Genomic DNA, 55,702 nt, shown 5'->3' on the forward strand with positions numbered 1-55,702 from the left:
CGGATAGAGCGACGCGTCGCCGTAGCGGTTCGCGAGGTAGCGGATGATCGAGTTCGATTCCCAGAGGACGAAATCGCCGTCCTTGATGACCGGCACGAGGCCGTTGGGATTCAGCGCGAGATAGGCCGGGTCGTTGGTCGAGCGGAAACCCGCCCCCCACTCCTCGTGTTCGAACGGCAGGTTCAGTTCGGTGCACAGCCACAGCACCTTGCGCACGTTGATGGACGGGGTCTTGCCGAGGATTTGCAGCATGCGGGCTCCTTGTGAGGTCGGGTGCGGAAATTCCGGGACGTGCGGGCGTCCCGAATTCCGTTCCGTCGAATTTATACACGACCTCATGAAATACGACATGCGAGAACGCGCACCGACTGCGATGCCATTCACATCGGGCCATTCACGAATGGACACCGCGCCCCGATTCCGATGACATCCGAACTGTGGGTCCGCACCGTGAGCGGCATGCGGTTCCGCCCGACGTCGGCCCGCATCGCCCGGCGGGACCGGCGGGCCCGACCGACCGCGTGCCCGCAAGCCCCGCCCTTCGCGTGCAGGGATCCGTCCCCCGCCGGTGCCGCGGCGGGCGCCCTGATCGCCCGCGCGCCGCCGCGTCGGCCGCTGCTTCCATTACAATGCGCGGACTTCGCCGTTTCCAGGCCTTCCGCTTTTACACAAGAGGTTTCCATGATCATCAAACCGCGCGTGCGTGGCTTCATCTGCGTGACGACGCATCCCGTCGGCTGCGAAGCCAACGTCAAGGAACAGATCGACTACGTGACTTCGCACGGCCCGATCGCGAACGGCCCGAAGAAGGTGCTCGTGATCGGCGCATCGACCGGCTACGGCCTCGCCGCCCGGATCAGCGCCGCGTTCGGCTCCGGCGCGGACACGCTCGGCGTGTTCTTCGAGCGCCCCGGCAGCGCGACGAAGCCCGGCACGGCAGGCTGGTACAACAGCGCCGCGTTCGAGAAATTCGCGACCGCAAAGGGCCTGTATGCGCGCAGCATCAACGGCGACGCGTTCTCCGACGCCGTCAAGCAAGCGACGATCGACACCATCAAGCGCGACCTCGGCAAGGTCGACCTCGTCGTCTACAGCCTCGCTGCACCGCGCCGCACGCATCCGAGGACGGGCGAAACCATCAGCTCGACGTTGAAGCCGATCGGCAAGTCGGTCAGCTTCCGCGGCCTCGACACCGACAAGGAAGTGATCCGCGAAACCGTGCTCGAGCCGGCGACGCAGGAAGAGATCGACGGCACCGTCGCGGTGATGGGCGGCGAAGACTGGCAGATGTGGATCGACGCGCTGCAGGAAGCCGGCGTGCTGGCCGACGGCGCGAAGACGACCGCATTCACGTATCTCGGCGAGCAGATCACGCACGACATCTACTGGAACGGCTCGATCGGCGAGGCGAAGAAGGATCTCGACAAGAAGGTGCTCGCGATCCGCGACACGCTGGCCGGCCACGGCGGCGATGCGCGCGTGTCGGTGCTGAAGGCGGTCGTCACGCAGGCGAGCTCGGCGATCCCGATGATGCCGCTCTACCTGTCGCTGCTGTTCAAGGTGATGAAGGAGAAGGGCACGCACGAAGGCTGCATCGAGCAGGTCTACGGGCTGCTCAAGGACAGCCTGTACGGCACGAAGCCGCACGTGGACGACGAAGGCCGCCTGCGCGCGGACTACAAGGAGCTCGATCCGGAAGTGCAGTCGCGCGTCGTGCAGCTCTGGGACCAGGTCACCAACGACAACCTGTACGAGCTGACCGACTTCGCCGGCTACAAGACGGAGTTCCTGCGCCTGTTCGGCTTTGCGATCGCCGGCGTCGACTACGACGCCGACGTGAACCCGGACGTGCAGATTCCCGGCATCGTCGACCTGACGGCCTGAGCGGCGCACGCCGCCCGATGCCCGTCTTGCGCCGCGTGGCGCAAGACGGGCCGCACGATGTCCACCCGACGGGCGGCGCGCTCAGGACACCGCGCCATCGTGCAGATACACCCCTTCCGACAGCGCCTGCTTCACTTGCCGGGTGCGTTCGTCGGTGACGACCTCCTCCGCCCCCGCCTCGAGCGCGTCGTATGCCTGGCGCACGACATCGGCCGGCGCCGCCTTCGGCACCTGCAGATCCCGCGTCAGATCGGTGTCGATGAACCCCGCATGCAGCCCGATCACCTGCGTATGCTGCTCGCGCAGCGAGTGACGCAGCCCGTTGGTCACTGCCCACGCGGCGGCCTTGGACACGCCGTAGGTCGACAGCTGCGACCGGTTGATCCAGCTCGCGACCGACAGCACGTTCAGCAGCGCGCCGCCGCCGTTGTCGCGCAGGTTGCCCGCGAACGCGCGCGCCATCGACAGCACCCCGAACACGTTGGTTTCGAAATGATCGCGCAGCGCGACAACCGCGTCCGGATCGACCAGGCTGCCCGCGTGCGCGATGCCCGCGTTGTTGACGAGCAGCGTGACGTCCCGGCACGCGTCGGCCGCCGCCGCGACGCTCGCCGGATCCGTGACGTCGAGCTTCACGGGCACGACGCCCGGCAGCGTCACGGCGGCCGGATCGCGCGCGCCCGCATACACCTTCTTCGCGCCTCTTGCGAGGGCCTCTTTCGCGAACTGCAGGCCGAGCCCGCGGTTCGCACCCGTGACGAACACGACAGCGCCTTCGATCTTCATGGTCCTTCCTTGTAGCGTCGCCGGATTGCACGCCCGCCGACACGCGGCACGCACCAAATCCGGTGGAAACGGAGTTGCGTTGAATACCGATTAGCCGCGCCGCGCAACGGGGAGCCCCAGGTGATGCCGACGGACTTCCCTGCCGCGCTCGCGCCCCAAAAGACCGCGATCGCCCGACACCCTGCCTGCCGCAGCCCCTTCGCGGTTCGCGCGAAGTCGGCTAAACTCGATGTCAATTGCGATCACCATTGTCTTGCGGCGGATTGTGTCAGCCGGTTTTGGCATTGTCAATGGTGAACGCCATTGTGATTTTCAATGAACGTGATCGTAGAAAACAGGGAGTGATCGATGGGCGTATCGAGGCAGCAGGCGGCCGAGAACCGGAGCGCGATCGTCGCGGCGGCTGAGAGACTGTTCCGGGCACGCGGCGTCGACGCGGTCGGGCTGACGGAATTGATGAAGGAAGCCGGCTTCACGCAAGGCGGCTTCTACAACCACTTCAAGTCGAAGGACGCGCTGGTGGCCGCCGTGATGGACAAGGCGATGCAGGATCGCGCAGATTCGCCCGCGGGCGGTGAGCTGACGGCGCAGGTCGCCCGCTATCTGTCCGCCGAACATCGCGACAACGTCGGCGCCGGATGTCCGCTTGCAGGCTTCGCCGGCGATGCGCCGCGGCTGGGCGAAGCCGCGCGCGAATGCTATGCGGGTGGCCTGGCGGCCTATCTCGACCGGCTCGCCGAGCGGGTGGCGACACAGGGCAAATCGGCACCGGACAGCCGGCGCGACGCGCTCGCGGTCTTCAGCCAGATGGTCGGGGCGCTGCTGCTGTCGCGCGCGATCGCCGACGTCGATCCGGCGCTCGCCGACGAGATCCTCGACGCGGGGCGCACGTCGCTCACCGGCGCGCTCGACAACCCGGCCGCAAGGGCGTGACGCGAGCGGCGACAGCCGCGTGTCATTGCACGGCGCGCGCCGCGCTCCAGAGATCGCGCGTGCCCAGCGCCGCGTGCCACGCGTCGAATTGCGCGCGCCACGATTCGAACGGTTCGCCGAGCGGGTGACGCGGGTCGCCGCTCAGCGAATACGCCATCCCTTCGATCAGCCAGCGCGGCTTGGTCGCCACGGCCACGTTGCCGAGCACCTCCGCCTGCCGGAAATGGATCAGCTCGTGCGCGAGGTAGAACGCCTGCCAGCCGCGCGGCGCGACCGCGACGCCCAGGTTGCCCACAGCCAGCGCCGCGCGCTTGCCGAGGCCAAATGCGTCGGCGCACGCCGGCGTCGTGCAGAACACCACGCGCGGCGTCTCCTGGAACCGTCCGACCGCCGCCGCCGCGTGCGCGTAGCCGTCGCGATACAGTTGCCGTGCGTCGCCGAGCTTCGCGGTGCCGTCCGTGCAGATGTCCGGTTGCGGACAGGTGACGCCGGAGATCAGCGTCGGCGCGACGACGCGCAGCGGCTTGACGAACGCGTACGCCGCGATCGGCAGCGCGATGAGAAGACCGGTGATGGCGATGGCGACGTGTCTGCGTTTCATCGGATTCGGCAGCTATTCGATCGGTGACGGTTGAAGGTGCCGGCGCTTTTGCGGTGCACGCACGATGCAGTTCGCGCATGACGGTCGGATGCGCTGCGTAAGCGGATACGTTGGCGTCAGGCGACGGCTTCGCCGGCTCGTCAGGTCGGCCTGACGAATTTCGCACGATATCGCGTTTCACGCGGCCCGGCGCGTCGCGCACCCTGTACGCAATCGCCATCGGCCGCACCGGTCGCGCCAACGACGAGGATGCGTCCGTACGTTTCGAGCCCGATCATGACGGCCGTGAACGCGTGCCGATGCTTCGCGAGCAGATAACGAAGCGCGGCCCATCGGCCGCATTCCTCGAACGGCCCGGCCGTGAACGCAGCCAGCACGAGCAGCGGCACGTGCCAGCGCGGAACGCGGGCGGCAACCCGCTTCCAGAACATGGCATTTCGACACTTGCCGTCCTAGACTTCGCCGCATGGCCAACTTTCAAACCGGCGTCAGCAGCGTACTCCATGCGTTGTCCGACCCGACGCGCTGCGCGATCGTTGGCGCGGACCTCCTTCACGAAGCAGGTTGCGGGAAGCGCGGTCGGATCGCATGGCGGAATGCGTCGAACGCCATCATGAAAAGGAGCAAGCCAATGCCAGCAAGCCACACCGATCCCGCTGAAGCCCACGACCTCGTCATCACCCGCGAATTGCGTGCGCCGCGCGCCGCACTGTGGCGCGCGTGGACCGACCCCGAACTATTGAAGGAATGGTGGTGCCCGCAGCCGTGGACCACCGAGGTGCGCGCGTTCGACCTGCGACCGGGCGGCGCATTCCACACGTTCATGCGCGGCCCCGACGGCGGCACGAGCGACAACCCCGGCTGCTTCCTCGAGATCGTGCCCGAGTCGCGCCTCGTGTTCACGTCGATGCTCACCGCGGACTGGCGCCCTCAGACGCCGTGGCTCGGCTTCACGGCCGTGATCACGATGCGCGACGACGGCACCGGCTGCCGCTACGAAGCGCGCGTGATGCATCCCGATGCGGCGACGCGCGAGCGCCACGAACATCTCGGGTTCTTCGAAGGCTGGAACCGCTGCATCAGCCAGCTCGACGAGCTGGCGGGCACGCTGCGTTGAGCACGACCCGCATCAGCCGGCATCAGCCCGCATCTGAACGCGACGCGCGCGAGGGTGTATCGCGCGCTGCTCGATCCCGTCGCGGTTGCGCGATGGAAAGTGCCGGCCCGCATGAATTGTCATCCAGAAGACAACGTCCGCCGACCGCCCTGCCTACACTCGCGCCATGTCCATCAACAAGGAGACGGCCATGCGCTACGCGAACAAGGTGGTTTCGGTCGACGACGCCGTGTCGCATGTGCTGTCGGACAGCCGGCTGATGCTCGGCGAATTCGTCGGCGCGGGCGAAGCCGCGCTGTGCATCGAAGCCTTGCTGGGCCGCGACGTGCGCGGCCTGACGCTGATCGCCAACACGCCGGGCCTGCGCGGCGGGTTCCTCAAGGCGAAGCTCTTCGCATCCGGCCAGCTCGCCGAGTTCATCGGCACGCACGTCGGCACGACGGACGAGTCGACGCACGCGTACCTGACCGACGCCGTCCGCGTGACGGAGTTCTTTCCGATGGGCACCTGGGCCGAGAAGGTGCGCGCCGGTGCGATGGGCCTCGGCGGCGTGCTGGTGCCGGTCGGCGTCGGCATTCTCGACCAGCCCGGCCTGTTTCCCGCGCGCGATGCGCCGAAGCCGAAGATCGCGGTTGACGGCTGCGAATGCTTCGTCGAGCCGCCGCTACGCGCGGACGTGTCGATCATCAAGGGCTGGCGCGCCGACACGTTCGGCAACGTCGAGTTTCGCGGCACGTCGCTGCAGAACCAGCGCGACATCGCCATGGCGGGCCGCTACACGATCGTCGAGGTGAACGAGATCGTCGCGGTCGGCACGATCCCGCCCGAACGGGTCGGCTGCCCGGGCGTATTCGTCGATGCGGTCGTGCAGGGCCTGACGCTCGACGAACAGCATGCGCTCTACCGCCGGCAATGGACGCAGCTCGGACGCCTGCCGGCCGCCGACGCGCCAGCCTGACCGCCATACGGCCATACGCCGCCTTGCCGCCTTGCCGCCTTGCCGCCTTACCGCCTTACCGCCTTACCGCCTTACCGCCTTACCGCCTTACCGCCTTACCGCCTTACCGCCTTACCGCCCCAGCCCCAGCCCCAGCCCCAGCCCCAGCCCCAGCCCCGAAGGAGACCACGATGCTCGCCCCCGCGACACACGCCAACCCCAAGCATCGCATCGCCGCACGCTGCGCACTGGAACTGCGCGCGGGCCAGGTCGTCAACCTGGGACTCGGCATTCCCACCTTGACGGCGAACTTTCTCGATGCCGACGCCGGCGTGATCTTCCATACCGAGAACGGCGCGTTCGGCTTCGGCGGCCGACCGCCCGCCGACGCGCTCGACAGCGACCTGACGAACGCGGGCTGCGAACCCATCACGCTGACGCCCGGCGCCGCGCTGATGGATCTCGCAACGTCGCTCGGCGCGATGCGCAACGGTTACATCGACGTCACGATTCTCGGCGCGCTGCAGGTCGATGCGCACGGCAACCTTGCGAACTGGGCATGCCGCCGCGACGGCAAATGGTGGCCCGGCATCGGCGGCGCGATGGACCTGTGCTACGGCACGCGCAAGATCATCGCCGCGCTCCAGCATACGGACAAGCACGGCCGCTCGAAGATCCTGCCGCGCTGCACGCTGCCGCTGACGGGCCAAGGGTGCGTGAAGGTGATCGTCACCGAGCATGCGGTGTTCGACGTGACCGGCGACGGCCTGGTGCTGCGCGAAATCCTGTCGCATGCGACACTGGCCGACATCCGCGCCATGACCGACGCCCCTTTTACACCGGCGCCAGCGCTGCGCGGGCCGGCCGACATGCGTCCCCCTGGAGAACACGCGCGATGAGCAACGCCAGAACTGCCACGTGGTACTTCGATTTCGTTTCGATGTTCTCGTATCTGCAGCTCGAGCAGTTCGGGCGGCTGCCGCCGACGCTCGTCGTCGAACCCCGTCCGATCGTGCTCGGCGCAGTCCTGAAGCACTGCGGACAAAAGGGCCCCGCGGAGATCGCGGCCAAGCGTCTCTTCACCTACCGTTACGCGCAGCACCGCGCGGAACAACTCGGCATTCCGTACCGGATGCCGCCGATGCATCCGTTCAACCCGATCAAGGCGCTGCGGCTCGCGATCGCGATGGGCGGCTCGCTCGACGCGATCCGGCGCATCTTCCGCTACATCTGGCGCGACGGGCACGACGTCGCGTCGCCGGAAGGCTTCGCCGCGCTGTGCGATGCGCTCGGTTTCCCCGAAGGCGTGGCCGCCATCGATACGCCGGCCGTGAAGGATGCGCTGCGCGCCCACACCGATCATGCAATCGCGCACGGCGTGTTCGGGGTGCCGACCTTCGAACTGGATGGCAACCTGTTCTGGGGCGAGGACGCGACGGCGATGTTCATCGACTGTGCCACGTCCGGCGCCTGGCTCGATTCGCCGGAAGTGCGCCGCATCAGCACGCTGCCGGACGGCCTGAGCCGTGACTGAACGCAACGCGTACGGCACCACGCCAGCCCGCCCGGGCATCGGCCCCGCCCGCCTCGCGCATATCGCCGCGTGGTCGATCGAACTGCCTGACGACGAGGCCGAGCGCGCGTGTGCGGGCATCATCGAAAAGACCTTCGCGCGCGGCGCCTGCATCTGCCCGAAGCACACGGTGCTGGAAAGCTGGACGGGTGTCGTCACCGGGCTGATCAAGATCGGCACCGTGTCGCCTGAAGGGCGCAGCGTCACGTTCACCGGCGTGCCGGCGGGTGGCTGGTTCGGCGAAGGCACCGTGCTTAAGAACGAACCGCGCCGGTACGACATCGTTGCACTGCGCGACACGCGCATGGCCTTCATGGACCGGCCGACCTTCATTTGGCTCGTCGAGCACAGCGTCGCGTTCAACCGCTTCCTCGTGCGCCAGCTCAACGAGCGGCTGTCGCACTTCATGGCGCTGCTCGAATACGACCGGCTGCTCGATGCAACGCCACGGCTCGCGCGATGCATCGCCTCGTTGTTCAATCCGGTGCTGTACCCGGGCGGCGGCGATCACCTCGACATCACGCAGGAAGAACTCGGCCTGTTGTCCGGCATGACGCGACAGGTCGCGAACCAGTCGCTGAAGACGCTGCACAAGGAAGGGCTCGTGCGGCTCGAATATGGCGGAATCACCGTGGTCGACCTCGCGCGGCTACGCGAGTACGGGACGTAACCGCGGCGCGACAGCCATCGAGGCGGCAAAGGATCGCACCCCGTATCGGCGCAATCGCCGCCGACCTGCTCGCCCATGCCTGCCCGTCTTTTTTTATTTTCGATCGACGCACACGCACCTATGCGCGCGGCGGCAGGTTCCACCACGCGGCGCGGCGCATCCACCCATTTGATGCAACGACGTTGCGCGCGCAACACATCGTCCAGTTCACCCAATTATTTTCCTGACACCAGCGTCTCCATCGGCGCGGCGTCGGCGACATCCCCGCGCGCCGCGCCACACGGCGCCGCTGAATCCGGCCCCATCATGCAAGCCACGCGCAAGCCCGTTTCCTCAGGGGATTTCCGGTATTTTTTCGCATTTTCTTCGAAATAACGGGTGACATACTTGCCCCCCGTTGCGCTTGCACGTCGAGCGCGCTTTCTATCCCGCCGGCCGCCCATGTCATGCGCTGCGCGTCCGCCGGGGACCGCAGACCATGAACAGCTTCGACACCGCCATCCAGGTTTTCCTTACCCACATCACGTTCAGCCCGCTGCTGAACCATGCGATCCGCGTCGTCGCGGGCCTGTACACGTTCAAGGGCTTCGTGCTGATTCCCGTGCTGTGCTGGTTCTGGTTCCAGCCGGGCCCGCGCAGCGAATGGCAGCGCGAGATGGTCGTCGCGACGATCGCGAGCGGGCTCGTTGCGCTCGCGAGCGGCCGGCTGCTCGCGCGCTATCTGCCGTTCCGCGTGCGGCCGATCTACAACCCGGACCTGCATCTGCACTTTCCGTCTGCCGAGTTGCGCGCGGCGACGCTGCAGGCATGGAGTTCGTTTCCGAGCGACCACGCGATGCTGTGGATGGCGATCTCGACCGGCATCTTCCTGATGTCGCGCCGCATCGGCGTGCTCGCGCTGCTGTACACCGTCGTGTTCATCTGCCTGCCGCGCGCGTATCTCGGCTTTCACTATCCGACCGACCTGCTCGCGGGCGCGGCGATCGGCATCGCGATCACGCTGCTGATGACGCGCGACGCGATCCGCACGCGCTGTGCGCGCCCGGTGCTGCAGCTGATCGAGCGCTTTCCCGCGCCGGCCTATACGCTCGCGTTCCTGCTGTGCTTCGAGCTGATCACGCAGTTCGACGAACTGCTGACGCTCGCGCAGTCGGCATCGCACACGATGTGAGCGGGGGGACACCACGATGCTGCCACTGTTGCTGTCACGACGAACCGCCGCGCACTGCCGGCCGCGCGCGGCAACATCGCGCGCCGCCACCGGCAGACTGCGCGTCAATCGCGATCCGGCGCGCCGAGCGGAAAGAACCCGCGATACGGCCGCGCCTCGTCGACCGCACGCGCGAACGACCGCCGTGCGAGCAGACGCTTCCGGTATGCGAGCACGTGCGCAAACGACGGATCGATCCGATGCGTCCAGTCCGCGTAGAACAGGAACGGCGCGGCGCCGCAGTCGGCGAGACTGAAGCGGTCGCCGGCCGCCCATTCGCGCTCGGCCATCCGGCCGTCGAGCCACGCGTATGCGGTGTCGAGCATCGCGCGCGCATCGGCGACGCCGCGCGCGTCGCGTTCCGCGTCGGGACGCAACGCGTCATACACGATCTTCTGCTGCGGCGTCGACACGTAGTTGTCGAAGAAGCGGTCCATCATGCGGACCTCCAGCGCGGCGTGCGGATCGTCGGGCAACAACCGGACGGGCCCCGGATGATTCAGGGCCAGATATTCGATGATGATCGTCGCCTCGAACAGCGTGCGTCCTGCGTCGACCAGCACCGGAAAGCGCTTGAGCGGCCACAGCGCGGCCAGTTCCTGCATCGGTTTCGGATCGTCGTGCGCCAGCACGCGGTATTCGAACGGCGTGCCGTTTTCGTACAGCGCGATCAGCACCTTCTGGCAATAAGACGAGAAAGGATGGGCGTAAAGCGTCGGGAGCATCGGATGTCCTCTTCAACGGGGTTCATAGTCACAACGCGCATGCGCTGACCACCGGCGTGGCCTGGCGCAACGATCGCACGAAGCACCGCGTCGCGCGCGGCGCAAACCAGGTCGGTTCATGTGACGACGGATGACGCGGGCCGGAATCGACATGCAAGCTCGAAAGAAAAACGCGCAAAGCCGCGCCGCCTGCCGGCAAACGCTATCCCGAAGCACCGTTGACTCCCCACCGTTTCATCCTTCGGGGTCGGGCACACCCGATGGACAACTACTGACGGCCGTTGACGACCGCGCGCCCCTCGGCCCGCCAGCGCAGCATCCCGCCGCCGAGATTCGCGATCGCGTCGAAGCCCGCCTGGCGCAGGATCACGGTCGCCTGGGCGGACCGGCCGCCCGCCCGGCACACGGTCACGATCGGCCGCTCGCGCTCGAGCTCGCCGGCGCGCGCGGCCAGCTCGCCGAGCGGAATCAGCGTCGCGTCGGGCAAGTGCCCGAGCGGCCCCGTGAATTCGGCGGGTTCGCGCACGTCGACGACCTGCACCGCGCTCAGGTGATCCTCGAGCCACTGCGGATCGATTTCCCAGAACCCCGCGAACGTGTACACGAGCGGCGCCCAGTCGGGCTCCGCGTGCTGCTCGGGCGCGCCGACCGCGACGCCGCACTTCAGGTTCGCCGGCACCGCGACGTCGATCTGGCGCGGGTGCGGCAGCCCGAGATTCGTCATGTAGCCCGCGAAATCGTCCTCGCTGAGGTCGCCGCCGAGGCGCGGATTGAAACGCCGCTCCTCGCCGACGCTCGTCACCGTCAGCCCGCGATAGTCGTGCGCCGGGTACAGCAGGCAGCCTTCCGGCAGCGTGAAGAGCCGGCCGTGGACGGCCCGGTACATCGCGCGCGGATCCCCCTGCTGGAAATCGGTGCGGCCCGTGCCGCGGATCAGCAGGCAATCGCCGGTGAACGCCATCGACTCGTCGTCGAGCACGAGGCTGATACAGCCGTTCGTATGGCCGGGCGTCGCGCGCACCGTCAGGTAACGCCCGCCGAACGGGCAGCGGTCGCCGTCGCGCAGATAGCGGTCCGCGCCCTCGGCGCCGCTCGCCGCCGAAAACGCAATCGCGCTGCCGGTGCGCTGTTTCAGCAGCCACGCGCCCGTCACGTGGTCGGCATGCACGTGCGTGTCGATCGTCATGCCGAGCCGCAGGCCGAGTTCGTCGAGCAGCGCCGCGTCGCGGCGCACCTGCTCGAACACCGGGTCGATCAGCACTGCTTCCCGGGATGCGCGGTCGGCCAGCAGATACGTATAGGTAGACGATTGCTGATCGAAGAGTTGCCGGAAGATCACCACGATGTCACTCCGTCGCCAGTCCCCGCGCGCGGCACGGCCAGCGCCACGTTGCCGCCCCGCAGCCCGTCGGATCGGCCGGCCCGTGTCGCCCGGCCAACCGATCCGCCCCGTCATGCGTCATGCCGCCACGCTGTCACGCCGTCACGCCGTCACGCTGTCACGTCGTCATGCCGCCTCACGTCACGTCGCCACGCAGTCACGTCGTCACGTCGTCACGCCGCCTCACGCCGCGCTGGCCGCGTCACCGCGTCACCGCGTCACCGCGGCCCCGCGCATCAGCGCGGCTGCGTCACGTACCGCAGATACGGCTTCAGCGTCTTGAAGCCCTGCGGGTATTTCTTCTTCGCATCGTCGTCCGACACCGACGTCGGGATGATCACGTCCTCGCCCGGCTTCCAGTTCACCGGCGTCGCCACCGTATGCTGCGCGTTGAGCTGCAGCGCGTCGAGCAGGCGCAGCACCTCGTCGAAATTGCGCCCCGCGCTCATCGGGTAGACCAGCATCGCCTTGACCTTCTTGTCCGGCCCGATGATGAAGACCGACCGCACCGTCGCGTTGTCGACCGCCGTGCGCGGGCCGCCGCTCGCATTCGGGTGGATCATGTCGTACAGCTTCGCGACCGTCAGGTTGTCGTCGCCAATCATCGGATAGTTGACCGCGTGCCCCTGCGTTTCCTCGATGTCCTTCACCCATTTCTGGTGATCGCTGACCGGATCGACGGAGAGTCCGATGATTTTCGTGTTGCGCTTGTCGAATTCCGGCTTCAGCCCGGCCATGTAGCCAAGCTCGGTCGTGCACACCGGCGTGAAATCCTTCGGATGAGAGAACAGGATCGCCCACTGATCGCCGATCCATTCGTGAAAACGGATCGTGCCCTCGGTGGTCTCGGCGGTGAAATCAGGCGCTTCTTCTCCAAGTCGAATCGACATTTCTTCCTCCATGGCAGGGAACCCTCAAGACGCCCGCGCCGTGATTCGTCGAACGGAACGCTGGCGATTGTCGCGAATGCCGGGACGCGCGTTCGCGCAGCCCGGCCGCGCGCGGAGGCGCCACGCGCGATCATCGGAGCGCGGGACGCACGCCGTCCCGCGCGCGTTTATAGGGTAGGTCAAAAAGCGTGCGTCACGGGCGGCCGTTCGCGGAGGGCGTGCCGGGCCGCGAGCACGTCGCTGCGCAACGATACGCACACGCAACGTATGCGCGTTGGCGCGAAGCACGACGCCATCCGCGGCACCTGCGATGGCCGGCTCGCCCGCCGGCCGCGTCCGGCTCTGCGCGTGGATCACGCATGTAACGTTTTTCCCGGGTTGCACCGCGACATCCGTGTAAAAAAATTGAAATTTCCGCTGTAAATCAATAGGTTACAGACAGTGGCACATTGCTCGCTTGCAGTCTGAAGCAGGTTCGCATGCGCGTGACACCGGCATTGCGACGCCGTCGCGAACACGTCCGCAAGAACACACGACAGCACCGCCGGTGCTGCACCGGCTCGGGCAGCCGGTGTGCACGACAAATCCAATTCGCTGAACCAGACGATTCCGCGGCCGTTGTCCGGTGCGATACGCCGGGCAGGCCGCCGGACGGATGGTCGTTTTTGCAACGTATCGAACAACGCCAGTCGTTTCAGGAGGACATCATGAAAGTGCGAGGAACGAATAGGCCGCTACGCGTGTGGGGCGCGACGCTGACCTGTCTGTGCGCGGGATGCGTCGCGTTCGCCGCGCTGGGTTCGCCAGCGGCCTTCGCGGCCGGTAAGCCGCGCCCGGTCGCTCACGGCGCCAACACGCTGCCGTCGAAAGGGAACATGAAAGGAAACATGCTTGCCACGCTCCCGACGCTGCCGACCGGCCCGCATCCGAGCGAGGCAAAGAGCACGCAAAAATTCACGAAGCAACAACTGTAGGCACCACGCTTACTACTTTGTCGGGGAAAAGACCAGTCATTCGATAACTGAAGCGTGAGGTTTGCCATGAGTGCAATACGAACACCATCCCGCCTGCCCGGGCTGCTGGCGCGCAGCCTGGCCGTCGCGGGGCTCTGCGCCGCAGCCAACGTGAGCCATGCCGTTCCGGCGGATGCGCAGATCGACCTGAAGATCCTCGTCCTGATCAACAAGAGTGCCCCGAACTACCCCAATACACCGGAACTGCTGGCGACAAGGGCGATGCTCGACCATCTGGGCGTCCCCTACCTGGAATACCCGTACGACAACAACACTCCGACGTTGCCACAGCTCGAAACGGCGCCCGACCATGCGCTGTACCAGGGCATCATCATGCCGCTCAGCGATGCGCGGTTCATGAACCCGGCCACCGGAGCGCTTGCCACGATGCTCACGCAGTATCAGTTCAAGTACAACGTGCGGCTCGCGAGCGTCTATACGTGGCCGGGCGATACCGGCTGCCTGCAATACGTCGGCTACCGGGATACGACTTCGACGCCGCTCAACACGACGCTGACAACAACCGGCAAGACGCTATTCCCGTACATGAATGCCGGCTCGACCACGGGCAATCCGCTGCCGGTGACGAATGCGTGGACGTATTTCATGTCGCCATTGAGCCCGCCGCCGACCGGCGTCACCGTAACATCACAGATCCAGGCCGTGGGAACCAACAACGTCACGTACCCGGTGGCTGCGACCTGCCTGTTCAGCAACGTGACGCCGACGCCCGCCGGTCAAAGCACGTCGCGCGAGATCATGGCGATCTCGTTCGACAACAACCCGTACCTGATCCACTCGATGACGCTGTCGTACGGCATCGTCAACTGGGTCACGCGCGGGCTGTTCGTCGGCAGCAGGCACGTGTACATGGACCCGCAGGTCGACGACATCGGCATCCCGGACGAGATCTTCCCGTATGCGCTATCGCCTTACGACGTTTGGTACGACGTGACGACGGGCCAGTCGACGCCGGGTGGCCAGTGTCCGTACGGAGGCGTTTCGCAAACCACGGGCATGACCCCGTGCGAATACCGGATCAGCGGCGCCGAGTTCGACAACGTGATGGCATGGCAGGACAACACGAATTCCGGCACCGCGAACGCGGGTGCGCTGAAATTGACGTTCGCCTTCAACGGCTCGGGCTTCGGCACCGCCTATGGCGGGCTCGGGAACTACCCGCCGAGCGGCACCGACACGTTGAGCACCGAGGTGAACGCAAACGAGTACGATTTCAAGTGGATCACGCATACTTACGACCACTTGCTGCTGGAGCCGAACACGACGATCACGCCACCCACCACGGTCACATCCAGCCAGGTGACGTCCGAACTGCAGAACAACGATGCGGTAGCCCAGACCATCGGGTTCGAGAACTACAACACGACCGACATCGTGACGCCGGAGATCTCCGGGCTCTACTGGGCGCCGACGCTGAGCGCTCTCGACTCGTTCGGCATCAAGACGCTCGTGTCCGATTCGTCGAAGCCGACACCGCCGGTCGGCATAAGCGGCTGCACGCAGCCTACGGCCACGAACGGCGTCACGTATTCGCTCCCTCCTTTCAACGAGGGCAAGTACAACTGCGACGACACGAGCATCTTCGAGATTCCGCGCTACGCAACGGCGCTGTTCTACAACGTGTCGGTACCAGACGATTGGGTCAAGGAATACAGCTACTTCTATGCGAGTCCTGGCGGCTTGTTCCCGACGTTTCCCGCAGCTTCTATCAAATACGGCTTTATTCTCGACAAGGTGTCGGACATCCTGCTCAGCTACCTGCTGACCTATGACAACCGCCCGATGATGTTCCACCAGTCGAACCTGCGCACGTTCACCGGGACCAATGGGGTGCAGACATTCCTGCTTGCCGATCTGCTGAATATGACGCTGACCAAGTACAACAAGTACTACAAGGGTGTGCCGATCGTCAGTCCGTATCTCGGCGATACCGCCGGCACGCCCGCGCTGCTGCGAACCATCCGTGACTACTCGCACGTGACGGCCACGCTCAAGCCGGGCGTGTCAATCACGCTTGATGCGGCGCCAACACCCCCGGCGACATCGATACCGATGCCATCGACCGTCACGGTGCCGATCACGGGAATCAAATCCGGCACGTCAACGGAAACTTACGGCGGACAGAGCATTTCCAACATGCCGCTGATGCAGTCACAGGCCTATCACCTGCAGATCACGCCGGCGCCGGCGTGGCAATAGCTTGCCGACAGGCATCGCGCGACGGAGGCGCGGACTGAAGCGCCCGCCGAAAGGCGGGCGTTTTTTTGCCGGCTCGCGGGACGCCATGAGCGCTGGGCGGTAAGCCGAGTGGCGCTCGCGCGCGTCGGCGCGTGTGCCGCCCTGCTCCGCACGAACGGCGACGCGAAACCGACGACGCGCATCCACGCGACGATACGCTCCGTCCCGTCAGCCCGGCATCACAGCCTGCTGCCCGGCCCGCACGCCTGACTCCCCGAGCGCCTCCTTCAGAAACTCGACGCACGCGCGCACCTTCGCGGACTGCGCGAGCCGCGCCGGATAGACGGCCCACACGTTCGCGGGCTGCGTGACGCCCGGCAGCACGCGCTGCAGCCGGCCCGCGTCGATCAGCGGCTGCACGTCCCAGATCGAGCGCAGCACGATGCCGCGCCCGGCGAGCGCCCATTGCACGGCGACCTCGCCGTGATTGCTCGACAGCGGCCCCGTCACCTGCACGGACACCGTCTCGCCGCGCGCGTCGAGCCGCCATACACCGAACGGATGGTCGCGCTCCTTGATCACGAGGCACGCGTGCGCGGCAAGATCGCCGACCTGCTTCGGCACGCCGTGCCGCGCGAGATAGTCGGGCGACGCGCACAGCACGCGGTGGTTCGACGCGAGCTGTTTCGCGATCAGGTGGCCGGCGATCTCGTCGCCGATCCGCACGTCGACGTCGAAGCCCTCGGCCGCGACGTCGACGATCCGGTCGAACAGCTCGAGCCGCACGTTGAGCTGCGGATAGCGGTCCGACAGCCCGGCCAGCGCCGGCGCGACGACGTTGCGGCCGAAGCCGAAGCTGCTCGAGACGCGCAGCGTGCCGCGCGGCACGCGGCGCGTCGTCGACACGTCCTCCACCAGGTGCTCGACGTCGTCGAGGATCTTCTCGGCCCACGCGTAGACCCGCTCGCCGGCGTCCGTCACCGCGACGCGGCGCGTCGAGCGGTGCAGCAGGCGGATGCCGAGGCTCGCCTCGAGCATGCCGACCCGCTTGCTCACGTAGGACGACGACATCGCAAGCGCATCGGCCGCCGCGCTGAAGCTGGCCTTGCGCGCGACCATGCAGAACACGCGCAGGTCGCCGAGTTCGGGCGTGACGGCCGCGTCGTTCATCAGTTGCTCCGCTCAGAACGAATGGCGCATGCCGATGCGCACGTCGGCCTGCGTCGTCGTCGACGACGGCACGAAGCTGTAGCCGATCACCGCATCGACGCCGTGCGATGCCCGCAACCAGTCGCCGGACAGGTACACGTCGGTGCTTTTCGACAGCAGGTAATGGAGCCCCGCCGACACCTGGTTCCAGTGATGCTGCTCGAAATGCGTGTATTGATAGCCGCCGGCGACGCTGAACGCGGGCGTCACCTGCCAGTTCGCGCCGCCTTCGGCGACGTGCATGTGCGCCGACGCGCCGAACGCCTTGATCTGCGTGTACGTGTAGTCGCCCATCAGCGTCACGTTGCCGAGCGCGTAGCTCGTGCCGATGCCGAAGGTCGCCTGCTTGTCCACCGGGAACGGCGAATTCGCGTACAGGTCCGTCACCGCACCCGTCGCCGGATCGACGCTGACGGTCGGCCGGCCGAGGAACGTGTGCGTGCCGATCATTGCGTACGGATCGAACGCGTAGATGCCGTTCGGATCGTTGAGCTGCGTGTACGCGGCACCGATCGAGAACGGGCCGTGCTCGTACTGCGCACCCGCGCTCCACGCGCTGTTGCGGTGGAAGTTGCCGGCGACGTTGCCGAACGAATACATCCCGCCGAAATGGAACCCGCCGAACGTGTTCGACACGAACTTCACCGCATTCGGCAGGTGATCGCCGTTGAAGCGGTCGAAGTCGCCCTGGTTGATCGCGTAGCCGCTCGCCCACGCGGTCACGTTGTACAGGTAGACCATCTCCTGCGTCATGTCGACCTGGTTGCCGAACGTCAGCGTGCCCCAGCCGTTCTTCAGGCCGACGAACGCCTTGCGGCCGAACATCGCGTTGCTGCCGCCGGCCATCTGGCCGTTGCCGAGGTGAAAGCCGCTTTCGAGAACGAACAGCGCCTGCAGGCCGCCGCCGAGGTCCTCGGTGCCCTTCAGGCCCCAGCGGTTCGCATACGACACGCCGTCGTCGAACTTCACGACGTGCGCGCCGCCCGTATTGGACACGTAGGTGATGCCGGCATCGAGCACGCCGTACAGCGTGACGCTGCTCTGTGCGCGGCTGTCCGTCGCCGCGCACGCCAAAGCCAGCGCTGCCAGCGGCAGCGCCTTCGAAACAATGCTCTTCATCGCTTGTCGGGAATTCGGTCGTGACGGATCAGTTCAGGCCGCGATCGGCTTCCTGGACGAGCTTGCGTTCCGCTTCGGTATCGAGCGAACGGCATGCCCACAGATAGACGAGCGCGGCAACCGGCAGGCCGACCAGCATCGCGATGTCGGTACCACCGAGCGCGCGCGCGACGGGGCCGCTGTACATCTCGGTCTTGAAGAACGGGATCATCGCGACGAAGCCGATTGCGTACGCGGTCAGGCCGCGCCAGTTCCAGCGGCCGTAGATGCCGCGCGGATTGAAGATCTCGCGCACCGAGTAGTGCGTATGGCGGACGAAGAAGAAGTCGACGAGGTTGATCGCGGTCCACGGCGTGAACAGGTAGCCGAGGATGCCGAGGAAGTCGCCGAACTTGCCCATGAAATCGTCGGATGCGGAGAACGCGAGCGACGTCGCGACGAACGCGACGATCAGCAGGCTCACGATGCGCTTGCCGGCGCTCGACTTCAGCGGCTTGAACGAATCCGTGATGCTGAGCAGCGTCAGCGACGCGCCGTAGAAGTTGAGACCCGTGATCGCGAGCAGCCCGAGCAGCGACAGCAGCAGCGTGATCGAACCGAAGCCCGGATAGATCGCGTCGCCTGCGCGCTGCACGGCGTCGGCAATCTCGATCTTCGAGTTCAGCGCGGCAGCGGCCGTGCCGACCAGCATCATCCACACGCCGCCGATCAGCGCGCCCGTGAAGGTCCACCAGAACGTCGCGCGCACGCCGGTCGTCGGCGGCAGGTAGCGCGAATAGTCCGACACGTAGATCGACCACGAAAGCTGGTATGCGGCGGCCGCGAACAGCTGCACGAGGAACGGCGTCGCCTTGAAGCCCGCGAACGACAGCTGCTCGGCGGGGAACGGCACCTTCACGCAGATGCCGACGCTGAACAACGTCAGCGCGATCAGCAGCGCGATCGCGAGCCAGCGCTGCGCCTTGTGGATCAGGTCGTAGCCGAACACCGCCAGCGCCACCGCGACCGCGGTGAACACGATATAGCTGACGTGCGGCTCGGTGCCGAGCAGGTGATGCGCGGTCTGGCCCGCCATCAGCTGGTTGAACGAGTTGTAGCCGACGTACGTGACGAGCGCGACGACCCACACGAGCAGCGCGCCCATGTAGCCGAACTGCGGCCGCGACTGGATCATCTGCGGCAGGCCGAGCTGCGGGCCCTGGCTCGAGTGGAACGCCATGAAGAACGTGCCGAGCAGGTTGCCGACCAGCACCGCGATCGCGCTCCACAGCAGGTTGCCGCCCATGCTGACACCGATCGCGCCGCACGCGATCGTCGCGAGATTCGCATCGCCGGTAAACCACACCGGCCACAGATGCCACGCCTTGCCGCGCCGCTCCGCGAGCGGCACGTAATCGATCGAACGCGCCTCGATGCGCGATTTGCTCCGGCCGGCGTCCACTGCCAGCCCGGGGGCTACTGCGTCCTGTCTCATGTCTCCTCCATGTGCGTCCGGCGGCACCGGTCGCGCGCCGGCCGCCGGCCGGGTTCGAGCCCGGCGGCGGCACGACTGTCGACCTTGCGCCGACGGCGTTACCTTCAGTTAACGATGAACTACTGGTTAACAATGGTACGCAGTTCAATTCGACGGCCGTACTAGCGCATCCGCCTATTGACGTATTCAAAAATAGTCTCGGCTTGTGATTAAACGCAAATATCAGACAAATTCCGCCATCGCCGGCGATCGAAATGCGTCTATTCCGGGATAACCCTGATCCAAATCAAGCCATACATCACCTATATTTCGTTAACCGTTAGTTTTAACGTAACCAACAGTTAATCCCAAGAGTCCGACGCCATCATGACCTACCTCCCGATCGAATTCCACCAGAAGGCCAAGCTGCCGGCACTCCCGGCCGATTTCTGCGCGAACCCGGAACTCGCATGGACGATCCCGAAGACCTATTACACGTCGCAGGAAGTCTTCAAGGCGGAGGAAGAGAAGATTTTCGCCGACACGTGGATCTGCGTCGCGCACCGCAGCGAGCTGGCCGACGCGAACCAGTATGTGACGCGCGAGGTGATCGGCGAGAACATCCTGATCGTGCGCGGCAAGGACAAGGTGCTGCGCGCGTTCTACAACGTGTGCCCGCACCGCGGCCACCAGTTGCTCGAAGGCAGCGGCAAGGCGAAGAACGTGATCACCTGCCCGTACCACGCGTGGACCTTCAAGCTCGACGGCGCGCTCGCGCACGCGAACAACTGCGATCACGTGCTGGAGTTCGACAAGGAGAACTCGAGCCTCGTGTCGGTCAAGGTCGAGGAATACGCGGGCTTCGTGTTCATCAACCTGAACCCGGAAGCCACCACGGTCGAGGACCAGCTGCCCGGCATGCAGGACCGCCTGCGCGCCGCGTGCCCGGTGATCGACGACCTGAAACTCGCCGCGCGCTTCGTCACCGAGACGCCCGCGAACTGGAAGTCGATCGTCGACAACTATCTCGAGTGCTACCACTGCGGCCCCGCGCACCCCGGCTTCTCCGACTCGGTGAAGATCGACCAGTACACGCACACGCTGCACGGCAACTGGACGGTGCAGTTCGGCCATGCGCAATCGTCGGAGCGCTCGTTCAAGCTCGACCCGTCGATCACCGACGCGAGCTTCCAGGGCTTCTGGGCGTGGCCGTGCACGATGTTCAACGTGCCGCCGGGCGCCGACTTCATGACCGTGATCTATGAATTCCCGGTCAGCGCGGAAGTCACGCTGCAGCACTACGACATCTACTTCCTGAACGAAGAGCTGACCGACTACCAGAAGGACCTGATCGAGTGGTACCGCAACGTGTTCCGCCCGGAAGACCTGCGCCTCGTCGAGAGCGTGCAGAAGGGCCTGAAATCGCGCGGCTATCGCGGCCAGGGCCGGATCATGGTCGACCAGCGCCGCAGCGGCGTCAGCGAGCACGGCATCGCGCACTTCCACAACCTGCTCGCGCAGAAGTATCAGGACTGAGCCGCCCCGCACCAGGACAACCGAGGACACCCCCGACATGACTTCCGTTCAACAACCGGGCCTGCTGCGTGAGCAGGCGTACATCGCCGGCCAGTGGCGCGGCGCCGACGACGGCGCGACGCTCGCCGTCACCAACCCGTCGACGGGCGAGCTGATCGCGCACGTGCCGAACATGGGCGCGGCCGAGACGCGCGCCGCGATCGACGCCGCGCACGCGGCGTTCGCGAGCTGGCGCAAGACCACCGCGAAGGAGCGCGCACGCCTGCTGCGCAGGTGGTTCGAGCTGATCATGGCCCGCCAGGAAGACCTCGCGGCGCTGATGACGCGCGAACAGGGCAAGCCGCTCGCCGAAGCGCGCGGCGAGATCGCGTACGCGGCGTCGTTCGTCGAATGGTTCGCCGAGCAGGGCAAGCGCATCGACGGCGACGTGATCCCGAGCCCGAACCCCGACCAGCGCCTCGTCGTCACGAAGGAGCCGGTGGGCGTGTGCGCGGCGATCACGCCGTGGAACTTCCCGGCGGCGATGATCACCCGCAAGGCCGCGCCGGCGCTCGCCGCGGGCTGCACGATCGTGATCAAGCCGGCCAACGAGACGCCGCTGTCCGCGTTCGCGCTCGCGGCGCTCGCGGAGGAAGCGGGCATTCCGGCCGGCGTCGTCAACGTCGTGACCGGCAAGTCGCGCGAGATCGGCGCGGAAATGACGTCGAGCCCGCTCGTGAAGAAGCTGACCTTCACGGGCTCGACCGAAGTCGGCCGGCTGCTGATGCGCCAGTGCTCGGACACGGTCAAGAAGATGTCGCTCGAACTCGGCGGCAACGCGCCGTTCATCGTGTTCGACGACGCCGATCTCGACAAGGCTGTCGAAGGCGCGCTGCTGTCGAAGTACCGCAACGCGGGCCAGACCTGCGTGTGCGCGAACCGCTTCTTCGTGCACGACGCCGTGTATGACGAATTCTGCCGCCGCTTCGCGGCGCGCGTCGCGGCGTTCAACGTCGGCGACGGCTTCGACGCGGACGTCAACATCGGCCCGCTGATCAACGAAGCCGCGCGCGACAAGGTCGACGGCCTCGTGCGCGATGCGGTCGAGCAAGGCGCACGCGTGCTGGTGGGCGGCGCGCCGCATGCGCGCGGCGGCAACTTCTACGCGCCGACCGTGCTCGCCGATGCGAAACCCGGGATGGCCGTGCTGACCGAGGAGATCTTCGGGCCGGTCGCGCCGATCGTGCGCTTCACGACCGACGATGAAGTCGTGCGGCTCGCGAACGATTCGATCTACGGCCTCGCCGCGTACTTCTACAGCCGCGACATCGGCCGCGTGTGGCGTGTTGCCGAGCAGCTCGAATACGGGATCGTCGGCATCAACAGCGGCCTGATCTCGAACGAAGTGGCGCCGTTCGGCGGCGTCAAGCAGTCGGGCATCGGCCGCGAAGGCTCCAAGTACGGGATCGACGACTTCCTGTCGATCAAATACCTGTGCATGGGCGGCGTGAGCGCCTGATCCCGTTGACGGGCGCGGCGGGTTTCGGCCCCCGCGCCGCTTGTCCGTCACTTTGTCCGTCCCTTTGTCCCTGTCCGAACGACCCAGCGATACCCGCCGCGCGGTACCGATCCGATCCGATGCGATCCGCCCGCCGGCAAAGGAATGCCCGATGAATGCCCGTGAATCGATCTCCGTCGACGTCGTCGCCGTCGAGAACCTGACCCCGCTGATCAAGCGCTTCACGCTCGCGCTGCCCGACGGCGCGGCCCTGCCGCCGTTCAGCGGCGGCGCGCACGTGCTCGTGTCGATGCAGGACGGCGACGCGTGGCATCACAACGCGTATTCGCTGCTCAGCTCGCCGCATGACACGCGGCACTACCAGATCGCCGTGCGCCGCGAGGAAGCATCGCGCGGCGGCTCGGCGTTCATGCACGACCGCGTTGCGGCCGGCACGCAGCTCTCGATCGGCTCGCCCGCGAACCTGTTCGAGCTCGACCGCCGCGCGCGCCGCCACGTGTTCATCGCGGGCGGCATCGGCATCACGCCGTTCCTCGCGCAGCTCGCCGAACACGCGCCGGGCGGCGACGTCGAACTCGAACTGCATTACGCATACCGCAGCCCCGAGCATGGCGCGTTCGTCGACGAACTGAAGGCCGGCCCGCACGCGGCGAACGTGCACACGTACGTCGACAGCCTCGGGCAGCGCCTCGACCTGCTGCACCTGTTCAAGTCGCTGCCGGCCGACACGCACGTGTACGTGTGCGGCCCGCAGGGGCTGAACGACGCGGTGTACGCGAACGCGGCGCTGCTCGGCTGGCCGAAGGCGCAGCTCCATTCCGAGCAGTTCGCGGCGACCGACACCGCCGGCCAGGCGTTCACGGTCGTGCTCGCGCGCTCAGGTCTCGAGCTCGAGGTGCCCGAGGACACGACGATCCTGCAGGCGATCGAGCGCGCGGGCGTGAAGATCGAATCGCTGTGCCGCGAAGGCGTGTGCGGCACCTGCGAAGTCGCGATCCTCGAAGGCGAGGCCGACCACCGCGACCAGTACCTGGACGACGACGAAAAGGCCGCGCAGAAGACGATCCTGCTGTGCGTGTCGCGTGCGCGCACGCCGCGCCTCGTGATCGACCTGTAAATATTTCCTCGCGCCGTATCCGTTAAACTACCGCGGATACAGGGAAACCCGGCGCGCCATCCCCTCCCGACGCGGCGGCATGGCCCGCGGCCCGCACGATGCGGCCGCGAGCCATGCCGCCCTTGTCGTTTGGCTGCGCGCCGCCGTCACGAAGAGGAATGGATGTCCGAGGATACGTTCGCGTTCCGTCTCAAGGTGCTGCTCGAGCACAAGAAGCTGAGCCTGCAGCAGGTTGCCGACGTGGTCGGCATCTCGCGGCCGGCCGTGCACAAGTGGACGCGCGGCGGCGAGATCGACTACTCGAACCTGCGCAAGCTGGCCGCGTTCCTCGACGTCAACTGGGTCTGGCTGCGCTACGGCGACGACGCGGTCAAGGATCTCGGCCTCGGCGCGCAGACCGAGCTGCCGATGACCGACCTGCGCCGCCGCTACACGGCGGAGATCGTGTCGAGCGAGGCGCGGATGAAGCAGGCGCAGGAAGCGGCCGGCATCGTCACGTGGGAATGGAATCTCGTCAGCGACGAGCTGATCTACTCGGCCAACTGCGCGAAGCTGTACGGCCGCGAAATCCACAGCAACGAGGAATTCTGGGAAATCCTGCACCCCGAGGAGCGCAGCTGGCTCAACAGCCAGGCGCTGCAGCAGGCGGTGGCCGCGCGCGAGCCGTACGTGTGGGAATTCCGGATCGTGCTGCCCGACGGCACGGTCCGCTGGATCGAATCGCGCACCGCAACGCTCGTCGACGATGCCGGCCGGCCGACCCGGATGGTCGGCACGACGATCGACATCAGCGCGCGCAAGGCCGTCGAACAGCGGCTGCGCGCGCAGATCGCGCTGCTTGCGGACGCCGAACGTCTGGCCGGGCGCGGCGCGTGGCAGTGGCGGCCCGCGCAGGACGAAGTGTTCGTGTCGGATGAATGGTGCCGGCTGTTCGGCGTGGATGTGGCTACCGCGCCGCGCCGCCATGCGGAGCTGCAGGCGCGCGTGCATCCGGACGACCGCGCGGCACGCGAAGCCGCGGTGCAGGGTGCGCTCGCGAGTCAGGGCGACTATCGCGCGCTGTACCGCGCGCTGTTGCCGGACGGCACGTTCCGGTTGCTGCTCGAACAGGGGCACGTGCAGCCCGCCGACGATGGTGAAGGGCTGCAGGTGACCGCCGTGTGCCGCGCGGCGGAGCCCGCGGACGCGATGGCATTTGCCGCGCAGCCGGCAGCGGCGGTCACGCCGCACTGAGCAGAACGCACGCGGCGGTCTGCGTTCTGCGTTCTGCGGTTGATCAGTCGAGTTCGCCGGCCCGGCCGGCGTTCGGCATCCCGAATCCGGCCTTGCACGACATGCTTGCGGCGTCAGATCGCCGCCGCGACCGCCTTGCCGACGGCCGTCGTATCCGCCGTGCCGCCCATGTCCGGCGTGCGCGGCCCGTCCACCAGCACCGTCTCGATCGCGCGCATGATTGCATCGTGCGCGTCCTTGAAGCGCGCATCGCCATCGCCGAGGAAATCGAGCATCATCGCGCCGGACCAGATCATCGCGATCGGGTTTGCAATGTTCTTGCCGAAGATGTCGGGCGCCGAGCCGTGCACGGGCTCGAACAGCGACGGGAACGTGCGCTCCGGATTCAGGTTCGCCGACGCCGCGAGGCCGATCGTGCCCGTGCACGCGGGGCCGAGATCGGACAGGATGTCGCCGAACAGGTTCGATGCGACGACGACGTCGAAGCGGTCCGGCTGCAGCACGAAACGCGCGGACAGGATGTCGATGTGCTGCTTGTCCCACGCGATGTCCGGATAGCCGGCCGCCACCGCCGCGACACGCTCGTCCCAGTACGGCATGCTGACCGCGATGCCGTTCGACTTGGTCGCCGCCGTCAGCTTCTTGCGCGGGCGCGCGTTCGCGAGCTCGAATGCGTACTTGAGAATGCGGTCGACGCCGTGGCGCGTGAACACCGCTTCCTGCAGCACGAACTCGCGGTCGGTGCCTTCGAACATCTTGCCGCCGACCGACGTGTATTCGCCTTCCGTGTTTTCGCGCACCACGTAGAAATCGATGTCGCCGGGCTTGCGGTTCGCGAGCGGGCACGGCACGCCGGGCAGCAGGCGCACCGGGCGCAGGTTCACGTACTGGTCGAATTCGCGGCGGAACTTCAGCAGCGAGCCCCACAGCGAGATATGATCGGGCACCTTGTCGGGCCAGCCGACCGCGCCGAAGTAGATCGCGTCGTAGCCGCGCAGCGTGTCGAACCAGTCGTCCGGCATCATCTTGCCGTGCTGCAGGTAGTAGTCGCAGCTCGCCCATTCGAAATGCGTGAACTCGAGGTTCAGCCCGAACTTCGCGCATGCGGCCTGCAGCACGCGCACGCCTTCCGGCATCACTTCCTGGCCGATCCCGTCGCCTGCGATCGCGGCGATCCTGAATGTCTTGCTCATCGTTCGTTCTCCGTTGCGTCTGGTCGAAGCGGCTGCGTGCAGTGAGCGCACGCAGCGCATGACCGACAGGATGCCGGAAAGCGCGCCGCGGATAATCGGCCGGACCGTGGACGCATTCCGCACGCTTCGTGGACAATCGCGTGTGGCCGCTGGCCCGTTACTTGTTCACCTTCACAGGACTTCATCCGACATGTCGATGACGATCGATCCGAAGCAGGCCGCCGCGCTGCTGGCCGTCGCCGACACCGGCAGCTTCGAGCAGGCGGCCGTCCGCCTGCACGTGACCGCATCCGCCGTCACGCAGCGCGTGCGCGCGCTGGAGGCGAGCCTCGGCACGCCGCTCGTGCTACGCACGCGGCCGTGCCGGCCGACCGTCGCAGGCCAGCGCGTGCTGCAGCACGTGCGCCGCGTCGCCCTGCTGCAGGCCGACCTGCAGAACGCGCTCGCCGCCGAGCGCGCGTCGCCGATCTCCGTCACGATCGCGCTCAACTCCGACAGCCTCGGCACGTGGTTCCTGCCCGCGCTGACGTCGGTGCTGGCCGGCGAACGCATCCTGTTCGAGCTGATCGTCGAGGACCAGGACCACACGTTCGCGCTGCTCGAAAGCGGGATGGCGGTGGGCTGCGTGACGACCGAGCCGAAGCCGATGCGCGGCTGCGTCGCGACGCCGCTCGGCACGATGCGCTACCGGCTGCTCGCCGCGTCCGCGTTCGCCGCGCACTGGTTTCCACGCGGCCTGACCCGCACGAGCGCGCGCCGCGCGCCTGTCGTCGCGTATTCGCGGCGCGACACGCTGCAGTCGTCGTTTCTCGAGGAAAAATTCGGCTTGCCCGTCGGCGCGTATCCGTGCCACTACGTGCCGGGCACGCACGCGCATTTCGCGGCCGTGCAGCACGGGCTCGGCTATGCGATGGTGCCGGCGCCGCTGCTCGGCGACACACCGGTCGACGCGCAAGGGCTCGTCGATCTCGCGCCGCGGCATCCGACCGACGTCACGCTGTACTGGCATGCATGGACCGTGCAGTCGCCGGCGATGGCGTCGCTGTCCACGCGCGTCGTCGAAGCGGCGCGGCGGCTGCTCGCGCCGCTCGCGCGCTGAAGATCGGGTAATTACGCGCGCCGCTGCGCGAAATACGCGCCGACCGCGTTGACGAACGTATCGATGTCATCGCGCGACACGTCGCAGTGCGTGACGAAGCGCGACGCATAGAGCATCTGCGTGAGGATCCCGCGTTCCTTGAGCCACGCCTCGAGCGGTGCGAGATCGGCTTCGGGGAACTGCGCGAACACCATGTTCGTCGCGTGCGACTGCACCTTCACGGGCTCGATGCGCGCCAGCCCTTCGGCGAGGCGCGCGGCATTCGCGTGATCGTCCGCGAGCCGCTCGACGTTGTGCTCGAGCGCATACAGGCAGGCCGCCGCGAGAATGCCCGACTGCCGCATCCCGCCGCCGAGCACCTTGCGCCAGCGATGCGCGCGCTCGATCAGCGGCCGGCTGCCGACCAGCACCGAGCCGACCGGCGCGCCGAGGCCCTTCGAGAAGCAGATCGACACCGTGTCGAACGGCGCGCACAGCTCGGCGATCGAGCGGCCCGACGCGACCGCCGCATTGCACACGCGCGCGCCGTCGAGGTGCGCGGACAGGCCGCGGCTGCGCGCGACCGCGACAGCCTCTTCCGCGTAGCCGGTCGGCAGCACGCGGCCGCCGATCGTGTTTTCGAGCGCGAGCAGGCGCGTGCGCGCGAAGTGGTTGTCGATGGGTTTGATCGCGGCGACGATCTTGTCGATCGGCAGCGTGCCGTCGAGCGCGTTCTCGATCGGCTGCGGCTGGATGCTGCCGAGCACCGCCGCGCCGCCGCCTTCGTATTTGTAGGTATGCGCGAGCTGGCCGACGATGTATTCGTCGCCGCGCTCGCAATGCGCCATCAGCGCGGCGAGGTTGCTCTGCGTGCCGCTCGGAAAGAACAGGCCCGCCTCCTTGCCCGCGCGCTCGGCCGTCGCGGCCTGCAGGCGCAGCACGGTCGGATCGTCGCCCCACACGTCGTCGCCGACTTCGGCGGCAGTCATCGCGGCCAGCATGGCCGAGCTCGGACGCGTCACGGTATCGCTGCGTAAATCGATCATCGTTGTTCCCTGAGTGAACGTGTGCCGATACGGATCCACCGATACCGGCGGTGCAGAAACGAGACTCAGAGTGTACGCAATAAGCCGTGCGCTTGCCGGGCAGTTGTCCGCCTGACGCCGGACGTGCCGCGCATGACGACACGCGATACCCATCGTTGCGGATTGCGTGTCGGCTCCGCTTGCCGCGCCAGCTCCCGCAACGCGTCGTGCAATGCCGCGCGACGCGTCGCTGAAGCATGTCGTGCCATGCGGCTTCGCAGCGTACCCGGCGATGCTGCGCGGCATGCCGCCAGCGCAGCTCGCGACGCATCGCAGCGCGCCGTCAGTAACGCGGTGGCGGCGGCTGCACGCCGGGCGGTGGCATCGGCGGCGCGGCACGCTGCGCGCCGCTATAGCCGCCGCTCATCCCGCCCGGCATCGGCACGCGGTTGCCGGTCGCGTACATGCATTGCAGGTACGCATAGTCGTAGCTGCGCTGCACCTCGTACGCAGAACCCTGCGCGGCGCCCGCGCCCACCACGCTGCCCCCGAGCAGGCCAGCTCCGGCGCCGACTGCCGCCCCCCGGCCGCCGCCGAACGCGGCGCCCGCGGCCGCACCGATCGCCGTGCCGACCGCCGCGCTACCGACTGCGCTCGCCGTCGACGCCTGTCCGGCGGTCACGCCGCCCGATTGCTGGAATGCGTACTGGCGGCAGTTCGCATCGTCGACGCGGAACTGGTCGAACGACTTGCCCGTGCCGGGCAGCGCCATCACGGTCGGGCCGGTCGGCACGTACGCGCACGCGCTGACGAGGCCGGCGAGCACCGCCAGCGCGGGCCAGCGTACATATCGAATCGCTTTGTTCATCGTTGCGCCTCCATCACTGCGGCCGCGCCGGCACCGACCGCCAGCCCGACTTGCAGTCCTTCACGTACGGGTAGTAGTGCTTCGACGCGTCGCAGTAATACCAGACGTCGCCGGCGCCGCTTCCGGAGGGCCCCGCTTGCGCCTGTCCCTGTTCGACGTACTCCGGCGGCGGAGGTGGCGCGACGGGCACCGCGACGACGGGCGGCGGGTAGTAATAGGGGGCAGGCACGACGGGGTAGTAATACGGGTAGCCGCCGCCTACCCAGACCCCGACACGCGCGGCGTGGGCGACGCCCGCCGTGCCGATCGCCATGGCGGCGACAGCGCCCAGCGCGAGCTTCGAAGCATTCACGTCTCGATCTCCGAAAAAACCGGTTCGCGATCGCGAACCCGACGCACTCAACGCTACGCTGCGCGCGATCCGGCATCCATTACGGGCACGCAAGGCAATGTTGCACGGCGTTACCGGTGTGACAGACGCAGCGCGCAGCGGCCGTCGGTGCGTGCGCAAGCGTTACCGGCTAATGCGTCGAAACGGTCGGCCGGCCGGCTCGAACTGCCTGGACCGCCGGCATTCGCGGAGGGTTCAGACCCGACGCCGCGGCCGCATCGCACCACGCGCGGCGCCATACGCCGATCCTACTCCTGGCCGCGCGCTCCCGATGACGCGACGCGCCATATTGACGCAGGTGCGGCAGACCGCCACGGCGCGCCCGCGCGCGCCTCGCACCGCGTTCTTGATACGAATCAACGATTTATCCCATAAAGACCGCGCACGGTCTGGACATCTGCGACGAGTTGGCACATTTCGCACCGCAACATCGCGTCCCATACTCCAGCCAACCCTGCGGCCCATCGCGGCGAGGGTCCGTCGGCAGGCCCGCCGGCGGGTATCGACAGCTTCGGTCAACAGGTATGGATACCGCATTTTCGGCCCTCGATCTGGCCCGCCTGCAGTTCGCATTCACCGTCTCCTTTCACATCGTCTTTCCGGCGCTGAGCATCGGCCTCGCGAGTTTCATCGCGGTGCTCGAATACCGCTGGCTCAAGACGGGCAAGCCGTACTACAAAACCCTTTGCCTGTTCTGGTCGAAGATCTTCGCGGTCGCGTTCGGGATGGGCGTCGTCTCCGGCGTCGTGATGAGCTATCAGTTCGGCACGAACTGGTCCGGCTTCTCGAGCTTCGCCGGCTCCGTCACGGGGCCGCTGCTGATGTACGAGGTGATGACCGCGTTCTTCCTCGAAGCCGGCTTCCTCGGCATCATGCTGTTCGGCTGGAACCGCGTGAGCCCGCGCGCGCACTTCGGCGCGACGCTGATGGTCGCGATCGGCACGATCATCTCGACGTTCTGGATCCTCGCGTCGAACAGCTGGATGCAGACGCCGCAGGGCTTCGAGATCGTCGACGGCCGCGTCGTGCCGACCGACTGGTTCGCGGTCATCTTCAACCCGTCGTTCCCGTACCGTCTCTTCCACATGGCGATCGCCGCGTTCATCGTGGCCGCGCTGGTGGTCGCCGCGACCGGCGCATGGCACCTGCTGAAGGGCCGTCGCGACCAGGGCGTGAAGAAGATGTTCTCGATGGCGCTGTGGCTGCTGCTCGTGCTCGCGCCGGTGCAGGCGCTGATCGGCGACCAGCACGGCATCAACACGCTGAAGCACCAGCCGGCGAAGATCGCCGCGATCGAAGGCCTGTGGGAAACCGAGAAGGGCGGCACGCCGCTGAACCTGTTCGGGATTCCCGACATGAAGGCCGAAACGACGCGCTACGCGGTGAAGGTTCCGCATCTCGGCAGCCTGATCCTCACGCATACGTGGGACGGCGAGATCCGCGGCCTGAAGGAGTTCCCGCCGGAGGACCGGCCGAATTCGACGGTCGTGTTCTGGAGCTTCCGGATCATGGTCGGCCTCGGCTTCGCGATGATCGGGCTCGCCGCGCTCGCTTGGTTCCTGCGCCGCCGCGGCCGGCTGTATGAGTCGAAGTGGTTCCAGCGCTTGGCGCTCGCGATGGGGCCGACCGGCTTCGTGTCGCTGCTCGCGGGCTGGGTGACGACGGAAGCGGGCCGCCAGCCGTGGGTCGTCTACGGCGTGATGCGCACCGCGCAGGCCGTGTCGCCGCTGTCCGTGCAGCAGGTCAGCATCTCGATGATGACGTTCGTGATCGTGTACTTCCTCGTGTTCGGCACCGGCGTCTACTACATGCTCAAGCTGATGAAGGCCGGCCCCGCGCTGCCCGACGTGCCGCATGACGACAAGCCGGATACGCGCCCCGACCACACCGCGCGCCGTCCGATGTCGGCCGTCGACGAGCTGATCGAGACCGCCTGAGCGGCCCACCTTTTCCGCAAACGAGAAAACCTATGGACGTCACCGTAATCTGGGCCGCGATCATCGCATTGGGGCTCTTCATGTACGTCGTGCTCGACGGCTTCGACCTCGGCATCGGCATCGTCTTCCCGTTCTTCCCGGACGAGAAGGAGCGCAACCTGATGATGAACACGGTCGCCCCCGTGTGGGACGGCAACGAGACCTGGCTCGTGCTGGGCGGCGCCGGCCTGTTCGCGGTGTTCCCGGTCGTCTATTCGACCGTGCTGTCGGCGCTGTACCTGCCGCTGATCTTCATGCTGGTCTGCCTGATCTTCCGCGGCGTGTCGTTCGAGATCCGCGCGAAGGCGCGCCGCACCAAGCACCTGTGGGATCTCGCGTTCATCGGCGGCTCGGCCGGCGCGACGTTCTTCCAGGGTGTCGCGCTCGGCGCGTTCCTGCAGGGCATCGACGTGAAGAACGGCGTGTTCGCGGGCGACGCGTTCGACTGGCTCACGCCGTTCAGCCTGCTGACGGGGCTCGGCCTGATCGTGACCTACGCGCTGCTCGGCTGCTGCTGGCTCGTCGCGAAGACCGAAGGCGACCTGCAGCGCCGCCTGCATCGCGTCGTGTGGCCGCTGACGGTCATGCTGCTCGCGTTCATCGCGATCGTCAGCCTGTGGACGCCGCTGCAGGATCCGGCGATCGCCGAACGCTGGTTCGATTCCGGGCTGTTCTCGCGCCTGCTGCCGGTGCCGTTCCTCGTCGCAGGCTGCGCGGTGTGGATGTATCGCGCGGTGCGCAGCCGGCACGACATGACGCCGTTCGTGCTCGCGCTCGCGCTCGTGCTGCTCGGCTATGTCGGCCTGCTCGTCAGCCTGTTCCCGTATGCGATTCCGCAGAACATGACGATCTGGGAAGCGGCAGCGCCGCGGGAAAGCCAGACCTTCACACTGGTCGGCGCAGCCGTTATCCTGCCGATCATCATCGCCTATACGACGATGGGTTACTGGGTATTCCGAGGCAAGGTGCGCCATGAAGACCAGCACTACTACCACCACTGAGCACGACGCCGCGCCGCGCTCGAAACTGCGCGGCTGGATGTGGTTCGTGCTGCTGTGGGCAGGCGGCGTCGCGGGCGCGGTGACGCTCGGCTATGCGTTCAAGATCTTCATGAACCTGACGCTGTTTGCGGTGAAGTAGGACCGCCGTGCCGCGTAGCGCAACATCGCGCGCGGCACGCATCGTGCCCTCGCCCGTCACATGGTCGTCCGTGCTGCGTGCCCGACGCGACGACCGGCAACACGGGAGCCCGCCCGTCGGCCTCCGCGCGTGCATCGCGTCGTCCGTCGAGCATGCGTTGCGGTTATCCCCTTCCCGCATGATTTGGCCCTGTGCACACTGGTCATTGCCCGCACGGCGCCGTCGTGCACATCGCCTTGTCGACTGCCGCGAAAAACGTCTGATAGAACGCCGGCTCGACGACGGTCTTGGAGCGCGAATCGCCGTTGCTGTCCCACACCGTGCGATCGAACCGCACGCGCACCATCGCGTCGTCAGTGCCGCCCGTGCCGCGCGTCGTACGGACCGCCACGATCGCGGCCACGCGCTCGTGATCGGGCTTCGCCGGAACCCATCCGATGCGGGCCTTCACCGCGCCGCGCAACACCTGCCGCCATGTCGGCATCAGCGTGTCGCTGCGGCCCGCTTCGACGAGCCCCGTGTCGCGATCGACCGTCACCGGTGCATAGCCCTGCGCGCGCAGCACTTGCGCAACCGCGTCGAGCGCACGCGCCTGCGTGGCGCCCGCATAGCGGCGATCGCTCAGCATGCGCAGCGCCTGCTGCTCCGCATCGGTCAGATCGACCTCGGTCTGGCTCGAGCTGTAGCGCACCAGCGAACCGCCGCTGCCGATCTGCCGCTCGTTCGCCGCCGGCTTGCCGGCGCATCCGGCCAGCGCGGCGATGAAGCACGCGCCGGCGAGCGCCAGCGCGCGGCGGCCGCGTGCCGACGGCAGCGCGGCTTCGCCATCCGACGACCACGGCCGCCAGGTCCGTGTCCGCCGGGCTCGGCGAAAGCGGCGCATTCCGGTTGAGCGGGCATCGGGCGGCGATTTGATCGTCATCGGGGCGTTCTCCTGTCGGCGCAATCATAGGGACGCGCCCTGCCCTCGACAAACGACATTTTCTGACCGACTGTGTAGCTTTTCTTCGCGATCGCACGATGCGCCGACTGCCGCCCCTGAACGCGCTGCGCAGCTTCGAAGCTGCCGGACGCCTGCAAAGCCTGACCCTCGCCGCCGACGAGCTGAACGTGACCCAGAGCGCGGTCGCGCAGCAGATCCGCGTGCTCGAATCGTTCTTCGGCCAGAAGCTGTTCGAGCGCGACGGGCGCGCGCTGCGGCTCACGCCGCGTGCGCGGCATTATCTGGTCGACGTCGCGAGCTGCCTCGGGCGGCTTGCGCAGGCGACCGGGCAGATGTTCGATTCAGGCGGCAGCCTGCCGATCCGCGTCGATACGTCTGCGTCGTTCGCGCACGGCTGGTTGCTGCCGCAACTGGCCGCGTTCCAGGCTGCGCATCCAGGCATCGACGTGCAGCTCGCCGCGACGCCCGACGCCGAGCAGGACCGGCTCGACGAGACCTGCGACGTGGTGATCCGCCGCTATACGCCGGAGCTGCGCCGCAAGGGTTTCGTGTCGCGGCCGCTGCTCGCGGGCGTCGCGGTGCCCGTCTGCGCGCCCGGCCATCCGCTGCTCGAGCGCTTGCGCGTGCCGTCCGACCTGCGCCATGCGCCGCTGCTGCACTACGCGGGCGTGCCGCAAGCCTGGCAGTACTGGTTCCATCAGGCCGGCACGGACATCACCGAGACGCTGCGTGGCCCGATCTATCGCGATTTCTTCCTGCTGCTCAAGGCCGCTGCCAGCGGGCTCGGCGTATGCCTCGCAACACGCGCCGTCGTGCTCGACGATCTCGCAAACGGCCGGCTCGTCGCGCTGTTTCCCGAGGTCCATCTCGAAGGGCCGCCGTTTCACTGCCTGTATCGCGACGATGACGACGACCGGCCGCTGCACACGTTCGTCGACTGGCTGTTCGCGCGCGCGGCGGAAATGGATGGGCCGGTGCAGGCCTGACGGCGGGGGCAAGCGCTATGGCGACTGGCTTGCGTCGTACCGTCGGCCGAATCCGAGTCGGGTCATTTCGGCACAAAACTATACAGATCATGCTGCTTGCTCCGCATGATCTGTATGGAAATCTGCCGAATTACCCGCTCAGCGCCGGCCGCCCAGCGCTTCCTCGATCTTGCGATCGGTCTTGTACTGGCTCAGCGCATAAACCGACCAGATCGCGGCCGGGATCCAGCCGATCAGCGTCAGTTGCAGGATGAGACAGATCAGCCCGGCGAACGGACGGCCGATCGTGAAGAACTGCAGCCACGGAACGAGCAGGGCGAGAATCAGGCGCATCGAAAACCTCTTGGTGCGTTGTTGAAGGAGTGTGCGCGGTCAATATGGCGCTGCGCTCCGTCGAAATCAAGCGCGTGCAGCGCCATCGTTCCCGTTCACCCGTTCGTCAAAATAAAAACGGCCCTCGCGTCGCACGAGGGCCGCATCGAAGCGCCGGAGAAAATGGATGCTGGACGAATGCGCGAACGGGTGAGCCGGTCCGGCATCGCCATGCGAAAAGAAACGCGGCGCCGTCGACCGCCCGGCGCCGCGCAATGCGCCTGCCGCGCGCGGGCGGCAGGCGGCTTTCCCGGTCAGTGATCGATGCCGAGCGCCGGCAGCACATGCGTGTGCTCGGCGACGACCGCATGCAGCAGGTCCGGATTGGCGCCGAGCAGGCCGAGGATCGTCGGCGCAACCTGCTTGGTGCCGACATAGTCGTTGACCGAGCGCGCGCGATGGATGCCCGGGTACGACACGAGCAGGCCGAGGTGGTTGTCATCCGGCGCGTTGCCGCCGTGCTCCTCGTCCTTCTTCGTGCTCGACGTATAGATCACGCCCGGGTTCGGCTGCACGATGATGTCCGGCGTGCGGCCGTTCGCCGGATCGCCGAAGCGCTCGGCCAGCGCCGAGCCGTACAGGATGTACGCCTGCGGGCCGTCCGCGCAGATCCCCGTCGCGGTGCAGCCGAGGTTCGCCTTCAGCGTCGTGACGACGGCCGTGCGCTGGCTGCGATCGCGCAGCCAGATCAGGCCGACGTCGTCGGTCTGCACGAAGCCGGTGCCCGCGAAGCCCTCACCATCGTTCAGGCCGTTCACATTGTTGTTCTGGCCGAAGTTGCCGTTCTGGTCGAGGTAGTTGTTCGATTCGAGCAGCGCCGTCAGCGTGTCGCCGTTCTTCACGAGCTTCGTGTGATCGGTCGGCGACTGGCCATGCTTCGCCGTGACGATCACGGCCGTCGAGCTATACAGGTTGCGCTGCTTCAGTTCGTTGACGATCCGGCCGATCGAGTTGTCGATATACGTGATCGCGTTCGCGACCTGGCCGTTCGGCGTGAAGCTCGCATCCATGTAGCCGCCGCCCTTCACGACCGGCGCCTTCTGCGCGACGCTCAGCGTCTGGAAGTCCGCGCCGAACAGCGTCGGCACCGGCGCGCTCTTGCCGGTCGAATCCAGGCCGTCGATCTGGTTGATCAGCGCCTGCACGTGCAGGTTGTCGAATTGCGCGGTGTGCGAATAAACGTCGGAGTAGTCCGAGTTCGTCACCGGGTCGATCGAGTTGATCTCGGTGCGCATCAGATCGTCGACGCCCGTGCCTGACGGACCGTTCAGCCAGTCGTAGCCCCATGCGTGCTTGTCGGCCCAAGCGGTGTGCGCGTTCGGGATCGCGGCCTTCACGGCCTCGAACACGGTGTTCGTCTTCACGTAGTTGTGCGGATAGACCGGCACGCACTTGCCGCCGACGAGCGCGTTCGGGATCGCCTGCGGATTGAACGCGCCGCCGCCGTTGAGGTGCACGAGCTTGCCGCCGTTCATCGCGTCGATGCCGGTCGTTTCGTCGAACACGACGTTCCAGCCCTGCTTGCCCGAGCAGGTCGTGTCCGACGGCGCGTACAGGTTGCGGTCATACGACACGTCATAGAACAGGCCGGCCGTCTTCGGCGAGCCGCCCGTCACGAGCGCCGCGAGGCCCGGAAACGAATCCGACAGGCCCGGCGTGTGCGCGTTCGTGTACGTCACGCCGTTTTGCGCGAGCGTCGCCACGTTCGGGCACGTGTTCGCGCCGATGCAGCGTGCGAGGTCCTGCTCGTGCAGGCCGTCGATGCTGAGCAGCAGCACGTGCTTCACGACACGGCGGCCATGCTCATCGTGGTTTCCTTGATTGCCCTGATTCCCCGCGCCCTGCTGCGCGTAGACACCTGCGCTCGCGAGCGCCAGCGCGCCCGCCACCACCATTGCCATCTTCCGCTGCTTACCGAAGAACGAAATCATCACCCCACCTCACCGATTGACGTTGAACTGCACGGCCTGCAAACAGGCGCGTCAATATCGCCGAGCTGTGCGGCGATCCGATGAAGCGAGGCTTTCTGTTTTCTGTCAAACGTAACCAATCGCAAGTGACATGAGACGGTCGCAATGCGATGGTCGCAGCGCGGCCTGTCTTGTGTGCGGTAGCGCACCGAACGGGGGCATACGCGGCATTCGCGCACACGCATGCGCACGCAACGGCTGCGCCGACGTGCGGCATTCATCGTTTTTTTTCGGCTAGGCGCTCGACTATTGGCGTGCGATAAAGGGTTTTCCCTGACCCGGAGCACGAGAATGTCGACCCTGGAAGCCTTCCGGTTCGTGCTGGACGACGCACGCACGCCTGAAATCATCCGCCATCACGTCGTCGACGCGTTGCAGTACGCGCTGCGCAATTACGGCCAGGTCTTTACGGCCAAGGAAGTGGAATGGCTGACGCAATGGGACGATCCGCGCCTGCCGCTCGCGGCGAGGAAGGAGCTGGAGAAGCGCGAGCCCGTGCCCGCGCGCTGAACGTTCCGCTGCCGCGCCCGAACGGACGCGGCAGCGGACGTGGAAGTGGAAGGGCTGCGCGGGATTACTTCAGGCCGAAGTCGACGCGCGTCGTCGCGCCTTTGTCCTCGATGCCCTTCGCGTCGAGCTTCGGCGCGACGATGAACATCCGGCTCGAATCGATCTTCCCGTCGAGATACTCACGCACCGACTGCGCACGATCCTGCGCGAGCGCGCGCAGGCTGCCTTCGTCCACCGGCGCGTGGTCGGCCAGCGCCTTCTTCATGTCGTCGTCCGGCAGCGTCTTCTGCAGGCCGACGATGTTGCGCGGCTTCTTGAAGTCGGCAGCCTTGTACGCGCGCGTCAGGTACGTGTGGTATTCGGCCGGCTCGACTTTCACCGAGCGCGGATCGATGCTCTCGCCCTGCCCGACGACGTCCTTCAGCTTCTGCTGCCGGACGAGCCGGTCGACGTATGCGTCGCGCAGCCCCGGCGTGTCCTTGTCCGGATCGACGCGGCCGATCAGGTCGAGGCGGATCGACGACTTCTCGGTCAGCATCTTCACGACCGTGTCGAGCTTCTTCTGCTGCGCGTCGCTCAGGTCGGACGAGCCCGGCGCGAACTCGACGTAGCCGAGCTCCTCGCCGCCGCTGCCGAACGCGTGCGCGAGCAGCGTGAACGGCGACGTCACCGCCTTCGCGACCAGGTTCAGCACCGCGCGCCAGATCAGTCCGCCGATGCTGAACTCCGGATTCGACAGCGAACCCGACACCGGCAGGTTCACGTCGATCTCGCCGCGCGAGTTCTTCAGCAGCGAGATCGCGAGCTTCACCGGCAGCTTCGTCGCCGTGTCGTTCTCCACATGGTCGCCGAACGTCAGCTGGTCGATGAAGATGTGGTTGTTCGCCGACAGCTGGTCGTTCGCGAGCTGGTAATGCAGGTCGACGTTGAGCTTGCCCTTCGTGATCGGGTAGCCCGCGTACTTCGCCGAATACGGCGTCAGGTTGGTCAGCTCGATGTCGTGCGCGGCCGCGGTCAGGTCGAGCGCCGGCTTCTCGATCAGCGGATTGACCGTGCCCTTGATCGAGATCGGCCCGTTGCCCGCGAGGTTCGCGGTCACGTCGACCGGCGCGGACGTGGTCGAATCCGTGCCGAACGCACCGACCGTGCCCTTGATCGCGACGAGGTTCGCCGTGTAGTTCGGCTTGATGAAGTTGTCCGTGTAGTTCACGCGGCCGTTCTGCAGCACGAGTTCGCCGAAATGCAGCCGCACCGGGTTCTGCGGCGGCTGCGCGGCCTTGACGATCGCCGGCGCCGATGCGGCGGCCGGCGCGGAAGCCTGCTGGGCGGCCTGCGCGGTCTGCGCAGCGGCCGGCGCCGACGCCCCCTGCGGCGACAGCGGCACCGGCTCGCCCTTGCTCGTGTCGTGCGTCAGCGACTGCGCGGGGCCGGTTTCCTTCGCGACGATGTCCTTCAGGTTCAGCCGTCCTTGCGAGTCGAGCAGCACGCGGCCGTAGAAGTTCGAGAACGTCACGCGCGCGGCGTCGACGTCGGTGCCCTTCTCGTCGTAGGTCGCCTTCAGGTTCGACAGCGCGAGCGAGCCCCATCCCGCGAACGGGCCGGACGTCACCTTGTCGAGCATCCGCACATCGACGAGCGCCGCGTCGCCGCGATACGACGCGCGCATCGCGTCCTTCGCCTGCGCGAACGTCAGGTTGCCGTTCGCATTGAGCAGCGCGCTCGCGATCGTCGCGTTCAGCGCGCTGCCGAAATACGGCTCGAACGCGGCAGCGTCGAGACGGTTGCCGTTGATCTTCAGGCCGAGCTTCAGCGGCTGCGCGGTAACGTCGCCGGACACGTTCAGCGAGCCCTTGCGGTTCAGCGTCGCCTGCAGCTTCACCGGCAGCGGCTTCGTCAGGTCGTCGCTGATCTTCTCCACCGACAGCTGCAGCGGCTTGATCGCGAGCTTCACCGGACGCGGCGTCGACAGGTCCGTGTAGTTCGCCGTCGCATCCTTCACGTTCAGCGCGTCGATCTGGTAGTGCCACGACGGCGCGGCGGCCTCGGCCTTGCGCGCGACCGTGCGCTCAGGCAGCGCCTTCTGCGCGGGGCTCGCGAGCGCTGCGAGATCGATCTGGCCGTCCTTCAGGCGCTTCACGTCGAGCGCGAGCCCGCTCACGTCGACACTCGCGACCTGCGCGGTGCGCGCGGCGAGATCGACCTTCGCGATCTTCGCCTGCGCGTCGGGCAGCACGATCGCGGGCGCCTTCGCGTCCGGCGTCGCGATCTTCAGCGACTTCAGGCGGACCTCGCTGTCGGCGACCTGCGCGTCGAGCGGCGTCTTGCCCCAGTCGGCCTTCGCGTTGACCGTCGCGCCGAGCGTGCCGTCGAGCACGCGCGCGCGCGTTGCTTCGCCGAGGTACGGCTGCAGCGCGGGCAGCGCGAGCGCATCGACCGTCAGCTTCGCGTCGGCCTGCTTCTCCGCCACGCTGAACGCGCCTTCAGCCTTCACGTCGCCGCCGCGCGACAGCGTCGTCGACAGCGTGTACTTCGCCGGCGTCTTGCCCTGCAGCGTCAAGCCGTCGAGCGTCACCGCCAGTTGCGTGAGCGACATCGTGGTCGGCGTCGCGGGCACGCGGTCGTCGATGTTGACCGTGCCGCCGTCGATCGCGAAGTGGCGGATCGTCAGGTCGAGCGGCTGCGCTTTCGCTTCGGCCACCGCGCCGGCCTTCGCTTCGGCCGCTGTGCCGGCCTTTGCTTCGCTCGCCGCTTCCGGCACGGCCACGCCCGACGCCGCGGGTGCACCCGGCGCGGCCTTCGGTTCCGCCGATGTCTTCGGCGCCGGCTGCGCGGCGAGCTTCTCGACGTTCAGCACGCCCTGCCGGTCGCGCGCGAGATCGACGACCGGCTGGTCGAGGCGGATCTCGTCGAAGTGCATGACATTGCGCAGCGGCTCGAGGCTGACCGCCGCGACGTGCACGCCGCGCGCGGCGAACAGCGGCTCGGACGTCGCGCTCGTCACCTTTGCGTCATTCAGATCGACGGTGCCGGACACGCGCAGCGCCGGTTCCGCGCCGCTCATCACGAAGTTGACCGTCAGGTTGCTGCTGAGCAGGCCGCTCTGCACCGCGACCGGCAGCTTCGCCGGCACGTACGACATCAGCTTCGGCACGTCGAGCCGGTCGAGCTTCAGCTCGATTTCCGATTCGCGCGACTGCGCGAACGGCTTCGTCTTGCCATCGAGCGAGAGCGGGCTGCCGTCGAAGCGCGCGCGCAGCTTCGGCTCGACGAAGATGTCGGTCTTCGACGGCAGCGTCGCGATGTATGGAATCCCGAGCGTCCAGTTGTCGACGACGTGCTTCTCGTTCAGCAGGCGATCGTCGAAGTCGATCCGGCCGTCGTTGATCTGGATGTTCGAAACGGAGAAATAGGTCGGCTTGCTTTCCGGCTTCGACGGCTTCGAGAACTTCTCGATCAAGTCGGTGAAGTTGAAACGCTGTGCGTCGTAGCGCAAGATGTGAAAGCGCGGCGCATCGAGGCGGATCTCGTTGACGATCGGCGCGCCGCGAAACAGCGACGTCCACGACGGTCGCACGACGAGCTTGCCGATGTCGATGAAGTCGCCCTGCCCGCCGCGCTCGCCGAGACGGATGCCGTCGGCTTCGAGGTTCAGCGTGTACGGATTCAGCGCGATGCGCTGGATCGTCGCCGGGCGGTCGAGCTGCTGGCTCAGCTGCTGTTCCGCGATGTGGCGGATCAGCGGCGGCGCGGCAAAGAACCCGAGCAGTCCGAATAAAACGAGGAAGATCAGTACGCCGAGGCCGATGCGCCGGGTCCGGCGCGCGCGCATGACGCCGCCGAGGGCGCGAAGGGTCGAGTTTACGGTTTCTTTGTCTTGGCTTGCCATGCTCGATTGCCTGGGAACGACGGCCGGGCGAACGGGAAACCGGTTCGCTCGGGCCGACTATCCCGAAAGTATAGGCTGAGGGAATGACGGAACGCTGATCGGGCGCCGCCGCGTTCGCCCGTCGGACAGCCGCGGCGGCGGCGGGTTCACTTCCGCACGACGACGGGCGGCATCCACGTGCCGTCGCTCGCCTGCGGCTTCGGCGCGTACAGCCGCAACGCGAGCGCGAAGTCCGCGCGCGGGGCCGGCAGCCAGTTCGCCGCATGCGCGCCGCCCGGCGACACGGCCGACACGACGACGTCAAGCGAGCCGTCGCGGTTGCGCCGCAGCCGGTCGCGGTCGCCGAGCGAGCGGCGCGCGGCGCCGACGTCCGGCAATGCGCCGTCCGTCGTGTACGGCGTGAGCGTCCAGAACGCGCGCACCGGCGGCAGCGCGTCCGGCGCGAAATGCAGCGTGTAGCGATTCGCGCCGTTCAGCGGATGGCCGTCGCTGTCGACGCGCACGACCGCGAGCGTCTCGTCGTCGCGCGTCGCGGTGCCGAACTGCGTATAGGCCGCATACGCGCGCAGCGCGTAATCCTGGCCGTACTGGCCGGCCGTATCGCCGATCCAGCTCCAGCCGTTCGCGTTCAGCACGTTCGGCGGCGGCGCCGCGAGCCGCGCCCGCGCTTCGGCGACGCCGGCCGTCGCGGCCATGAGGCGATCGCCCGTCCACAGCACGGGGTAGCCTGCCGACACGCCGACGTCGTCGAGCAGCTGCTGCGCATGCGCGTCGTCGGCGGGCGCCGGGTTGTCCTGCAGCGCCTGCGCGAAGCGCGTGAAATACGCTTTCGGGGCGAGCGCGGCAACCTGCTCGGCCGGCGTGCCGCCGCTTGCCGCCTCGGCGGGCCCGCTGCCGGCGTGGACCGCGACCGACGCGCCGCGCGCGGCGCCCGTATAGACCGACAGCGGCACCATGCGGATCCCGCGCTGCAGTTTCTTGACGACGGTGAGATCGCGGCCGCCGCTCGTCTGCAGGCGCACCTCGAGCCATGCGTTGCGCGACGGCACGTCGATCCGCATCACGCCCTTCGGCAGCGTGCCCTGCCAGTCCTTCGCGGCGAAGGCAATCGTTTGCGGCCGCGCGCCGCCGCGCGGGCCTTGCGCAACCGCGCTCGACGACCACAGCACGTTGGTCCACATGTCGAGCGCGCGGGCGTCCCAGTAGCGGCCGCGGGTATCCGGCAGCGTCACGAGCACCGGCTCGGCGCCGACGTCGAGCCAGCCGGTCGAGTCGAGCGTATCGACGCCCGGCAGCGGCGGATTGAGCGCGCCGACGGGCGGCAGCGCCTGCGCGTGGCGCAGCGTGTTGAGCGGTGCCTGGCCCGGTTGCGCGCCGTCACCGCCGGTGGCGGCTTCCTTCGCGACGTCCATCAGCACGAGCGGATACGCATAGATATAGGAGTCGGCCACTTCGGCGCGCATCCAGCCGGTCTTGCGCTGGATCGCGTCCGGTTGGGCGGCGCATCCGGCCAGGAGCACCGCAATGGCGAGCGGCGCGCACGCGCGCCGCAGGGAGACAGTTCCTCGTCGGTTTTTCATTATTGATAGCTGGCCGTATGTCATTCTTTAAAAATCAATGCCTTGCGCAACTCGCACGCTGCAGAACCAAGGCTAGTCAAGGTCAATCAAGGCTGCCCCAGCCGGCCCAGGCTGCAGTTCCACTGCAGTGGGCACTGACATCAGGGCGGTATCATAGCGCCTCGGGACTATCCCCAATATGCCGAATAGCTGTTTGCGAAGGCGGTGCGATGCGGATCTGACGAAGATCGGAAATCTCTTGGGTGAATGACACTTGCCCCGGCGACGTACGCTGCGAACGCTGCCTTCGGAGCTTTGGCTTCCCACTATGCGTCGCGCAATTCCGCCCAGTCCAAATAATGGAACTCGGACAGTTTTGTCGGCCTGTCTGGTCCGGGTTCGGGCTCGTCGGACGTGAAAACGCCCGGCTTTCTCTGACGGGGCCGGGCGTTTGCTCATTCTTCTCATTCATGATCCAGGCCCGCCGCGCGCGGGCCGAGCTTCGATCACACCCCTTCGACCAGCACCGCGCGATAGCGCGCGCCCTTGAAGCGATGCTGGACGACGGCCTGATATTCGGGGCCGTGATACCACGCGTGCGCCGCCTCCTTCGACGGAAACTCGACGATCACGACACCCTCGGGACCTTCGCCCTCGAGCGTCTCCTGCGGGCCATACGCGGCGAGCACCTTTACAGGATGGGCGGCGAGCGTCGCGCCGACATCCCTGAAGTAGGTGTCGAGTTCATTCTGATCCTGCGTGCTTTCACGAGTGAAGACAATGTAAGTCGCCATGCTTGCGCTCCTGATGCGGTTCGAGGTTAGGCCGGCGTTTCGCGTGAGCGCCGGGCCGCGTACGGTTGCACCGGAAGCTTACAGGGGTTCGTTGAAGAGTGTCGCCGCCCTGGCCAGCGCGAGCCCGGCCGGCTTCGGCTTGTCGTACAGGTCGTAGTGCGACCAGCCCTCGACCACCAGCAGTTCCTTTTTCTTCGACGCGACACGGCCATGGATTTCCGGGCCATCCTATGTATACAGCGCAGCGTCACATCGTCGCGGCCGCTTGACCTTACCATCATGGGAATGTTGATACTGGCGATGTATGCGGCTCGGACCGCGCTTTTGGAGAACCCGACATGACAGAACCGCTCGCCTCGGTAACGGCCACGCTCGAACTCGATATCGACGGAATGACTTGCGCGTCGTGCGTCACGCGGGTCGAGAAGGCGCTCGCCAAGGTGCCCGGCGTGACGCGCGCGTCCGTCAATCTGGCCACCGAACGGGCGACGGTCGATGCCGACGCCGATGTCACGGCTGCCCGCCTCGTCGAGGCGGTGAAGCAAGCCGGTTACGGTGCAACGCCCGTTATTGATCCGGATACGGCTTCCGGGTCCTCAGCCCCCACTGCGCCTGCCGCATCTGCTTCGTCGGCTTCAGCCACCGCAGCCACCGCAGCCACCGCAGCCACCGCAGCCACCGCAGCCACCAATATTGAACTCGACATCGGCGGCATGACCTGCGCATCGTGCGCCGGCCGTGTCGAAAAGGCGCTCGCCGCCGTCCCTGGCGTCACCCGCGCATCGGTCAATCTCGCGACCGAACGCGCATCGGTGCAGGGCGCCGCCGCTATCGATCCAGCCACATTGGTCGCCGCCGTCACGACCGCCGGCTATCGAGCGTCGCTTGCCGCCGCACCGCAAACGGCCGCCGCTGCCGCTGCTACCGGCGCCGCCGTGCCGTCACCCGGCGAGCGCAAGCGCCGCGAAGCAGTGCGCGAACGCAACCTCGTGATCGCTGCCGCGCTGCTGAGCGCACCGCTCTTCGCGCCGATGTTCGCCGCGCCGTTCGGCGTCGACGCGATGCTGAACGGCTGGGTCCAGCTCGTGCTCGCGTCGATCGTCCAGTTCGGCTTCGGCGCCCGCTTCTATCGCGCGGCGTGGCATGCGGTCAAGGCGCGCGCCGGCAACATGGACCTGCTCGTCGCGCTCGGCACGTCCGCCGCCTACGGCCTGAGCCTGTGGATGCTGCTGCGCGACCCCGCCCATCCGGGCCACCTGTATTTCGAGGCGTCGGCCGTCATCGTCACGCTGGTGCGCTTCGGCAAGTGGCTCGAGGCGCGCGCGAAGCGCCAGACCACCGAGGCGATCCGCGCGCTGAACGCGTTGCGGCCCGACCGTGCGCGGATCGTCGAGCACGGCGTCGAGCGCGACGTGCCGCTTGCGCAGGTGCGCGTCGGCACGACCGTCAGCATCCGGCCCGGCGAACGCGTGCCGGTGGACGGCCGGATCGTCGCGGGCCGTTCGCACATCGACGAATCGCTGATCACCGGCGAAAGCCTGCCCGTCGCGAAGGACGACGGCGATCCGGTGACGGCCGGGTCGATCAACGGCGAAGGCGCGCTCGTCGTCGAAACCACCGCGATCGGCGCGGAGACGACGCTCGCGCGGATCATCCGCCTCGTCGAATCCGCGCAGGCGGAAAAAGCGCCGATCCAGCGGCTCGTCGATCGCGTCAGCGCGGTGTTCGTGCCGGCGATCCTCGGCATCGCGGCGCTGACGCTGATCGGCTGGCTGATTGCCGGCGCGGGCGCGGAGACCGCGATCCTCAACGCGGTCGCGGTGCTCGTGATTGCGTGCCCGTGCGCGCTCGGCCTCGCGACGCCGGCCGCGATCATGGCCGGCACCGGCGTCGCCGCACGCCATGGGGTGTTGATCAAGGACGCGCAGGCGCTGGAACTCGCCCAGCGCGCGACCGTGATCGCATTCGACAAGACCGGCACGCTGACCGAAGGCAAGCCGTCCGTGACCGCGTTCGACGCGATCGGCGTGCCGCGCGACGAAGCGCTCGCGCTCGCGGCAGCGGTGCAGCGTCACAGCGACCACCCGCTCGCGCGCGCCGTCGTCGCCGCGCATCACGCGGACGTCGCAGCGCACGGCGGCGCGACTGCGGCGCCCGTCGCGACCGACGCGCGCGCGGTCGCCGGACGCGGTGTCGAGGCGCGCGTCGACGGCCGGCTGCTGGCACTCGGCAGCACGCGCTGGCGTAACGAGCTGGGCATCGCGGTGCCGCCCGCCATCGACGCGCGCGCGGCCGAACTCGAGCGCGCCGGCAACACGATCTCGTGGCTGATGCGCGCCGACGCGCCGCGCACGCCGATCGCGCTGATCGCATTCGGCGACACCGTGAAGCCGGGCGCCCGCGACGCGATCGCGGCGCTCGCCGCGCGCGGCGTCGCGAGCGCGCTGGTAACGGGCGACAACCGCGGCAGCGCGGCGGCGGTCGCGGCGTCGCTCGGCATCGGCGAGGTGCACGCGCAGGTGCTGCCGGATGACAAGGCGCGCGTCGTCGCGGACCTGAAGCGCGCGCACGGCGGCATCGTCGCGATGGTTGGTGACGGGATCAACGACGCGCCCGCGCTCGCCGCGGCCGACGTCGGCATCGCGATGGCGACCGGCACCGACGTGGCGATGCACACCGCCGGCATCACGCTGATGCGCGGCGATCCGGCCCTCGTCGCCGATGCGATCGACATCTCGAAGCGCACGTACCGCAAGATCCAGCAGAACCTGTTCTGGGCATTCGTCTACAACCTGATCGGCGTGCCGCTGGCGGCACTCGGCTGGCTGGACCCGGTAATCGCGGGCGCGGCGATGGCGTTCTCCAGCGTGAGCGTCGTCACGAACGCGCTGCTGCTGCGGCGCTGGAAAGGACGCGCGCGGTGAGTGGCGGGCCGGCGCGGTACGTTCGCCGGCGCGTTTCGCGCAGGCGGACAGATTCCGGCAGCAAGTGCTAATCCAGGACGACCGGCTTGATCAGCGTCGTCGTGATCGGCACGAAGCCGCACGCGCGATAGAGCGCTCGCGCAGCCGCATTGTGGTTGAACACCGACAGCCCGATTTCGGCGACGCCGTGCCGGCGAGCGTCGGCCTCGAGCGCGTCGAGCACGCGCGTAGCCCAGCCCTGGCGGCGCCGGGCCGGCACGATTTCGAGGTCGTAGATGAACAGGGTGCGATTCGGGCCTTCGGTCACGATCGCGTACCAGAGATCGCCGATCGGATCGCCGCCGGCGTCATCGACGAGCAACACGAGCGTCTGGCCAGTGGTCAGCAGACCGTCCGGCAGCAGCGTGTCGAAGCAGGCCCGGGCGCGCGCAGCCGCTTCGTCAGAGGCGTTCTGCCCGGATGAGACGAGATCGCGCGCGTAGCCGTCGATGGCCCGCATGCGATATGCGCGAAATTCGCCGGCCGTCATCGGCCGCATCTGCAACATGGCGCGGTCGCCAAGTGAGGGAACGAATTTCCAGTGTAGCGGGACGGCCGCGCATGCGCGCAGCGAGGCGGCGGATCAGCGGATCAGCGGATCAGCGGATCAGCGGATCAGCGGATCAGCGGATCAGCGGATCAGCGACGGTACAGGCAAATCGGCACGAGGTGCGACCGGCGCACGCGCTCGGCTTCGGCACGACGTGCGGCGTACGAGTATTCCGCGTCGAGCGGCATGTGCGGCGAAACGAAAAGGTCGTCGATCTTGCGCAGCAGGGTGAGGATGAAGCTCATCTGAGACTCCTGACGGATATGACTAGGGTTTTCCCGTATATGAATGGCATTATAAGGGTTTTCCCTAAGCTCCGCCAGTGCGCCGCAGCACTTTGTCGCAACCGATACCCCAACTACAGCGTAGCAGGGGCCTCGATTGCCGCTCCGGCGCGGCTTATCAGATGGAGGCGGAACGCTTAGCGGCCGCGTCGAACGTGCTTCACGCTCGCCGTCTGGCGGTTCACGCTGCGCGCGAGCCGGTCGACCTGCGCAAGCAGCGCCTCGTTGTGCTGTTCGAGCGTCATCAGCGTCGCCTGCTGGGTCGAGAGATCAGCGACCAGACGGTCGGTCCGCTGCTGCTGCGCGATGGCGTCCCGTTTCAGGCCGGCAATCTGGATCGTCTGCAGCACCAGCGCGACCAGCCCCGCCAGCACGACGACGGCCAGCGCGAGCAACAGGCGGTTCACGCGACGCATTTCGCGATCGGCTGCGCGTGTCAGCGCGGCCGTTTCCGTCTGCAATGCGGCGATGCGGTCCGACAGCGGGCGCACAAGCGCGTCGGGATCGAGCGACGGGGAGGCGCCGGGCGCTGCCGCGGGCGGTTCGGCGCGGTCCGACGACGGTTTCGTGACGAACGCCGCCGCCGATGCAACCGGCTGCGATGCCGACGACGTAGCGGGCGCAGCAGGCTGCTCGGGATCGCCAGCGCCGGCGAGGCCTGGTTCGGCGGACCGGGATTCCGCCCGTGTGCCGGTCGGGTCGATCGATTGGGATACGGCCTTGGCTGCGCTCGGCTGGTCCTCGCCCGACGCTGCTTCGGTCGCTGCTGCGCCGACAGCCGCGACATCTGTCGCCATGGCCGCGATTGGCTCGATTTGGCGCGGCGCGGCCTCGGCCTGAGCGAGTTCGGCCTGAGCGAGTTCGGTCTGAGTGAATTTGGGCTGAGCGAGTTCGGTCCGAGCGGCGTTGGTTTGAGCGAGTTCGATCCGCGCAGCTTCGGTTTGCGCGGCTTCGATCGCCGCCGCCCCGGCCAGCGTCTTCCTTGCCGCGGCATCGACCGCCCCGCCATTGGCCTCGGACCCGCCTGCCGCTTTCTCCGTCATGTGACCGAAGGCATCCACGCCGTCACCTTCCGTCCCGGACAGCACCTCTGCAGTGCCGACTTCAACCGCGACGCTAATCGCACCGGCCTCCCCCGCCGCATCAAAGCCGTCAAGCGTCGCCTGCCCGTCGACGCGCGCGTCGGCGACCGTCACCGCTTCGGCCGCCGCGACGTCCCGCACCGTGCCCGGCACACGTTCGCGGATCTCGATCACCGGCTCGCCGAACAGGTCGAGCGTTCGCTCGTCGCGCTGCGCGTCGGCCGCCTTCACGTCGCCGCCCGGCTGCGCCACCGCGTGCGCGGGCGCACGATCGGCCGCTGCGGCGGCGCGTCGACGGGACTTGGAGGAAGGACGGCTGGAATTGGAACGGGGCGTAGCGACGGATTCGGTCATGGAGATCGGGATGCGGTAGGCCCCGCAACCGCGGGACCAGAACGTCGAACGGAATCAGTGACCGCGCATTGTCGCATGACCGATCGCCGGTTCAACCCCGGACAGGCCATTCCCTTCGTCGAGGCGCGTAATGCTAGGCAGCTAGGTGGCTGGGAGGCTGGGAGGCTGGGAGGCTGAGTGGCTGGGTGGCTGGGTGGCTGGGTGGCTGGGTGGCTTGGCCGCTGGGCCGTTGGGCCGTTGGGCCGTTGGGCCGTTGGGCCGTTGGGCCACTTGGCCGCTTGGCCGCTTGGCCACTTGGCCACTTGGCCACTTGGCGGTTGGGCGGTTGGGCGGTTGGGCGGTTGGGCGGTTGGGCGGTTGGGCGGTTGGGCGGTTGGGCGGTTGGGCGGTTGGGCGGTTGGGCGGTTGGGCGGTTGGGCGGTTGGGCGGTTGGGCGGCTCGGCGGCTCGGCGGCTCGGCGGCTCGGCGGCTCGGCGGCTCGGCGGCTCGGCGGCTCGGCGGCCGGGCGGCCGGGCGCGTGGCCCGGCAGCGCACGCGGCTTGTTGCGGATCGCCCGGCAACCGACGTCAGGATGAGCCGCATCACGCATTCCATGTTGCCGAGCAACGGATTTCTTTCCTTTTTGTGGTGTCGGCCGCGGAATGTTTTATCCTTTGCCCCGGCCGCGCGCATCCGACGCGCGCCGATACGATTCGATTCACGCGCTCAACCCCGTCATGTCCGTCTCCGACTCCGCTTCCGCCCAGGCCGCCCAATTGCGCCACCATTTCGCGCACGTCGTCTTGCCGATCTGGCGGGGTTCCGGGTTCGACCGCGCGATGCAACTGCCGTTCGAAGCCGTCGATCCGGCAACCCACGCGCCACTGCCGGTCGCGCGCTATCGCGCGATGGCGTGCGCGCGCCAGCTGTTCGTGTTCGCGCAGGCAGGCGACGCCGATCATGCGGCGACGCTGTTCGACGCACTGTGCCTGCGCTTTCGCGACGCGCGCCACGGCGGCTGGCACTACAGCATCGACGCGGCCGGCGCGCCGCTCGACACGACGAAGGACCTGTACACGCATGCGTTCGTCGTGTTCGCCTGCGCCGCGCATTACGCGGCATCGGGCGAGCGCGCCGCGCGCACGGTCGCCGAGGAGACCGCCGCGCTGATCCAGGACCGCTTCGCGCCGCAGCGCGGCGACGCGCTGCTCGATGCCGCGCGCCACGCCGATTTCTCGTCATCGGGCAGCGGCCCGCTGCAAAATCCGCTGATGCACCTGACCGAAGCGTGGCTTGCCGCCGCCGACGCGTTCGGCGACACCGCGTTCGACGACGCGCTCGCACGCACTGCGCAAACAGTCGAGCGCACGTTCGTCGACGCGGCGACCGGCTGCGTCGCCGAGCTGCCGCTCGGCGCGGCCGACAACCGCTTCGAGCCGGGGCATCAGTTCGAATGGTTCTATCTGGTCGATGCGGCCGGCGCGCGTGTCGCGCACACGGGGTTGCGCGACGCGCTCGCGCGGGCCTTCGAGTTTGCCGAACGGCACGGCGTCGATGCGCAGACGGGCGGCGTCAGTGCTGCGCTCGACGCGCAGGGCGCGTGCCTCGACGGCACGCAGCGGATCTGGGCACAGACCGAGTATCTGCGCGCGCTCGCGACGCACGGCGGCACGCCGGCGTCCGCGCCGCTCGACACGCAGATCGCGCGCTTCGCCGCGCGCTTCCTGCATCCGCGTGGCTGGTTCGAGTGCAAGACGGCCGACGGGCAGATGTCGCGCGCCGACATGCCGTCGACGACGCCCTACCACCTCGCGACCGCTTACGCGGCGCTGCCCGCCGACGCGTAAGGGTCGGCGGCGAACGACGGCGCCGCGCGTTCGCCACGTTCGCCGCGCGCGTTGCCGAGCTCGAACACCGACACTGCCTGCATCAGGTGCGCAGTCTGGTCGTTCAGCGACGCGGCCGCCGCCGCGACTTCCTCCACGAGCGCCGCGTTCTGCTGGGTCAGCTGGTCCATCTGCGTGACGGCCTGGTTGACCTGCTCGATCCCGACGGCCTGTTCGACCGACGCGGCCGTGATCTCGGCCATCGTCTGCACGACGCGCGAGATCGATGTCGACACCGTCCGCATCGCATCGCCCGCGCGCTCGACGAGTTCCGCGCCGCCGTTGATCTGCGCGACCGAATCCTCGATCAGCGTCTTGATTTCCTTCGCCGACTGCGCGCTGCGCTGCGCGAGCGAACGCACCTCGCCCGCGACGACCGCGAAGCCGCGGCCCTGTTCGCCCGCGCGCGCCGCCTCGACCGCCGCGTTCAGCGCGAGGATGTTGGTCTGGAACGCGATCCCGTCGATCACCGAGATGATTTCCGCGATGCGGCCGGAGCTCTGCGCGATCCCGCGCATTTTCTCGATCACGCTGTCGACGACCCCGCCGCCGTGGCTCGTCGCCTGCAGCGCCTCGTCGGCCAGCACGCTCGCCGCGCGGGCGCTGTCGGTGTTCTGGCGCACGGTCGCGGTCAGCTCCTCCATGCTCGCGGCGGTTTCCTCGAGCGATGCGGCCTGCGTGCCGGTGCGCTCGGACAGGTCGGCGTTGCCGCTCGCGATCTCGCCGGCGCCGAGGTGGATCGCGTCGGACGCTTGGCGCACGGTGCGCACGGTCTCCACGAGGCCCGCCTGCATCGTCGCGAGCCCGCGCAGCATCCGGTCGATCTCGAACACGCCGCCCGCGCGCACGGCCTCGTCGAGCCGGCCCTGCGCGATCCGTTCGAAGTGACGGCCGGCCTCGTCGAGCGGCGCGACGACCGCGCGCCGCGCGGCCGCGTAGATCGCCGCGCTGCTCACGAGCATCGCGGCCAGCAGCACGACGCCGACCCACTTGAACCAGCTCATGCCTGCGTCGATCGTGCCGAGCGCGGCGCGGCTCGACGCGCTGCCGTAGTCGACGAACCGATGCAGTTCGGCGAGGTACGCGTCCTGGATGCCTTGCGTCGGCTGGTCCAGAAACGCCTGGATGTTATCGGCGTCGAGGAACTGCACGAGTTCCGCGAGCGCCGCGTGGAGCGCCTTGTAGCGTTCGGCGAGCGCTGTGATGCGCGCGCGGTTCGCATCGTCGACCGGCTGCGCAGCGCTCAGCGTAGCGAACGCCTTGTCCGCTTCGGCGAGCGAATCGCTCGCGTGGCGGATGATGTCTTCCGGCTTCTGGCCGCCGCGCACCATCCGCGTGCCGGCGCGCGACAGGTTGATGCGCGCGTCGAGCAGGCGCTCGGTCGCCTGGTTCGCGGCACCGACCTGCGCGATCGCGACGCTCGACAGGTCGTCGACGCCGCTGCGCGTCGATGCGAACGACCAGAAGCCGAGCGCTTCGACGGCGAGCAGGAAGAGGCAGAACACGGTCAACACGCCGAGCAGACCCGACGCGAGCTTAATTTTGCTGAACATGGAAATTCCTGGAGAGCGACGATGAGGCAATGCCCCGGCGTTAGCGGCATTTCGCGGGTCGGACTTTAGGTCTTGTCATGGAATCTCGTATCGGCAGGCATGAATGCCCCCGTTCGACGCAATAATCGCGTCGCCGGACACCGCCAATCGCAAGAAACGCGGACGAATTTCCTTGCTTATCCGCGCCCCCCTTCCTAGAGTTCAGCGCAAGCGGCCACTCATTTCGAGGAAAGTCGATGACGGACATCGTGGATCACGCCCGCGGCGCATTGCGGGCGCAACCGTTCAGCATGCTGCTCGGCACGGAGCTGATGCACATCGGCGAGCACGAGGTGTCGCTGTGCCTGCCCGTGCGCGACGAGCTGCGGCAGCAGCACGGTTACGTGCACGGCGGCGTCATCAGCTACCTTGCGGACAACGCGCTGACGTTCGCCGGCGCGCTCGCGCTCGGCCCGCGCGTGATCACGACCGAATACAAGATCAACTATCTGCGGCCGGCCGTAAACGGCACGCTCGTCGCGCGCGCGAAGCTCGTCTATGCGGGGCGGCAGCAGGCGACCTGCCAGTGTCATGTGTTCGTCATCGACGGCGATCACGAGCGGCTCGTCGCGATCGCGCAAGGAACGATCAATCGCGTCGGCGACGGCAAGGTACCGGGCGCGCCGGAAGAAGCGGCTTAGGACCTGTTCACGCGAAAGCCGGCTTGCGCCGGCCGCCGGAAGGACGCTGCTCGACAGGCTGCCTGGCCATGCCGGCTCGCGCCGGCCGCCGGAAGGGCACTGCTCGACAGGCTGCCTGGCCATGCCGGCTCGCGCCGGCCGCCGGAAGGGCACTGCTCAACAGGCTAGCCCAACCTGCGCTAGCCCCCGTCCGAACTTTCGCCGGCCAGCGGCGCAAAGCGTGGCGCCACCCGTGCTCGCACGATGCCGTCCGCATCGGTGCGATAGATCCCGCGCGCGACGTTGTGCGGATGCTTCGCCGCATCGGCCACGCTCAGCACCGGCGCGAAGCACGCGTCAGTGCCTTCCAGCAGCGCGCGCCAGTGCGCGGACGGCTGTTGCGCGAACACGTCCGCGAAACGCGCCTTCAGCGCCGGCCAGCGCGCGCGGTCGTACTGGGACGCCGGATCGACGTCGGTCAGCCCGAGCCGTTCGATCAAGAGCGCGTAGAACGGCGGCTCGAGCGCGCCGATCGTCACGCACGCACCGTCCGCGCAGCGGTAGACGTCGTAGAACGGCGCGTCGTGAAAGAGGCTCGGCTGCGCGCCATCGAGCTGGCCGTTCGCGCGCGCCCACAGCGCGAGCATGCCGAGCATCGCGACGATGTCGACGATCGCGCCGTCGACCACCCGCCCCGGCCCGCCCGCGCGCACGTCGAACAGCGCGCAGACCATCCCGAACGCGAGGCCGAGCGCGCCGCCCGCATCGCCGACGACGGTCGGCGGCAGGCCTGGCTTGTCGCTGCCCGTGCCGCGCGGCGCGGAGAGCGACAGCAGGCCCGTCAGCGCGACGTAGTTCAAGTCGTGTCCGGCGGCGGCCGCGAGCGGCCCCGTCTGGCCCCAGCCGGTCATCCGGCCATACACGAGCCGCGGGTTATGCGGTGCGCAGTCCTCCGGCCCGAGCCCGAGGCGCTCCATCACGCCGGGCCGCAGCCCTTCGATCAGCGCGTCGGCGCGTGCGATCAGCGCAAGCGCGTCGTCGCGCCCGGCCGGCGATTTCAGGTCGAGCGGCACGATCGTCTTGCGTTCGCGCAGCAGGTCGCCGTCGCGGCTTTGCAGCGCGTCGGGCGCGCTCGTGCGGCCGGCCGGACGTGCGATCAGCGTGACCTGCGCACCCATTCCGGCGAGGATCCAGCCCGCGAGCGGGCCGGGGCCGAGGCCTTCGAATTCGACGACGTGGACGCCGGCGAGCGGCGAATCGAGCGGCATGTGGGTCTCCTGTCGATCAGAGTTAGCGCTTTAGCGCTTACTCTGATCCCATGCTTCGCGGTCGATCAGATCAAACCTTTAGCGCTTTAGCGCTTACTCTGATCCCATGCTTCGCGGTCGATCAGATCAAACCTTTAGCGCTTTAGCGCTTACTCTGATCCCATGCTTCGCGGTCGACCAGAAGTCGACCGAACTTGGCGCTTTAGCGAGGGGTTCGGTTCCATGCTTCGCGGTCGGATGGCGTTCGCGACGCCCCCTTCAAACGAAAAATCCCTGCTCGGCGGGGTCCGCTTCGCAGGGATCGGGCTAACAGTGGCGCGGCAGCCCGAGCCGTTCGCACCGGCCGTGCCGCGTCAGAACGCATCCCCCGGCACGCGCACCCAGCCTTCCATCAGCACACGCGCGCTGCGGCTCATGATCGCCTTCGTGACGGTCCACTCGCCGTTTTCCAGCTTCGCTTCCGCGCCCACCCGCAGCGTGCCCGACGGATGCCCGAAGCGCACGGCCTGGCGCTCGCCGCCGCCTGCCGCGAGGTTCACGAGCGTGCCCGGAATCGCCGCCGCCGTGCCGATCGCGACGGCCGCCGTGCCCATCATCGCGTGATGCAGCTTGCCCATCGACATCGCGCGCACCAGCAGGTCGACGTCGGCCGCCTTGACGCGCTTGCCGCTCGACGCGACGTAGTCGGCCGGCTTCGCGACGAACGCGACCTTCGGCGTGTGCTGCCGCGTCGCGATCTCGTCGAGCGTGTCGATCAGGCCCATCCGCAGCGCGCCGTGCGCGCGAATCGTCTCGAACTTCTCGAGCGCCTTCGGGTCGCCGTTGATCGCGTCCTGCAGCTCGGTGCCCGTATAGCCGATCGCTTCGGCGTCGACGAAGATCGTCGGGATGCCCGCGTTGATCATCGTCGCCTTCAGCGTGCCGACGCCCGGCACGGCGAGATCGTCGACGAGGTTGCCGGTCGGGAACATCGAGCCGCCCGCGCCTTCCTCCTCGGCGGCCGGGTCCATGAACTCGAGCTGCACTTCGGCGGCCGGGAACGTCACGCCGTCGAGCTCGAAATCGCCCGTCTCCTGCACCGCGCCGTTCGTGATCGGCACGTGCGCAACGATCGTCTTGCCGATGTTCGCCTGCCAGATCCGCACGGTCGCCACGCCGTCGTGCGGCACGCGCGCCGGATCGACGAGGCCGCCGCTGATCGCGAACGGGCCGACCGCCGCCGACAGGTTGCCGCAGTTGCCGGTCCAGTCGACGAACGCCTTGTCGATCGCGACCTGCCCGAACAGGTAGTCGACGTCGTGGCCGGGCCGCGTGCTCTTCGACACGATCACCGTCTTGCTCGTGCTCGA

At 67.6% G+C, this 55,702-nt stretch carries 50 protein-coding genes and 1 pseudogene (2 of these 51 cut by a window edge); 25 read left to right on the plus strand and 26 right to left on the minus strand.

Going from position 1 to position 55,702, the window contains the following annotated elements; translation table 11 throughout:
• Window positions 1-252, minus strand: partial view of a glutathione S-transferase family protein gene (locus ACV22Z_RS26320; protein ID WP_448079202.1) — the 5' portion only. 372 nt of this gene lie to the left of the window's left edge; only the first 252 of its 624 coding nucleotides appear in the window; the start codon lies at window positions 250-252; its stop codon lies beyond the left edge, outside the window.
• A gap of 429 nt (window positions 253-681) precedes the next feature.
• On the opposite strand from ACV22Z_RS26320, the gene fabV reads away from it, so the two are divergent.
• Window positions 682-1,884, plus strand: coding sequence for an enoyl-ACP reductase FabV (gene fabV, locus ACV22Z_RS26325; protein WP_448079203.1), 1,203 nt, complete (start codon window positions 682-684; stop codon window positions 1,882-1,884).
• Window positions 1,885-1,965: 81 nt separating this feature from the next.
• Here the strand turns inward: fabV and ACV22Z_RS26330 are convergent, their stop codons facing one another.
• Window positions 1,966-2,670: an SDR family oxidoreductase gene (locus ACV22Z_RS26330; RefSeq protein ID WP_448079204.1), complete on the minus strand. Its 705-nt coding sequence runs from the start codon at window positions 2,668-2,670 to the stop codon at window positions 1,966-1,968.
• A gap of 348 nt (window positions 2,671-3,018) precedes the next feature.
• Between ACV22Z_RS26330 and ACV22Z_RS26335 the strand changes: the two genes are divergently transcribed.
• Window positions 3,019-3,603, plus strand: coding sequence for a TetR/AcrR family transcriptional regulator (locus tag ACV22Z_RS26335; RefSeq protein ID WP_448079205.1), 585 nt, complete (start codon window positions 3,019-3,021; stop codon window positions 3,601-3,603).
• A gap of 22 nt (window positions 3,604-3,625) precedes the next feature.
• Here ACV22Z_RS26335 and ACV22Z_RS26340 read toward each other — a convergent pair whose 3' ends face one another.
• Together ACV22Z_RS26340 and ACV22Z_RS26345 are read right to left on the minus strand one after the other, a co-directional pair.
• Window positions 3,626-4,204 (minus strand): hypothetical protein, encoded by a 579-nt coding sequence (locus ACV22Z_RS26340; RefSeq protein ID WP_448079206.1) that lies wholly within the window; start codon window positions 4,202-4,204, stop codon window positions 3,626-3,628.
• A 140-nt stretch (window positions 4,205-4,344) separates the two neighbouring features.
• Window positions 4,345-4,635, minus strand: a complete 291-nt coding sequence (locus ACV22Z_RS26345) for a hypothetical protein (protein WP_448079207.1) — start codon at window positions 4,633-4,635, stop codon at window positions 4,345-4,347.
• A gap of 200 nt (window positions 4,636-4,835) precedes the next feature.
• On the opposite strand from ACV22Z_RS26345, the gene ACV22Z_RS26350 reads away from it, so the two are divergent.
• The 8 genes and pseudogenes from ACV22Z_RS26350 (at window position 4,836) to ACV22Z_RS26385 (ending at window position 9,672) form a co-directional block, all read left to right on the plus strand.
• Window positions 4,836-5,321, plus strand: coding sequence for an SRPBCC family protein (locus ACV22Z_RS26350; RefSeq protein ID WP_448079208.1), 486 nt, complete (start codon window positions 4,836-4,838; stop codon window positions 5,319-5,321).
• Between the two features lie 21 nt (window positions 5,322-5,342).
• Window positions 5,343-5,441: pseudogene (locus ACV22Z_RS26355) on the plus strand (polyketide cyclase); the annotation flags it as partial.
• A gap of 70 nt (window positions 5,442-5,511) precedes the next feature.
• Window positions 5,512-6,279, plus strand: coding sequence for a CoA transferase subunit A (locus ACV22Z_RS26360; RefSeq protein WP_448079209.1), 768 nt, complete (start codon window positions 5,512-5,514; stop codon window positions 6,277-6,279).
• Window positions 6,280-6,449: 170 nt separating this feature from the next.
• Complete coding sequence (locus tag ACV22Z_RS26365; protein ID WP_448079210.1) at window positions 6,450-7,157, plus strand: 3-oxoacid CoA-transferase subunit B; 708 nt, start codon at window positions 6,450-6,452, stop codon at window positions 7,155-7,157.
• Window positions 7,154-7,792 carry a DsbA family protein gene (locus ACV22Z_RS26370; protein WP_448079211.1) on the plus strand — a complete coding sequence of 213 codons (639 nt, stop codon included), beginning with the start codon at window positions 7,154-7,156 and terminating at the stop codon, window positions 7,790-7,792. Before ACV22Z_RS26365 ends, ACV22Z_RS26370 begins: the two co-directional genes overlap by 4 nt.
• The gene (locus ACV22Z_RS26375; RefSeq protein WP_448079212.1) at window positions 7,785-8,501 is read left to right on the plus strand and encodes a Crp/Fnr family transcriptional regulator; all 717 of its coding nucleotides are present in this window, start codon (window positions 7,785-7,787) and stop codon (window positions 8,499-8,501) included. Before ACV22Z_RS26370 ends, ACV22Z_RS26375 begins: the two co-directional genes overlap by 8 nt.
• 75 nt (window positions 8,502-8,576) lie before the next feature.
• Window positions 8,577-8,876, plus strand: a complete 300-nt coding sequence (locus ACV22Z_RS26380; protein WP_448079213.1) for a hypothetical protein — start codon at window positions 8,577-8,579, stop codon at window positions 8,874-8,876.
• Window positions 8,877-8,979: 103 nt separating this feature from the next.
• On the plus strand, window positions 8,980-9,672 hold the full coding sequence (locus ACV22Z_RS26385) for a phosphatase PAP2 family protein (protein ID WP_448079214.1): 693 nt from the start codon (window positions 8,980-8,982) through the stop codon (window positions 9,670-9,672).
• Window positions 9,673-9,776: 104 nt separating this feature from the next.
• On the opposite strand, the gene ACV22Z_RS26390 is transcribed toward ACV22Z_RS26385, so the two are convergent.
• The 3 genes from ACV22Z_RS26390 to ACV22Z_RS26400 form a co-directional block, all read right to left on the minus strand.
• On the minus strand, window positions 9,777-10,436 hold the full coding sequence (locus tag ACV22Z_RS26390; RefSeq protein WP_448079215.1) for a glutathione S-transferase family protein: 660 nt from the start codon (window positions 10,434-10,436) through the stop codon (window positions 9,777-9,779).
• 268 nt (window positions 10,437-10,704) lie between these two features.
• The gene (locus ACV22Z_RS26395; protein WP_448079267.1) at window positions 10,705-11,775 is read right to left on the minus strand and encodes a rhodanese-like domain-containing protein; all 1,071 of its coding nucleotides are present in this window, start codon (window positions 11,773-11,775) and stop codon (window positions 10,705-10,707) included.
• A 278-nt stretch (window positions 11,776-12,053) separates the two neighbouring features.
• Complete coding sequence (locus tag ACV22Z_RS26400) at window positions 12,054-12,707, minus strand: peroxiredoxin (protein ID WP_448079216.1); 654 nt, start codon at window positions 12,705-12,707, stop codon at window positions 12,054-12,056.
• A 665-nt stretch (window positions 12,708-13,372) separates the two neighbouring features.
• On the opposite strand from ACV22Z_RS26400, the gene ACV22Z_RS26405 reads away from it, so the two are divergent.
• Together ACV22Z_RS26405 and ACV22Z_RS26410 are read left to right on the plus strand one after the other, a co-directional pair.
• A complete protein-coding gene (locus ACV22Z_RS26405; protein ID WP_448079217.1) occupies window positions 13,373-13,681 on the plus strand; it encodes a hypothetical protein in 309 nt (102 codons plus the stop codon).
• Window positions 13,682-13,747: 66 nt separating this feature from the next.
• Window positions 13,748-15,940 carry an Agd3-related carbohydrate deacetylase gene (locus ACV22Z_RS26410; RefSeq protein WP_448079218.1) on the plus strand — a complete coding sequence of 731 codons (2,193 nt, stop codon included), beginning with the start codon at window positions 13,748-13,750 and terminating at the stop codon, window positions 15,938-15,940.
• Between the two features lie 207 nt (window positions 15,941-16,147).
• On the opposite strand, the gene ACV22Z_RS26415 is transcribed toward ACV22Z_RS26410, so the two are convergent.
• The 3 genes from ACV22Z_RS26415 to ACV22Z_RS26425 are packed head-to-tail and all read right to left on the minus strand — an operon-like array spanning window position 16,148 to window position 19,721.
• The gene (locus ACV22Z_RS26415) at window positions 16,148-17,089 is read right to left on the minus strand and encodes a LysR substrate-binding domain-containing protein (protein ID WP_448079219.1); all 942 of its coding nucleotides are present in this window, start codon (window positions 17,087-17,089) and stop codon (window positions 16,148-16,150) included.
• Window positions 17,090-17,101: 12 nt separating this feature from the next.
• Complete coding sequence (locus ACV22Z_RS26420; protein WP_448079220.1) at window positions 17,102-18,247, minus strand: porin; 1,146 nt, start codon at window positions 18,245-18,247, stop codon at window positions 17,102-17,104.
• Between the two features lie 28 nt (window positions 18,248-18,275).
• Window positions 18,276-19,721 carry a purine-cytosine permease family protein gene (locus tag ACV22Z_RS26425; protein ID WP_448079221.1) on the minus strand — a complete coding sequence of 482 codons (1,446 nt, stop codon included), beginning with the start codon at window positions 19,719-19,721 and terminating at the stop codon, window positions 18,276-18,278.
• 366 nt (window positions 19,722-20,087) lie between these two features.
• Here ACV22Z_RS26425 and ACV22Z_RS26430 point away from each other — a divergent pair, with 366 nt between their 5' ends.
• The 4 genes from ACV22Z_RS26430 to ACV22Z_RS26445 all read left to right on the plus strand — a co-directional run bounded on the left by ACV22Z_RS26430 (window position 20,088) and on the right by ACV22Z_RS26445 (window position 25,084).
• Window positions 20,088-21,236 (plus strand): aromatic ring-hydroxylating oxygenase subunit alpha, encoded by a 1,149-nt coding sequence (locus ACV22Z_RS26430; RefSeq protein ID WP_448079222.1) that lies wholly within the window; start codon window positions 20,088-20,090, stop codon window positions 21,234-21,236.
• 37 nt (window positions 21,237-21,273) lie between these two features.
• Window positions 21,274-22,734, plus strand: a complete 1,461-nt coding sequence (locus ACV22Z_RS26435) for an NAD-dependent succinate-semialdehyde dehydrogenase (protein ID WP_448079223.1) — start codon at window positions 21,274-21,276, stop codon at window positions 22,732-22,734.
• A gap of 151 nt (window positions 22,735-22,885) precedes the next feature.
• A complete protein-coding gene (locus ACV22Z_RS26440; RefSeq protein WP_448079224.1) occupies window positions 22,886-23,851 on the plus strand; it encodes a PDR/VanB family oxidoreductase in 966 nt (321 codons plus the stop codon).
• A gap of 162 nt (window positions 23,852-24,013) precedes the next feature.
• The gene (locus ACV22Z_RS26445; RefSeq protein WP_448079225.1) at window positions 24,014-25,084 is read left to right on the plus strand and encodes a PAS domain-containing protein; all 1,071 of its coding nucleotides are present in this window, start codon (window positions 24,014-24,016) and stop codon (window positions 25,082-25,084) included.
• Window positions 25,085-25,197: 113 nt separating this feature from the next.
• On the opposite strand, the gene ACV22Z_RS26450 is transcribed toward ACV22Z_RS26445, so the two are convergent.
• Window positions 25,198-26,277, minus strand: a complete 1,080-nt coding sequence (locus ACV22Z_RS26450; RefSeq protein WP_448079226.1) for a tartrate dehydrogenase — start codon at window positions 26,275-26,277, stop codon at window positions 25,198-25,200.
• 190 nt (window positions 26,278-26,467) lie between these two features.
• Between ACV22Z_RS26450 and ACV22Z_RS26455 the strand changes: the two genes are divergently transcribed.
• Entirely contained in the window at window positions 26,468-27,376 is a 909-nt protein-coding gene (locus ACV22Z_RS26455) for an HTH-type transcriptional regulator ArgP (RefSeq protein WP_448079227.1), read from the plus strand.
• A gap of 11 nt (window positions 27,377-27,387) precedes the next feature.
• On the opposite strand, the gene ltaE is transcribed toward ACV22Z_RS26455, so the two are convergent.
• The 3 genes from ltaE to ACV22Z_RS26470 form a co-directional block, all read right to left on the minus strand.
• Window positions 27,388-28,401, minus strand: coding sequence for a low-specificity L-threonine aldolase (gene ltaE, locus ACV22Z_RS26460; protein ID WP_448079228.1), 1,014 nt, complete (start codon window positions 28,399-28,401; stop codon window positions 27,388-27,390).
• 322 nt (window positions 28,402-28,723) lie between these two features.
• Window positions 28,724-29,248 carry a hypothetical protein gene (locus ACV22Z_RS26465; RefSeq protein ID WP_448079229.1) on the minus strand — a complete coding sequence of 175 codons (525 nt, stop codon included), beginning with the start codon at window positions 29,246-29,248 and terminating at the stop codon, window positions 28,724-28,726.
• 13 nt (window positions 29,249-29,261) lie between these two features.
• A complete protein-coding gene (locus tag ACV22Z_RS26470; RefSeq protein WP_448079230.1) occupies window positions 29,262-29,600 on the minus strand; it encodes a hypothetical protein in 339 nt (112 codons plus the stop codon).
• A gap of 563 nt (window positions 29,601-30,163) precedes the next feature.
• Here ACV22Z_RS26470 and ACV22Z_RS26475 point away from each other — a divergent pair.
• Genes ACV22Z_RS26475 through ACV22Z_RS26485 form a run of 3 tightly spaced genes read left to right on the plus strand, consistent with a single transcriptional unit; the run spans window position 30,164 to window position 32,755 of the window.
• Entirely contained in the window at window positions 30,164-31,576 is a 1,413-nt protein-coding gene (locus tag ACV22Z_RS26475; RefSeq protein ID WP_448079231.1) for a cytochrome ubiquinol oxidase subunit I, read from the plus strand.
• Window positions 31,577-31,608: 32 nt separating this feature from the next.
• A complete protein-coding gene (gene cydB / locus ACV22Z_RS26480) occupies window positions 31,609-32,616 on the plus strand; it encodes a cytochrome d ubiquinol oxidase subunit II (RefSeq protein WP_448079232.1) in 1,008 nt (335 codons plus the stop codon).
• On the plus strand, window positions 32,588-32,755 hold the full coding sequence (locus ACV22Z_RS26485; protein WP_448079233.1) for a hypothetical protein: 168 nt from the start codon (window positions 32,588-32,590) through the stop codon (window positions 32,753-32,755). Before cydB ends, ACV22Z_RS26485 begins: the two co-directional genes overlap by 29 nt.
• A 202-nt stretch (window positions 32,756-32,957) precedes the next feature.
• Here the strand turns inward: ACV22Z_RS26485 and ACV22Z_RS26490 are convergent, their stop codons facing one another.
• Window positions 32,958-33,677: a hypothetical protein gene (locus tag ACV22Z_RS26490; protein ID WP_448079234.1), complete on the minus strand. Its 720-nt coding sequence runs from the start codon at window positions 33,675-33,677 to the stop codon at window positions 32,958-32,960.
• Window positions 33,678-33,775: 98 nt separating this feature from the next.
• Between ACV22Z_RS26490 and ACV22Z_RS26495 the strand changes: the two genes are divergently transcribed.
• Window positions 33,776-34,684 carry a LysR substrate-binding domain-containing protein gene (locus ACV22Z_RS26495; protein ID WP_448079235.1) on the plus strand — a complete coding sequence of 303 codons (909 nt, stop codon included), beginning with the start codon at window positions 33,776-33,778 and terminating at the stop codon, window positions 34,682-34,684.
• A gap of 138 nt (window positions 34,685-34,822) precedes the next feature.
• Here ACV22Z_RS26495 and ACV22Z_RS26500 read toward each other — a convergent pair whose 3' ends face one another.
• Together ACV22Z_RS26500 and ACV22Z_RS26505 are read right to left on the minus strand one after the other, a co-directional pair.
• Window positions 34,823-35,017 carry a YqaE/Pmp3 family membrane protein gene (locus ACV22Z_RS26500; protein ID WP_065503455.1) on the minus strand — a complete coding sequence of 65 codons (195 nt, stop codon included), beginning with the start codon at window positions 35,015-35,017 and terminating at the stop codon, window positions 34,823-34,825.
• Window positions 35,018-35,310: 293 nt separating this feature from the next.
• Entirely contained in the window at window positions 35,311-36,987 is a 1,677-nt protein-coding gene (locus ACV22Z_RS26505; RefSeq protein WP_448079236.1) for an alkaline phosphatase family protein, read from the minus strand.
• 330 nt (window positions 36,988-37,317) lie between these two features.
• Between ACV22Z_RS26505 and ACV22Z_RS26510 the strand changes: the two genes are divergently transcribed.
• Entirely contained in the window at window positions 37,318-37,536 is a 219-nt protein-coding gene (locus ACV22Z_RS26510) for a hypothetical protein (protein ID WP_448079237.1), read from the plus strand.
• A gap of 64 nt (window positions 37,537-37,600) precedes the next feature.
• On the opposite strand, the gene ACV22Z_RS26515 is transcribed toward ACV22Z_RS26510, so the two are convergent.
• The 3 genes from ACV22Z_RS26515 to ACV22Z_RS26525 all read right to left on the minus strand — a co-directional run bounded on the left by ACV22Z_RS26515 (window position 37,601) and on the right by ACV22Z_RS26525 (window position 43,775).
• The gene (locus ACV22Z_RS26515; protein WP_448079238.1) at window positions 37,601-41,422 is read right to left on the minus strand and encodes a DUF748 domain-containing protein; all 3,822 of its coding nucleotides are present in this window, start codon (window positions 41,420-41,422) and stop codon (window positions 37,601-37,603) included.
• A 146-nt stretch (window positions 41,423-41,568) separates the two neighbouring features.
• The gene (locus tag ACV22Z_RS26520) at window positions 41,569-43,002 is read right to left on the minus strand and encodes a DUF1254 domain-containing protein (RefSeq protein WP_448079239.1); all 1,434 of its coding nucleotides are present in this window, start codon (window positions 43,000-43,002) and stop codon (window positions 41,569-41,571) included.
• 485 nt (window positions 43,003-43,487) lie between these two features.
• Window positions 43,488-43,775: a DUF1330 domain-containing protein gene (locus ACV22Z_RS26525; protein ID WP_448079240.1), complete on the minus strand. Its 288-nt coding sequence runs from the start codon at window positions 43,773-43,775 to the stop codon at window positions 43,488-43,490.
• Between the two features lie 338 nt (window positions 43,776-44,113).
• On the opposite strand from ACV22Z_RS26525, the gene ACV22Z_RS26530 reads away from it, so the two are divergent.
• Window positions 44,114-46,699: a heavy metal translocating P-type ATPase gene (locus tag ACV22Z_RS26530; RefSeq protein ID WP_448079241.1), complete on the plus strand. Its 2,586-nt coding sequence runs from the start codon at window positions 44,114-44,116 to the stop codon at window positions 46,697-46,699.
• A 67-nt stretch (window positions 46,700-46,766) separates the two neighbouring features.
• Here the strand turns inward: ACV22Z_RS26530 and ACV22Z_RS26535 are convergent, their stop codons facing one another.
• The 3 genes from ACV22Z_RS26535 to ACV22Z_RS26545 all read right to left on the minus strand — a co-directional run bounded on the left by ACV22Z_RS26535 (window position 46,767) and on the right by ACV22Z_RS26545 (window position 49,008).
• Window positions 46,767-47,246 carry a GNAT family N-acetyltransferase gene (locus ACV22Z_RS26535; RefSeq protein WP_448079242.1) on the minus strand — a complete coding sequence of 160 codons (480 nt, stop codon included), beginning with the start codon at window positions 47,244-47,246 and terminating at the stop codon, window positions 46,767-46,769.
• A gap of 131 nt (window positions 47,247-47,377) precedes the next feature.
• Window positions 47,378-47,533 (minus strand): hypothetical protein, encoded by a 156-nt coding sequence (locus ACV22Z_RS26540; protein ID WP_448079243.1) that lies wholly within the window; start codon window positions 47,531-47,533, stop codon window positions 47,378-47,380.
• Between the two features lie 176 nt (window positions 47,534-47,709).
• Window positions 47,710-49,008 (minus strand): flagellar hook-length control protein FliK, encoded by a 1,299-nt coding sequence (locus ACV22Z_RS26545; RefSeq protein ID WP_448079244.1) that lies wholly within the window; start codon window positions 49,006-49,008, stop codon window positions 47,710-47,712.
• A 716-nt stretch (window positions 49,009-49,724) separates the two neighbouring features.
• Between ACV22Z_RS26545 and ACV22Z_RS26550 the strand changes: the two genes are divergently transcribed.
• Window positions 49,725-50,834: an AGE family epimerase/isomerase gene (locus ACV22Z_RS26550; RefSeq protein WP_448079245.1), complete on the plus strand. Its 1,110-nt coding sequence runs from the start codon at window positions 49,725-49,727 to the stop codon at window positions 50,832-50,834.
• Here the strand turns inward: ACV22Z_RS26550 and ACV22Z_RS26555 are convergent.
• Window positions 50,807-52,426 carry a methyl-accepting chemotaxis protein gene (locus ACV22Z_RS26555; protein WP_448079246.1) on the minus strand — a complete coding sequence of 540 codons (1,620 nt, stop codon included), beginning with the start codon at window positions 52,424-52,426 and terminating at the stop codon, window positions 50,807-50,809. The genes ACV22Z_RS26550 and ACV22Z_RS26555 overlap by 28 nt on opposite strands.
• Window positions 52,427-52,662: 236 nt before the next feature.
• Between ACV22Z_RS26555 and ACV22Z_RS26560 the strand changes: the two genes are divergently transcribed.
• On the plus strand, window positions 52,663-53,106 hold the full coding sequence (locus ACV22Z_RS26560) for a PaaI family thioesterase (protein ID WP_448079247.1): 444 nt from the start codon (window positions 52,663-52,665) through the stop codon (window positions 53,104-53,106).
• A gap of 179 nt (window positions 53,107-53,285) precedes the next feature.
• On the opposite strand, the gene ACV22Z_RS26565 is transcribed toward ACV22Z_RS26560, so the two are convergent.
• Both ACV22Z_RS26565 and prpF read right to left on the minus strand, forming a co-directional pair.
• Window positions 53,286-54,353: a CaiB/BaiF CoA transferase family protein gene (locus ACV22Z_RS26565; protein ID WP_448079248.1), complete on the minus strand. Its 1,068-nt coding sequence runs from the start codon at window positions 54,351-54,353 to the stop codon at window positions 53,286-53,288.
• A gap of 353 nt (window positions 54,354-54,706) precedes the next feature.
• Window positions 54,707-55,702 carry the 3' portion of a 2-methylaconitate cis-trans isomerase PrpF gene (gene prpF, locus ACV22Z_RS26570; RefSeq protein WP_448079249.1) on the minus strand. 195 nt of this gene lie beyond the right edge of the window, so 996 of the gene's 1,191 nt are visible here — the last part of the coding sequence; its start codon lies beyond the right edge, outside the window; the stop codon is at window positions 54,707-54,709.

The sequence above is a fragment of the Burkholderia sp. PU8-34 genome (assembly GCF_053427725.1).

What these genes read in the sequence shown, in the direction of transcription:
- fabV (WP_448079203.1), top strand. Translation starts at nt 682, where the DNA reads ATGATCATCAAACCGCGCGTGCGTGGCTTCATCTGCGTGACGACGCAT.
- ACV22Z_RS26330 (WP_448079204.1), bottom strand. Translation starts at nt 2,670, where the DNA reads ATGAAGATCGAAGGCGCTGTCGTGTTCGTCACGGGTGCGAACCGCGGG.
- ACV22Z_RS26335 (WP_448079205.1), top strand. Translation starts at nt 3,019, where the DNA reads ATGGGCGTATCGAGGCAGCAGGCGGCCGAGAACCGGAGCGCGATCGTC.
- ACV22Z_RS26340 (WP_448079206.1), bottom strand. Translation starts at nt 4,204, where the DNA reads ATGAAACGCAGACACGTCGCCATCGCCATCACCGGTCTTCTCATCGCG.
- ACV22Z_RS26345 (WP_448079207.1), bottom strand. Translation starts at nt 4,635, where the DNA reads ATGTTCTGGAAGCGGGTTGCCGCCCGCGTTCCGCGCTGGCACGTGCCG.
- ACV22Z_RS26350 (WP_448079208.1), top strand. Translation starts at nt 4,836, where the DNA reads ATGCCAGCAAGCCACACCGATCCCGCTGAAGCCCACGACCTCGTCATC.
- ACV22Z_RS26360 (WP_448079209.1), top strand. Translation starts at nt 5,512, where the DNA reads ATGCGCTACGCGAACAAGGTGGTTTCGGTCGACGACGCCGTGTCGCAT.
- ACV22Z_RS26365 (WP_448079210.1), top strand. Translation starts at nt 6,450, where the DNA reads ATGCTCGCCCCCGCGACACACGCCAACCCCAAGCATCGCATCGCCGCA.
- ACV22Z_RS26370 (WP_448079211.1), top strand. Translation starts at nt 7,154, where the DNA reads ATGAGCAACGCCAGAACTGCCACGTGGTACTTCGATTTCGTTTCGATG.
- ACV22Z_RS26380 (WP_448079213.1), top strand. Translation starts at nt 8,577, where the DNA reads ATGCCTGCCCGTCTTTTTTTATTTTCGATCGACGCACACGCACCTATG.
- ACV22Z_RS26385 (WP_448079214.1), top strand. Translation starts at nt 8,980, where the DNA reads ATGAACAGCTTCGACACCGCCATCCAGGTTTTCCTTACCCACATCACG.
- ACV22Z_RS26390 (WP_448079215.1), bottom strand. Translation starts at nt 10,436, where the DNA reads ATGCTCCCGACGCTTTACGCCCATCCTTTCTCGTCTTATTGCCAGAAG.
- ACV22Z_RS26400 (WP_448079216.1), bottom strand. Translation starts at nt 12,707, where the DNA reads ATGTCGATTCGACTTGGAGAAGAAGCGCCTGATTTCACCGCCGAGACC.
- ACV22Z_RS26410 (WP_448079218.1), top strand. Translation starts at nt 13,748, where the DNA reads ATGAGTGCAATACGAACACCATCCCGCCTGCCCGGGCTGCTGGCGCGC.
- ACV22Z_RS26415 (WP_448079219.1), bottom strand. Translation starts at nt 17,089, where the DNA reads ATGAACGACGCGGCCGTCACGCCCGAACTCGGCGACCTGCGCGTGTTC.
- ACV22Z_RS26420 (WP_448079220.1), bottom strand. Translation starts at nt 18,247, where the DNA reads ATGAAGAGCATTGTTTCGAAGGCGCTGCCGCTGGCAGCGCTGGCTTTG.
- ACV22Z_RS26425 (WP_448079221.1), bottom strand. Translation starts at nt 19,721, where the DNA reads ATGAGACAGGACGCAGTAGCCCCCGGGCTGGCAGTGGACGCCGGCCGG.
- ACV22Z_RS26430 (WP_448079222.1), top strand. Translation starts at nt 20,088, where the DNA reads ATGACCTACCTCCCGATCGAATTCCACCAGAAGGCCAAGCTGCCGGCA.
- ACV22Z_RS26435 (WP_448079223.1), top strand. Translation starts at nt 21,274, where the DNA reads ATGACTTCCGTTCAACAACCGGGCCTGCTGCGTGAGCAGGCGTACATC.
- ACV22Z_RS26440 (WP_448079224.1), top strand. Translation starts at nt 22,886, where the DNA reads ATGAATGCCCGTGAATCGATCTCCGTCGACGTCGTCGCCGTCGAGAAC.
- ACV22Z_RS26445 (WP_448079225.1), top strand. Translation starts at nt 24,014, where the DNA reads ATGTCCGAGGATACGTTCGCGTTCCGTCTCAAGGTGCTGCTCGAGCAC.
- ACV22Z_RS26450 (WP_448079226.1), bottom strand. Translation starts at nt 26,277, where the DNA reads ATGAGCAAGACATTCAGGATCGCCGCGATCGCAGGCGACGGGATCGGC.
- ACV22Z_RS26455 (WP_448079227.1), top strand. Translation starts at nt 26,468, where the DNA reads ATGTCGATGACGATCGATCCGAAGCAGGCCGCCGCGCTGCTGGCCGTC.
- ltaE (WP_448079228.1), bottom strand. Translation starts at nt 28,401, where the DNA reads ATGATCGATTTACGCAGCGATACCGTGACGCGTCCGAGCTCGGCCATG.
- ACV22Z_RS26465 (WP_448079229.1), bottom strand. Translation starts at nt 29,248, where the DNA reads ATGAACAAAGCGATTCGATATGTACGCTGGCCCGCGCTGGCGGTGCTC.
- ACV22Z_RS26475 (WP_448079231.1), top strand. Translation starts at nt 30,164, where the DNA reads ATGGATACCGCATTTTCGGCCCTCGATCTGGCCCGCCTGCAGTTCGCA.
- cydB (WP_448079232.1), top strand. Translation starts at nt 31,609, where the DNA reads ATGGACGTCACCGTAATCTGGGCCGCGATCATCGCATTGGGGCTCTTC.
- ACV22Z_RS26485 (WP_448079233.1), top strand. Translation starts at nt 32,588, where the DNA reads ATGAAGACCAGCACTACTACCACCACTGAGCACGACGCCGCGCCGCGC.
- ACV22Z_RS26490 (WP_448079234.1), bottom strand. Translation starts at nt 33,677, where the DNA reads ATGACGATCAAATCGCCGCCCGATGCCCGCTCAACCGGAATGCGCCGC.
- ACV22Z_RS26495 (WP_448079235.1), top strand. Translation starts at nt 33,776, where the DNA reads ATGCGCCGACTGCCGCCCCTGAACGCGCTGCGCAGCTTCGAAGCTGCC.
- ACV22Z_RS26500 (WP_065503455.1), bottom strand. Translation starts at nt 35,017, where the DNA reads ATGCGCCTGATTCTCGCCCTGCTCGTTCCGTGGCTGCAGTTCTTCACG.
- ACV22Z_RS26505 (WP_448079236.1), bottom strand. Translation starts at nt 36,987, where the DNA reads ATGATTTCGTTCTTCGGTAAGCAGCGGAAGATGGCAATGGTGGTGGCG.
- ACV22Z_RS26510 (WP_448079237.1), top strand. Translation starts at nt 37,318, where the DNA reads ATGTCGACCCTGGAAGCCTTCCGGTTCGTGCTGGACGACGCACGCACG.
- ACV22Z_RS26515 (WP_448079238.1), bottom strand. Translation starts at nt 41,422, where the DNA reads ATGGCAAGCCAAGACAAAGAAACCGTAAACTCGACCCTTCGCGCCCTC.
- ACV22Z_RS26520 (WP_448079239.1), bottom strand. Translation starts at nt 43,002, where the DNA reads ATGAAAAACCGACGAGGAACTGTCTCCCTGCGGCGCGCGTGCGCGCCG.
- ACV22Z_RS26525 (WP_448079240.1), bottom strand. Translation starts at nt 43,775, where the DNA reads ATGGCGACTTACATTGTCTTCACTCGTGAAAGCACGCAGGATCAGAAT.
- ACV22Z_RS26530 (WP_448079241.1), top strand. Translation starts at nt 44,114, where the DNA reads ATGACAGAACCGCTCGCCTCGGTAACGGCCACGCTCGAACTCGATATC.
- ACV22Z_RS26535 (WP_448079242.1), bottom strand. Translation starts at nt 47,246, where the DNA reads ATGTTGCAGATGCGGCCGATGACGGCCGGCGAATTTCGCGCATATCGC.
- ACV22Z_RS26540 (WP_448079243.1), bottom strand. Translation starts at nt 47,533, where the DNA reads ATGAGCTTCATCCTCACCCTGCTGCGCAAGATCGACGACCTTTTCGTT.
- ACV22Z_RS26545 (WP_448079244.1), bottom strand. Translation starts at nt 49,008, where the DNA reads ATGACCGAATCCGTCGCTACGCCCCGTTCCAATTCCAGCCGTCCTTCC.
- ACV22Z_RS26550 (WP_448079245.1), top strand. Translation starts at nt 49,725, where the DNA reads ATGTCCGTCTCCGACTCCGCTTCCGCCCAGGCCGCCCAATTGCGCCAC.
- ACV22Z_RS26555 (WP_448079246.1), bottom strand. Translation starts at nt 52,426, where the DNA reads ATGTTCAGCAAAATTAAGCTCGCGTCGGGTCTGCTCGGCGTGTTGACC.
- ACV22Z_RS26560 (WP_448079247.1), top strand. Translation starts at nt 52,663, where the DNA reads ATGACGGACATCGTGGATCACGCCCGCGGCGCATTGCGGGCGCAACCG.
- ACV22Z_RS26565 (WP_448079248.1), bottom strand. Translation starts at nt 54,353, where the DNA reads ATGCCGCTCGATTCGCCGCTCGCCGGCGTCCACGTCGTCGAATTCGAA.